Origin of the sequence: Sphingomonas echinoides (assembly GCF_029623395.1) — a bacterium.
GTDB classification, from domain to species: Bacteria; Pseudomonadota; Alphaproteobacteria; order Sphingomonadales; family Sphingomonadaceae; genus Sphingomonas; species Sphingomonas echinoides_A.
In genome coordinates, this window is the sequence record NZ_JAPYKK010000016.1 from 1 (window position 1) to 55,004 (window position 55,004).

Sequence of the window (55,004 nt, forward strand, 5' to 3'; positions counted from 1 at the left end):
CGGTGCCACGATCGACCCGCTCCCCGTCACCTGCAGGTCGATCCGCTGCGCGCGGAACGGCCCGGCCACCGCCAGCCGCCCGCCGCCGACGACGGTCGCACTGCGCAGCATCGGAACCCCCAGGCGGATGACGAGCGGTTGCGCCCCGCCACGCCGGGGGACTTCGCCCCAGCCGCGATTGCCTGCACGCACGACCAGCGTGCGCCCCTCGACCCGGATATCGAGCCCGTCGCTCGCGTCCGCCGGACCTTCCGCGCGCGCCGAGGGCGCCGTACGGGTGGTCAACGCGACGTCGAACGGCCCGTCGATCCGGATCCGGTCATAATCGGTAACGACATAGGACCGTCCCGTCGCTGCCAGCGCCGTTGCGGGCGCGGCGAGAAGGAGCAGGGCGAGCAGGCGGACGCGGATCATACGCAAGACATTGCCGCGATCCGGTGCTCAGGCAAGCGCGCGGTTCACCCGCCGCAGCGGACGTCGCCCGACCCGGTCTTGCTGATCGAACAGCGCGCCTGCGGTCCGAGATCGACATTGCCCGATCCCACCAGCGAAACGCGCGCCTGCCCGGCAACGTCGGCGCGGACATCCCCCGATCCAGCGAGCGAGACGGTCGCCGACCCCGCCTTCACGCCGCCCGCCGAGATGTTGCCCGATCCGGCAAGCTCGACCGTCAGCCGCTCGACCCGGCCCTTGGCGTCGATATTGCCCGATCCGGCCACCCGCAACCGGGCGTCCGGCACGTTGAGCGTTGCGATCGAGAGATTCCCCGATCCTGCCGCATCCGCGCCGAAGCGCTGTCCATCCACCCGGTCGATCGCGAGATTGCCCGATCCGGCGATCTGCGCGGTCACGATCCGTGGCATCGTCACGAACACCTTGACGCCCCGGCGCCCGCTACTCCAGCCGAAACCCGCAAGGTTCTTCTTGCGCCCCACCTGCAACGTATCGCCGTCGCGGACGATTTCGAGCTTGTCGAGGTCTGCCCCCGGCCCTTCGGCACGGACCGAGAAACCCGTGCCAACGCGAACATCGACGTCGTCCGATCCCCGCAACGAAACCGCGTTGAAATCGGTGATCGCAAAGGTGCGGGTCGTTCCCGCTGCCGGAGCGGCGGCGGCGTCGCTGGTGTTCGAACACGCAGCGAGGGCGAGAACGGAGAGCAAGGACAGACTGCGCATGAACGACCTCCTGTGTGTTGCCTTATTAGTACACCTTGTTGTCTTGAATGCAACCTCTGTCGTACGTCAGCCCGAGCGTTCCGCAGGAGCCCCCCCCAGCGTCATGCTGAACTCGTTTCAGCATCCACCAGGCAACGCGCGCGGACTGTGATTGCGGCGCGGTGGTCCCTGAAACACGTTCAGGGTAATGCTGAATCGAGGCAATCCCGGGAACCGCCGTTCCGCTGCAACGAAAAAGGGGCGACCGTTGCCGGCCGCCCCTTTTTCATATCCCGTCGGTCCGTAAAAGGATCAGGCCGGAGCCTTGTCCTTGTTGTGGATCGCCGCCGCCTTGCGCAAAATCTCGAGGATCTTTTCCTGCGCGGTCGGCTCGTCGACCTGCTCCATCGCGGCGAGTTCGCGCGCGAGGCGGCTGGTCGCGCCTTCGAAGATCTGCCGCTCGGAATAGCTCTGCTCGGGCTGGTCGTCGGCACGGAACAGGTCGCGGACCACTTCGGCGATCGACACCAGGTCGCCCGAATTGATCTTGGCTTCATATTCCTGCGCACGGCGCGACCACATGGTGCGCTTGACGCGCGGCTTGCCGGTCAGCGTTTCGAGCGCCTCGCGCAGCGTCTTGTCGCTGGAAAGCTTGCGCATCCCGACGCTTTCCGCCTTGTTGGTCGGCACGCGCAGCGTCATGCGCTCTTTTTCGAACCGCAGAACATAGAGCTCGAGCTGCATCCCGGCAATTTCCTGCCGCTGGAGCTCGATTACACGGCCAACGCCGTGCTTTGGGTAAACGACATAATCGCCGACGTCGAAGGACAGCGCCTTGGCAGCCATTCCGTTGGACCTTTCTGTGGACCGGGTATCCCGGTGCAACGCACTTCTCGCAGCAAAGCTGCATCAGCGCACGCAAGGGTGATGGGTTGGTACGTCTCCGTGCCGAGTGGCGCCGCAGGCACCGCTCGTCGTCACCCTTTTAACACAGTCGCAATAAAATTACCAGACAAAGGTCGCGCCACGCGTCGCGCGGGCACGCTTACGCGTGCGCCGACCTGGGAATACCGGTTGAGCGACCGATCAATCGCCTGCGCCCGGCTCCGCCGAGAAGAATTTGTCGTACTTGCCGGTCTCGCCCTTGTGCTCGTCCGCGTCGGCAGGCGTCTGGTTCGCCTTGCGCGTGACGTTGGGCCACTGGCTCGAGAAAGTCGTGTTGAGTTCGAGCCATGGCTCGAGACCGCTTTCCGTATCGGGCAGAATCGCTTCGGCGGGGCATTCTGGCTCGCACACGCCGCAATCGATGCATTCGCTGGGGTTGATCACTAGCATGTTCTCGCCCTCGTAGAAGCAGTCGACCGGGCACACCTCGACGCAGTCCATGTACTTGCACTTGATGCAGGCATCGGTGACGACGTAGGTCATTAGGTAACTCCCGGAGCAACGAACCCGACGCTGCTATGCCCGAGCGCCCGCCCCGTCAATGATTGCAGTGCCTGTTCGGTCATTTTCGATCAGGTCGGTATAGCAGGCGCGGCCCGCGTCGGGCGGACCGCGGCGTTCGGGAAGGCATTCGACGCGGATCGCGCGGACTCTGCCCGATGGTGTTACGAAAGCGAGCACGCTGCCGATCCGCACCGCCGCGGCGGGCCGGTCGACCGCGCGTCCATCGATCCGCAACCGCCCGCTGGCGGCCATTCCCTGCGCGATGCTGCGCGTCTTTACGATCCGGGCGAACCAGAGGAAACAATCGAGCCGCATGCTCGGGCCGCGGGGGAAAGCTTCAGCCATGCACCGCCAGATCGGCGAGCGCCGCAAAGGCCGTGCCGCGTGGCGCGGCGACGGGACGAACGGTAGGCAGGCCGCGCCATACCCAGCGCTGCGTCGGGTCATTCGCAGCGGCAGGCGCCGGGCGGAAGCCGAACCCGGCCATCAGTTTCTCGATCGTCGGCGGGGTCAGCCCCATCGACAGCGCGAGTGCTGGGTCGAGCGCAAACGGCTGGCGCCCCGCCGCACCGCGCGCATCGTGCGCCGCGCGCGCGATCCGTTCGATCAAGTCGATCCGCACCGCCTGCGCCGCAATCGGGCGATAGCCGTCCGCGAGCGTTGCGCCGACGACACCGCGCAGCAGCACGCTCGCGCCCTCACGTGGTCCCTCCGCCACCATCCCGCCGTTGCGGATCGCGAACAACGCGCGCCGCCACCGTGCGGCGGCGGGCTTCAGCAAACGCGGGTCGAACAGGTCGAGCGCGCCGATCGTCACCCCCGCGCGGCGGAACGCCTTGCGCGCGACGCCGTCTAGCGTATCGAGGACTGCGGCGACATCGCTCCGCGCGACCATCCCGCCCCCCGCGACCAGCGCCGCCGCGACCGCGCGCGACGCGGGGCTCGCGGCAGGATCGCGCTGGACCGTGTCGAGCAATATCGGCCCCGGGAGCGCCCGCGCGACCGCCTCGCCGAACCAGGTCCGCAGCCGTTGCTCGATTTTCGCCCGCAGCGCGACGTCGAGGCAGTCGAGCGCGCGATCCAGCACGATGCGTGGGCGCACCAGACTCTGCCCGGGCGCAAAGGTCGCAACGGTAAAGCCGCGCCACAGCAGCACGGGCACCTCCCCCGCCTCGGTGCGGAGCGACAGGTCCGCCTCCGCCGCCTCGGCCAGCGCGAGCCCGCGTTTGCCGCGTTCGTCGCCCAATCGCCGCTCCGCCGCCGCCAGCAGCATCCTTTTGTCGTTCGCCCGCGCATCCGCAGCAACAGTGAAGCGGAAACCGTCGAGCCGCCCGATCGCGTGGTCCTCGACCATAACTTCGCCCTCGGGACCGATCGTGACCGGCAGCATCCGTGGATCCGCGCCGATCTGCCGCATCAGGAGCGTGGTGCGCTTGTCGACGAAGCGCTGCGTCAGGCTCGCATGCAGCGCATCCGACAGGCGTTCCTCGACCGCGCTCGCGCGTTCGGCCCAATGCGCCGGATCGGCCAACCAATCCTTGCGGTTGGCGATATACGCCCAGCTGCGCGCCGCCGCGATCTTGCCCGCAAGCGTCTCGACATCGCCAACCACGGTGTCGAGCCGCGCGAGTTCCGCCGCGAACCAGGCGTGCGGGATATGCCCCTGCCCTTCGCTCAGATGCCCGAACACGCGCGCGACGAAGCGCGTATGCGGATCGACGCCGAGCTTGCGGAAATCGGGCAGCCCGCACGCCGCCCATAGCCGCGCGACCATCGCCGGATGCCGTGTCCGCGCGCGCACCCAATCCTCTTCCGCCATCCGTTTGAGCACCGCGAGATCGACCGATTGCGGCGCGGCGCGCAGCCGGCGGTTGTCGGGCTTGGCCTCCAGGCTTGCGATCAGCGCGTCGACGCTCGCAAAATCGGGCTCACCCTGGCGCCAGTAAAGATGTTCGAGCGGCGGGAAACGGTGTTCCTCGATCGCGAGCACTTCCTCGGGCGCGAACGCACCCGGCCCTTCCTCGACCAGCGCGCCGAACGTCCCGTCGCGCTGATGCCGCCCGGCCCGCCCCGCGATCTGCGCCATCTCGGCGACGGTCAGGCGGCGCTGGCGATGGCCGTCGAACTTGTTGAGACTGGCGAAGGCGACATGGTTGACGTCCATGTTGAGCCCCATCCCGATCGCGTCGGTCGCGACCAGATAATCGACCTCGCCCGCCTGGAACATCGCGACCTGTGCGTTGCGGGTGCGCGGGGACAGCGCGCCCATTACCACCGCCGCGCCGCCGCGCAGGCGGCGCAGCATCTCGGCAACCGCGTAGACTTCCTCCGCGCTGAACGCGACGATCGCGGAGCGCTTCGGAAGGCGGCTGATCTTCTTCGCGCCGGCATAGCTGAGCGTCGAGAAGCGCGGGCGGTTGATGATCTCGACTCCGGGGACCAGCGCCTTCAGCATCGGACGCAGCGCTTCGGACCCAAGCAGCATCGTCTCCTCGCGGCCACGGGCGCGCAGGATGCGGTCGGTGAAGACGTGACCCCGTTCCAAATCGCCGCCAAGTTGCGCTTCATCGACGCCAACGAATGCTAAATCGCGGTCAACTGGCATGGATTCGGCGGTACATAGGAACCATCTTGCGTCTTTTGGGACGATCTTTTCCTCGCCGGTAATCAAGGCGACGCGGTTCTCGCCCTTGATCTTGACGACCCGGTCATAGACCTCGCGCGCCAACAAACGCAGCGGAAAGCCGATCATGCCACTCGAATGGCCACACATCCGCTCGACCGCGAGATGCGTCTTGCCGGTGTTGGTCGGCCCGAGCACCGCAGTGACGGCGCTGTCGTGGTGGCGTTGCATGACCCAGCCAACATCGCGTCCCCAAGCACGATGCGCAACCACCCAGCACGTGAAAAATCACCGCACGATCATGGGATAGCGCCATCTGGAAGACCGCGTTCCAACCGCCGTCGTGCGCCTCGAACGGTTGGCCGCATCGACCGCGATCGTCGGCGGCAGTTAATTTGACTTTAGCACTTGGTCGGCACAGTCCTCTGGCCCGACGCTGCGGGGCGGGATCAGGCAGCGCATCACGGATTTCGGGGGCGAACCAGCCTTGTTTGTACCTACTGCGCACGGCATTGAAAACGCAGGCGGCACTAGCGCGCTGTCCTTCGGGCGGGCGATCGCGCCGATGCCACAGTCCGGCCGGGTCGAACGGCTGCGCGCCGCCGCCGCGCAGATCGACTGGGTACCCGATTTGGGAACGCGGATCGGCTCGCGCGACTGGTGGCGCGGTGCCGCGACCTGCACCGCGTTGTGCGTCACAGCCTTCGCCATCGCTCCGCCACTCACCACCCCACTACTGAGCCAGACCGCCGCGCCGATGATCGGCACCGACCGCGAGGAAGCGCGCGCGCAGATGATCGCGCCGCTTGCCTGGGGGGCGGATACCGGGCGGCACATGGCGTCGAACGATCTCGTCCGCCCGCTTGCGGAAGCGCCCGAACGCCCGGCCGAGCAACGCACCGCCACCGTCGGCCACGGCGACAGCCTGGGTGACATGCTGCAGCGCGCCGGCCTGTCCGAACGCGACGCGCAGGATACGGTCGCGCTCGTTGCGACGACGGTTCCGCTCGACACGCTGAAGCCCGGCACGCAAATTCCGATGACACTCGGTCGCCGCCCCAATCGCAGCGTGGCGCGCCCGCTCGAGGCGTTGTCCCTGCGCGCGCGGTTCGATCTCGCGCTCGATCTCAAACGCGTCGGCGACCGGTTGGTGATGGAGCGCCACGCGATCGCGGTCGACGATACGCCGCTGCGCATCACTGGAACCGTCGGGTCGAGTCTTTACCGCTCGGCGCGCGCGGCGGGCGTCCCTATCCGCGCCGTGGAGAGCTACATCAAGGCGATCGCGAGCAAGGTCGCGGTTGGACAGATCAATTCGAACGACACCTACGACTTGATTGTCGAGCGCCAGCGCGCCGCGACTGGCGAGACGCAACTCGGGAAGTTGCTGTTCGCGGGGCTCGGCCACGCCGGACGCAAGACGCAGCTGGTCCAGTGGAACGACGGCACCTGGTATGAAGCATCGGGACAAGCTGAACGGCAGGGCCAGTTCACGATGCCGGTATCGATGGCGCGCGTGACATCCAGCTTCGGGATGCGCTTCCATCCGCTGCTGGGCTTCTCGCGCATGCACAAAGGAATCGACATCGGCACCGCCACCGGCACGCCGATCCACGCCCCCGCCGACGGGGTCGTAGCGTTCGCCGGGCGGAGCGGCGGGTATGGCAATTTCCTCAAGATGGCACACGGCGGCGCGATCGTGACGTGCTACGGCCACTTGAGCCGGTTCGCAGTGCGCGCCGGTCAGCGCGTATCGCGGGGGCAGGTGATCGCCTATTCTGGCAACAGCGGGCTGTCGACCGGACCGCATCTTCACTGGGAAGTGTTGCGGAACGGCGTCGCGGTCAACCCACGCGGCTTCTCCTTCTCCAGCGTTGCAACACTGTCGGGCGAGCAGATGCGAGCGTTCCGTGCCAAGGTTTCAGGATTGCTCGCGGTAAAACCCGGCGCATAGCGCACCGAAGCGTCCGCCGGCGGGGTCACACCAGCCGCGTACCGTCGATTTCCAGATCTGGCATCGTGGCGACGGGGAGGGCCCCATCCAGCGGGATGGACCGACGTTCGCAAAACCCCTCGACCGACGCGATCCAGAATTGATGGACGATCTTCTCCGCGAGATCGATCACCCAATATTCCGGGATGCCGTGTCGTGCGTACAGCGCCAGCTTTGCGCCAAGATCGTTGGCGAGCGTGGAATCCGACACCTCGATCACCAGGGCGACATGTTCGATCCGAAAGTAATCCCGTTCCATCGGTGCATTGACGACGGCGACGTCTGGCTCGGGCAGGTTGTACGGCGGCAGCGCCAGCGTCGGCTCGACCACTGCGCAGAAGCGCGATCCCGCCGCCTCCAGCGCAGCTTGCAACCGATACATGAGCTGACTCTTGACGAAGGTATGCAGACGGAATTCTGCGCTCATTCCGACGATCATCCCCTCGATCAACTCGACCTTTTTAAAATCGGCGAACGCGCCCGCGCGATCGAGCACCTCGAAGTCCTCGATCCGGAGCTTGACCGGACGCGGCACGTTCACGGGGATCGTCATGTTCATGGCGCAAACAGCATAGCATTTGCGCTCGCCCCCCTAAAGCGGCAAACGCTGGCGCATGACCGACACCGCTTTCCGCACCGCCGCCCAAGACTCCAAAGCCTGGCCCTATGAGGAGGCGCGCAAGCTCCTCAAGCGGTATCCCGACGGCAAGCCCGGTGGCGCACCCGTCATTTTCGAAACGGGCTACGGTCCCTCGGGACTCCCGCATATCGGCACGTTCAACGAAGTGCTGCGCACGACGATGGTGCGCCACGCCTTCCAGACGCTGTCCGACGCGCCGACCCGGCTGATCGAGTTCAGCGACGACATGGACGGGCTGCGCAAGGTCCCCGACAACGTCCCCAACCAGGCGATGCTGACCGAGCATCTCGGCAAGCCGCTCAGCCGCATTCCCGATCCGTTCGAAAAGTTCGAGAGTTTCGCCGCGCACAACAATGCGATGCTGCGCGATTTCCTCGATCGGTTCGGGTTCGAATATGAATTCATCTCCTCCGCCTCGCAATATGAAGCCGGGGTGTTCGACGATGCGCTGAAGGGCGTGCTGCGCAATTATGCCGCGATCATGGGCGTAATGCTCCCCACGCTGCGCAAGGAACGCGCCGCGACCTATTCGCCGATCCTGCCGATCAGCCCCAAGACCGGCGTCGTGCTCCAGGTCCCGGTCGAGGTCGTCAATGTCGAGGAGGGCACGATCCGCTTCACCGACAGCGACGGCGAAGTGCTGGTGCAATCGATCCTCGGCGGCCACGCCAAGCTGCAGTGGAAGGTCGACTGGGCGATGCGCTGGGTCGCGCTCGGCGTCGATTACGAGATGTACGGCAAGGACCTGATCGACAGCGGCGTCCAGTCGGGCAAGATCGCGCGCGTGCTTGGCGGTCGCCCGCCCGAGGGGCTGATCTACGAGATGTTCCTCGACGAGAAGGGCGAGAAGATCTCCAAGTCCAAGGGCAATGGCCTGACGCTTGAGCAGTGGCTCGATTACGGGACGCAGGAGAGCCTGTCCTTCTTCGCCTACCGCGAACCCAAGAAGGCCAAGCAGCTCCACGTCGGCGTCATACCGCGCGCGGTGGACGATTATTTCGACTTCCGCGGGAAATATGCCGCCCTTCCGGTCGAGCAGAAGCTCGGCAATCCGGTGCACCACATCCATGACGGCGATGTGCCGGGGACGACCCCGCCGGTGACGTTCGGGCTGTTGCTCAACCTCGTCGGCGTGCTCGGCGCGGGCGCGACCGCGGAGCAGGTGCGCGGGTATCTCAGCAACTACGTTGAGGGGGAAATCACCCCAGAGCTCGACGCGCTGATAGGCCATGCGCTCGCGTACAACCGCGATTTCGTCGCGCCGACGCTCCAGCGGCGCAAGCCCATGGGGATCGAGGTCGCCGCGCTCGAACGGCTCGATCGCGATCTCGCCGCAGCACCCGCGGATGCCTCGGCAGTCGACTTGCAGAACATCGTCTATGCGATCGGTAACGAGGGCGGGTTCGATCCGCTGCGCAGCTGGTTCGGCGCCTTGTACGAAACGCTGCTCGGGTCTTCGCAAGGGCCGCGGATGGGCAGCTTCATCGCGCTTTACGGGATCGACAACACCCGCACACTGATCGCCGAGGCGCTCGCAGACTGAGGGAGGACGCATCATGCCAACCAAACCGCTGATCGGGCGCGATACGCGGCTGTGCATGTCGCTGGCGGCGCGCCCGGGCAATTTCGGGACACGCTTCCACAACCGGCTGTACGAAACGCTTGGGTTGGATTTCGTCTACAAGGCGTTCTCCACACGCGACCTGGAGGGGGCAGTGCGCGGGATTCGCGCGCTCGACATTCGCGGTTGCGCGGTCTCGATGCCGTTCAAGGAGGCCGTAATTCCGCTGCTGGACGGTCTCGCGCCTTCGGCTGCGGCGATCGATAGCGTCAATACAATCGTCAATGATGATGGTGTGCTGACCGGACACAATACCGATTATGCCGCGGTCGCGCGGCTGATCGCCGACATCGACCCGGCGACTCGCTTCGTACTGCGCGGGTCGGGCGGGATGGCGAAGGCGGTGGCGGCGGCGCTCCGCGACGCAGGGTTTCGCGAAGGTACGATCGTTGCGCGCAATGCCGCGGCGGGCGCACCCTTGGCAGAGCTGTACGGGTTCGACTGGCACGCAGATCTACCCGACGTCCCCGCGGGGCTGCTGATCAACGTTACGCCGATCGGCATGACCGGGGGCGATGCCGATGCGCTTGCCTTTCCCGAAGCCATGATCGCGGCGAGCACCATAGTGGTGGATGTCGTGCAATATCCGCCCGAGACACCGTTGCTGCGCGCAGCCAAGGCCACGGGTAAGCGGGTGATCACAGGCGCCGAGATTGCAACCCTGCAGGCGCTCGACCAGTTCGTACTGTACACCGGGGTCACGCCCGACGACGGACAGATTGCCGATGCGGCAGCATTTGCGCGCGCGCAAACATGAGTTGGATCAGCCCGAGCCGCCAGCGCGCGAGACCAAAAAGATATGATGCGTAAATTCTTTTCTCCCGGACAACTCGCCCATGCGCCGGCGCAGGAGCTCCACAACGGCGGTTTCACCGCCCATGCCGAGACGCCATCGCGTGCCGAGACGATCCTTCGTGCTATCGGTGGCGCCGAGATTCCGCAGGATCGCGGTGACGCAACGATCCGGGCGATCCATCATGACGACTATCTCGCCTTCCTGCGCGACGGACCCGCCCGCTGGACCGCGGCGGGGCGGCCGGGCGATGCGATGGGCTATGTCTGGCCCATCGTCGGGCGCCGATCGCTCAAGCTCGAGCGGATCGACGGACAAGTCGGTCGATACAGCTTCGATACCTCCACGCCGTTGACCGCGGAGAGCTGGGAAGCGGCCTATTGGAGCGCGCAAAGCGTCCTCGCCGCGACCGAATCGGTGCTCGACGGTGATCGCGCCGCCTTCGCCTTATGCCGTCCGCCCGGCCATCATGCGGGCGCGGACTATTACGGCGGCTATTGCTACCTCAACACCGCCGCGATCGCCGCGCAGGCGGCACGCGATGCCGGACGCCAGCGCGTCGCGATCCTCGACATCGACTATCACCACGGCAACGGGACGCAGGACATCTTCTGGGATCGCGGTGACGTGTTCTACGCCAGCGTTCATGCCGATCCGGCGCGCGATTACCCGTTCTACTGGGGTCATGCCGACGAGACCGGCGCGGGTGCGGGGCAGGGCACGACGCTAAACCTGCCGCTGCCCCAGGGATCCGGCCTTGCGCCCTTCCGTCGCGCGCAGGCTCAGGCACTGGACGCCATTGCGAAATTTGCGCCCGACCTGCTCGTCGTCAGTTTCGGCGCGGACACGTGGGAAGGCGACCCCATCGCGCATTTCAAGCTGACCACCGACGATTATGCTCTGCTTGCGCGGGACATCGCCGACTGCGGCTGGCCGAGCGTGATTGCGATGGAGGGCGGATACGGAGTCGATGCGCTCGGCGCGAACGTCGCGAGCCTGTTGTCGGGGTTCTGATGCCGGGCTACGCGAAGGGGACAGCCGGGTATCAACGGCTGACACTGGCGATGCTGTTCGCAGGATTTTCCACCTTCTCGCTGCTGTATTCGGTCCAGCCGTTGCTTCCTGTGTTCGCTCGCCAATTCGGGCTGCCTGCTGAGGGCGCGAGCCTTGCGGTCTCGCTTGCCACCGGCCCGCTCGCAGTCGGAATCCTGTTCGCTGGGGCGGTGTCGGATCGGATCGGACGGCGGCAGATGATGGTCGCAGCCATGTTCCTGGCAGGCGTGTTCAGCCTCGCAACCGCGATCGTCCCCGACTGGACGACGTTGCTGGTGTTGCGGTTTGCGACCGGCGTTGCGCTTTCAGGCGTTCCCGCCGTTGCGATGGCCTATGTCGCCGAAGAGGTCGATGCGGCTTCGGTCGGTTCGGCGATGGGACTGTACATCGCGGGCAGCGCGATCGGGGGGATGGCGGGTCGGCTCGGGGTCAGCCTGCTTGCGGACATTGCAGATTGGCGCTGGGCACTCGGGATCGTCGGTTTGGCGGGAGTGGCGATGGCGGAAGCGTTCCGGCGGCTGGCCCCAGAATCGCGTGGTTTCAGCATCCGGGCGCGGCAGCGCGGTGGCGGATGGCAGATCGCGCGTGCGCTGTTTGCGGACCGTGCGCTTCCACTGCTCTACGCCGAGGCATTCCTGCTGATGGGGGTCTTCGTCACGCTCTACAATTACGCAGGATTCCGATTGATGGCGCCGCCCTATCGACTGGGCCATGCCGCAGTCGGGGCAATCTTTCTGCTGTACCTGCTCGGTTCGGCGAGTTCGGCATGGTTCGGGGGGCTGGCCGGACGGCTCGGCCGTCGGCGAGTTTTCTGGATGCCGGTTGCACTGCTGATCCTGGGGATCGTGCTGACCGCGGCCGCGCCGCTTTGGGCAGTTGTCGGCGGGATCGCTGCGGTGACGATCGGGTTCTTCGGCGCGCATTCGGTCGCCAGTGCCTGGGTCGGCCGCCGCGCGGGCGACCATCGTGGGGCGGGCGCGGCGCTGTACCTGTTCTTCTATTACGCCGGTTCGAGCGTGCTCGGATCAGCTGGCGGGATTGCCTGGACTCGCGCGGGTTGGCCTGGCGTCACGGTGTTCTGCTTGGCGTTGGCAGGCGCGGCGCTCACGATCGCACTAATGTTGCGCCGCGTAATGCCGTTGGAGGATTCGTCGCAAACCAGTCGATTCTAGGCGGATGCTGCAGAATCATGCCCAGACGATGGTACGAGAGCCGAGGTTCAGCGGACCGGTGCGCTGCTCTGACGCGAAGCCCCCCACGCGTGGCGCGCGAACGATTCGCTGAACCTGCCGACTCGCACACGCTGCCCCCCCGAGCAACAGATGGTACATGCCGAGTATTTTACAGACCCACAATCGGGAATGTCATCAAAACACCCTAAAACGGGCGACCCATTAGGCCGCCCGTTCCGAATACGACAGAAAGTGTCGTGGGCTAGAGCTTACCGGTCAGTTCCGGCAGGATCTTGAACAAGTCTCCGACCAGGCCGATATCGGCGACCTGGAAGATCGGCGCGTCTTCGTCCTTGTTGATCGCGATGATGACCTTCGAGTCCTTCATCCCCGCAAGATGCTGGATCGCGCCCGAAATGCCGACCGCGACATAGACTTCCGGCGCAACGATCTTGCCGGTCTGGCCGACCTGATAGTCGTTCGGCGCATAGCCTGCATCGACCGCTGCACGGCTCGCGCCCACGCCGGCCCCGAGCTTGTCCGCCAGCGGATCAATCAGTTCGTGAAACTTCTCACCCGAGCCTAGCGCGCGGCCGCCCGAGACGATGATCTTCGCGCTGGTCAGTTCCGGCCGCGTATTCGCCGCGATTTCCGAGCCTGCGAAGGTTGAAAGCCCCTTGTCGCCGGTCGACGCAACCGCCTCGATCTCGCCCGAGCCACCCTCGGTAGCTGCCTTGTCGAAGGCGGTACCGCGGACGGTGATGACTTTCTTGGTATCCGACGACTGAACCGTCGCAATGGCATTGCCCGCGTAGATCGGGCGCGTGAACGTGTCCTCGCTCTCGACCGACAGGATATCGCTGATCTGCATGACGTCGAGCAAAGCGGCGACGCGCGGCGCGATGTTCTTGCCGTGCGTGGTAGACGGCGCGACGAACGCGTCGTGCGTGCCCATCAATTCCACGATCAGCGGCGCGACGTTTTCGGCGAGCGCATGCGCGAACGCCGCGTCGTCCGCGACATGGACCTTGCCGACACCCGCGATCTTCGCCGCCGCCGCAGCGACCGCGTCGAGCCCCTGGCCGACGACGAGCAGATGGACTTCACCGAGCTTGCTCGCGGCGGTCACCGCGGAAAGCGTGGCATCCTTGACGGCGCTGCCGTCATGTTCGACCCAGACAAGCGTCTTCACTTCGAAATCCCCATCGCTGCGAGTTTCATCACCAGTTCGTCGACATCGGCGACCTTGATCCCGGCCGACCGCTTCGACGGCTCGACGACCTTGAGCGTCGTGATCCGCGGCGTGACGTCGACACCGAAATCGGCGGGCGTCTTGTTCGCCATCGGCTTGGACTTGGCCTTCATGATGTTGGGCAAGGACGCATAGCGCGGCTCGTTGAGGCGAAGATCGGTGGTGATGATCGCGGGCAGCTTGAGCGTGTCGGTCTCCGACCCGCCATCGACTTCGCGCGTCACGTTGACCGACCCGTCGGCGATCTCGACCTTCGACGCGAACGTACCCTGGCCCCAGCCGAGCAGGCCTGCCAGCATCTGGCCGGTCTGGTTGTTGTCGTCGTCGATCGCCTGCTTGCCGAGAATAACGAGGTCGGGCTGTTCCTCCTCGACGATCTTGGCGAGGATCTTGGCGACGCCGAGCGGCTCGACGCGGGTGTCACTGACGACGAGGATCGCGCGGTCCGCGCCCATCGCGAGTGCGGTGCGCAGCGTTTCCTGCGACTTCTGCTCGCCGATCGACACGACGACGATCTCGGTCGCGCCCTGTGCCTTGAGGCGGATCGCTTCCTCGACCGCGATCTCGTCGAACGGGTTCATGCTCATCTTGACGTTCGCCAGATCGACGCCCGTCCCGTCCGCTTTCACGCGGGGTTTCACGTTGTAATCAAGCACCCGCTTGACCGGTACCAGCACCTTCATCGGCTATCCCTTCCAAGGTCGATTGCGTTCGCCGCCCGGCTTTGAGGCGGTGCATCTGGCGATCAGATGGCTTTTTTCCGTGCTTTTCGCAAGTCCGGTATGGAAATCCCGCATTGCCGTAGCGGCATTTGCCCGGCTGAAACCGGGTCTGCTCCGTCCCAACGAAAAAGGGGGCCGGACGTTTCCGTCCAGCCCCCCTGTTTTCGAGACGTGAAGGCGAATCAGGCGGCCTTCTGAACCTCGGCAACGATCTTCTTGGCGGCATCGCCAAGGTCGTTCGCGGGAACGATCGCGAGACCCGAGGAAGCGAGGATTTCCTTACCCTTCTCGACGTTGGTGCCCTCGAGGCGGACGACCAGCGGCACCGAGAGGTTCACTTCCTTCGCCGCGGCAACGATGCCCTCGGCGATGATGTCGCAGCGCATGATCCCGCCGAAGATGTTAACGAGAATACCCTTCACCGCCGGATCGCTCAGGATGATCTTGAACGCCGCGGTGACCTTCTCCTTGTTCGCGCCGCCGCCGACGTCGAGGAAGTTGGCCGGGAACATGCCGTTGAGCTTGATGATGTCCATCGTCGCCATCGCGAGACCGGCACCGTTGACCATGCAGCCGATGTCGCCGTCGAGCTTGATGTAGGCGAGGTCGTACTTCGACGCTTCGAGCTCTGCGGGATCTTCCTCCGTCTCGTCGCGCAGCGCGAGCAGGTCCTTGTGGCGGAACAATGCGTTGCCGTCGAACGCGACCTTCGCGTCGAGCACGAGGAGCTTGTTGTCCTCGGTCACCGCGAGCGGGTTAACCTCGATTTGCTCGGCATCGGTGCCCATGAACGCGTCATACAGCTTGGACGCGACGTTCGCGGCCTGCTTGGCGAGATCGCCCTTAAGCTCGAGTGCTGCTGCGACGGCACGGCCGTGATGCGGCTGGAAACCGGTTGCCTGGTCGATGTCGATCGCGTGGATCTTCTCGGGCGTGTCGTGCGCGACGGTTTCGATGTCCATCCCGCCCTCGGTCGACGCGACCATCGACACGCGGCCGGTGGCGCGGTTGACGAGCAGCGCGAGGTAGAATTCCTTGGCGATATCAACGCCGTCGGTGACGTACAGGCGGTTGACCTGCTTGCCGGCATCGCCGGTCTGGATCGTCACCAGCGTGTTGCCGAGCATGTCGGTCGCCGCCGCACGAACGTCGTCAGCGGTCTTGGCAAGGCGAACGCCGCCCTTTGCGTCGGGGCCGAGTTCCTTGAACTTGCCCTTGCCGCGGCCACCGGCGTGGATCTGCGCCTTGACGACATAGAGCGGTCCGGGGAGCTTCTCGGATGCTGCAACCGCTTCCTCGACCGACATGGCGGAGAAGCCCGCCGGAACCGGCACGCCGAATTTCGCCAGGAGTTCCTTGGCCTGATATTCGTGGATGTTCATGGGTTCGTGCCTTTCGAGGTCGAGTTTGCCTGTGCCTTAAGCACAGCGGGCGCGGTGAATCCACCCCTTGCGGGGTTGGATTCGCCTCCCCCTAGGCCTTCAGTCGAACAGCGACGACACCGAGCTTTCATCCGCGATCCGGCGGATCGCTTCCGCCAGCAGCGGGGCGATCGTCAGGTTGCGGATCCGCTTGGCCCCGTTGATCACCTCATGCGTCCCGATCGAATCGGTAATCACCAGTTCCTCGAGCGCCGAACCCTCGACTCGCGCGACCGCACCGCCCGACAGCACGCCGTGGGTGACATAGGCCGCGACGCCCTCGGCGCCCGCTTCCTTGAGCGCAGCGGCGGCGTTGCAAAGCGTTCCTGCCGAGTCGACGATGTCGTCGATCAGGATGCAGAAGCGGCCATCGACCTCGCCGATGATGTTCATCACTTCGGATTCACCCGCGCGCTCGCGGCGCTTGTCGACGATCGCGAGGGGGGCGTTGTTGAGCCGCTTGGCGAGCGACCGCGCGCGCACCACGCCACCAACGTCGGGCGACACGACCATCAGGTTGCGATCCCCGTAGCGTGTGAGGATGTCCGCCGACATCACTGGGGCCGCAAACAAATTGTCGGTCGGGATGTCGAAGAACCCCTGGATCTGCCCGGCGTGGAGATCGACCGAGAGCACGCGGTCGGCGCCGGCGACGGTGATCAGATTGGCGACGAGCTTGGCCGAAATGGGCGTGCGCGGGCCGGGTTTGCGATCCTGGCGGGCATAGCCGAAATACGGCACCACCGCCGTGATCCGCTTTGCCGACGCACGTTTCAGCGCGTCGATGCAGATCAGCAATTCCATCAGATTGTCGTTCGCCGGGTAACCCGTTGATTGGATGACGAAAACATCCTCGCCGCGGACGTTCTCGTGGATTTCGACGAACACTTCCTCGTCGGCGAAGCGGCGGACGCTCGCCTGGGTCAGCGGAATCTCGAGATAGGCGGCGATGTCGCGGGCCAAGGGCAAATTGGCGTTCCCAGTCAAAAGCTTCATGTGCGGGCGCCCCTGTGTTCGACCAAGCGTTGCGGAAAAAAGTCGCCCCTCCCTTAGAAGCGGCTTTCGCATCGCGAAAGGGGGCGGGGGACAAAGCGTCCCGCGCTTGCCCCGGATCGCGACGGTGCGTAGGCCACGTTTATGACCGTTCGCACCCGTTTCGCGCCGTCCCCCACCGGGCACCTCCACGTCGGCAACATTCGCGCCGCGCTCCACAACTGGTTGTGGGCGCAAGCGCAGGGCGGGGAATTCTGGCTGCGGATCGACGATACCGATGCGGAGCGGAGCGAGGCGCGATTCGTCGACGCAATTGGCGCAGATCTCGCCTGGTTGGGGCTGATTCCATGCGGAGTTGAGCACCAATCAGCACGATTTGCGCTCTACCAAGCGCGATTTGACGCACTTTGCGCAGCCGGGCGAATCTACCCCGCGTATGAAACGTCGCAGGAGCTCGACCTCAAGCGCAAGATCGCCGCCGGACGCGGACTCCCGCCGATCTACGATCGCGCCGCCCTCGCGCTCACCGATACCGACCGCGCCCAACTGGAAGCGGACGGGGTGAAACCGCACTGGCGCTTCAAGCTCGACCACGACGCGCCGATCCTGTGGGACGACCTGATCCGCGGCCCCCAGAAGTTCGACGCCGCGACGATGAGCGACCCGGTGATCCGCCGCGCCGACGGATCGTGGCTCTACATGCTCCCCTCCGCGATCGACGATGCCGACATGGGGATTACCCATGTAGTGCGCGGCGAGGACCATGTCTCCAACACGGCACTCCAGTTGCAGATGTTCGCGGCGATGGGCGTCGCCCCGCCCGCGTTCGCACACGAGGCGCTGCTGACCGGGGCGGAGGGCAAATTGTCCAAGCGGCTCGGGTCGCTCGGCGTCGCGCATTTCCGTGAGATCGGGATCGAGCCCGAAGCGGTGCGCGCGCTGCTCGCGCGGATCGGGACGAGCTTGCCGGTCGAGCCGTTGGTCGACACGCAGGCGTTGGTCGAAAGCTTCGACTTCGCCAAGTTCGGTCGCGCGCCCGCGCGGTTCGACGAGGCGGAACTCGGCGGACTCAATGCCAAGATCGTCCACCAACTCGATTATACGCACGTCGCCGACCGGCTTCCGGCGGGGATGGGCGAAGCGGAATGGGTGGCGGTGCGGCCCAATCTGACGACCGTCGCCGAAGCCGCCGACTGGTGGCGCGTGATCGAAGGGCCGATCACGGCGGAGCGCGACCCCGCCGACGCGGACTTCCTCGAATCCGCCGCTCGGCTGACCAATGCGATCGCCTGGGATGCCGACCCGTGGCACGCGCTGACCGCCGCGCTCAAGGCCGAGACCGGGCGGAACGGCAAGGCGCTGTTCCTGCCGCTCCGCCGCGCGCTGACCGGGCTCGACCATGGCCCGGACATGAAGGCGCTGCTCCCGCTGATCGGGCAGGATCGGGCGCGGGCACGGTTGGGGGAATAGGGCGGAACGGTCCTCGGGGGGGCGCACCCGCGGGCGTCCTGCGGGTCGGTCGCCCCGGTGTGGCAAGCCCGGTACAGGGTCAAATGAACCGTTCAGCGGGCATGGGAGTTGAGCTCCGGTTACACCCAACCCCTAAACGTCATTGGAAGACATCATGGTCGATTTGAAAAAAGGCGCACTCGTCGCCGTTGTCGACGGGGAGCATCTGAAGCTCTTCAAGAACTCCGGCGATGCGGGTTCGCTGAAGCTGACCGAGCAGCCGACAGGCGACATATCGACCGAAAACATGGGTTCGGGCGGACGCCACGCGAGCAGCTCCGCCAATCCGTCGGACAGCCAGCAGGATGAGGACGCCTTTGCCGCTGGTGTGGCAGAAGTGCTCAACAAGAAGCTGATGGGCGGTTCGATCGACGAACTGGTGATCATCGCCGCGCCGCGCACACTGGGCGAACTGCGCAAGCATTATCACAAGACGCTGAGCGCCAAGCTCGTCGGTGAAGTCTCGAAGGACCTTACCGGTCACTCGGTCGCCGATATCGAGAAAGCGGTCCACGCGGCCTGATTCTCCGCAGTGCGATCGTCATGATCGAGACGGGCCTGCCGCAGCGATGCGGCAGGCCTTTGTCGTCCGGGGTGGCCCAGGGTGGCGGTCAGGCGGGGCAGTGCTTCGACCTTTAAGCTCGAGTCCCGTAGATCCCCGGCATCGCCTGCCCGGTCCAACGCGAAGCGGGCAGGCGTCGCGATACCCGGGGCTGGCATCCCCCCCCGCCAACGCCTATCTCTCCCCCATGAAGTTCCTGCAGTATCTTTCGCCCAAGCAGGCGTTCCGCGATGTGAAGACGTATGTCACGACGCGGCGGCCGCATCAGCTCGGCTTCATGGGGGTCGCGCTGGCGCTGACCTATGTGATGATCATGGGGGTGATCTATGAATCGCGGATCCCGCCCAAGCCGTATCATCGCGACATCATCTATGTGCAGAACTGGCGGCTCGACCGGACCGATGCGCAGATCATCGCGCAGCAGAAGATCGACAGCGCGGAGAAGGCCAAGCAGGACGCTGAGCTCAAGCGGCTTCAGGACGAACGCAAGGCGCAGTTCAAGAAGGTCAATGACGGGCTGAAAGCCTGGGGAATCTAACCCATGGACGATGCACGCTGGATGGGCGCGGCGCTCGCGCTCGCTACGCGCGGGCGCGGGCGGACGGCGCCCAACCCGAACGTCGGGTGCGTCATCGTCGCAGCGGGGAAGGTCGTCGGGCGTGGCTGGACGCAGGCGGGGGGGCGCCCGCATGCCGAGGCGATGGCGCTGGCACAGGCCGGGGAGAAGTCGCGCGGCGCAACTGTCTATGTGACGCTCGAACCTTGCGCGCACGTCTCGCCGCGCGGCCCCGCCTGTGCCGACCTGCTGATCCTGTCGAACGTCGCGCGTGTGGTCGTGGCGGTGGGCGATCCCGACGTGCGCACCGACGGCGCGGGGATCGCGCGGTTGCGTGCCGCGGGGATCGGGGTCGACGTCGGGACGGGCGAGTTGGCGGCGCGCGTCGCAATGGCGGGTTTCCTGACGCGGCTTGCGCTCGAGCGCCCGTACGTGACGCTCAAGCTGGCGATGTCGCTCGACGGCGCGATGGCGATGGACTCGGGGGCGAGCAAGTGGATCACCGGCCCTGCAGCGCGGGCGCACGCGCATCTCGAGCGATCGCGCCACGAAGCGATCCTCGTCGGGCGCGCGACGATCGATGCGGATGCGCCGACGCTCGACGTGCGGCTCGCCGGGCTCGAGGACCGCGCGCCGCGCCGCCTGATCCTGTCGCGCACCCCGGCGTTCGCGCACCCCGACGCCGATTCCGGCGCGTGGGAAAATGTGTCGGCCCCCGAGGCGATTGCCGCCATCACCGGAGTCGATCACGTGCTGGTCGAGGGTGGCCCGGCCACTGCCGCCGCCTTCCTCGCCGCGGATCTGGTCGATCGGTTGCTGCTGTACCGCGCGCCGATCCTGATCGGTGGCGGACGGACGATCCCGGACATCGGCGTGTCCGACCTTGCCGACGTGCACGGGCGTTGGCGCTTGACCGACGCGCGCGCCCTTGGCAGCGACCGGCTCGAGGTTTACGAGCGCGTAAGGACGCGCGCTGCCGCGGCACCGCCGGGCGCAAGGGGATAAGGCGAATGTTCACCGGGATCATTACCGACATCGGCACGATCGACCGGGTCGAACAGCGCGGCGACCTGCGCATCGTGGTTTCGACCGGCTATGACATGCAGGGCGTCGATCTCGGCGCGTCGATCGCCTGTTCGGGCGTGTGCCTGACGGTGGTCGACAAGGGCGGCGACGCGCTCGGCGGCTGGTTTGCCGCCGACGTCTCGGGCGAAACGCTGTCGCGCACCGCCGCGGGGCAATGGACCGCCGGCGCCAAGCTCAATCTGGAGCGCGCGCTCAAGCTGGGCGAGGAACTCGGCGGGCATATCGTGACCGGCCATGTCGACGGGATCGGCGAGGTCGTGTCGACCACGACCGAGGGCGGATCGCTCCGCGTCGTCGTTGCGGCAGGACCCGACATCGCGCCGTTCGTCGCGCCCAAGGGGTCGATCACGCTCGACGGCGTGTCGCTCACCGTCAACAGCGTCGAGGACGAGCCCGAGCGCGTGCTGGTCGGGATCAACCTGATCCCGCACACCGCCGCGGTCACCACCCTCGGCAGCCTTCATGCCGGTTCGCCGATCAACATCGAGATCGACGTGCTGGCCCGGTATCTCAAGCGCATGGAGCATTATCGTGGCCGCTAACCCATCGTCCGGTCCCGAAGTCGCGCGGCTGCGCCACGGCTTCCTGTCGTCGCCGGAGGAACTGATCGACGAAGCCAAGAACGGCCGCATGTTCATCCTGGTCGACGACGAGGATCGCGAGAACGAGGGCGATCTCGTCATCCCCGCGCAGATGGCGACCCCTGAGAAGATCAACTTCATGGCCAAGCATGGTCGTGGGCTGATCTGCCTTGCGATGACCAAGAAGCGGGTCGACGAACTCGGGCTCGGGCTGATGAGCCGCCACAATGGCACGCGGCACGAAACCGCGTTCACCACCTCGATCGAGGCACGCGACGGGGTCACCACCGGCATTTCCGCTGCGGATCGCGCGCGGACCATCTCGGTCGCGATCGATTCATCGAAGGGCAAGGACGAGATCGTCACGCCGGGGCATGTCTTCCCGCTGGTCGCGCGCGATGGCGGCGTGCTGGTGCGCGCCGGGCATACCGAGGCGGCGGTCGACGTGTCGCGGCTGGCGGGGCTCAATCCGTCGGGCGTGATCTGCGAGATCATGAACGAGGATGGCACGATGAGCCGGCTCGACGACCTCGTCGCCTTCGCGCAGCTTCATAATCTTAAGATCGGCACGATCCGCGACCTGATCGCCTATCGCCGTCGCCACGACCACCTCGTCGAGAAGCGCGCCGAAATGGCGTTCGACTCGCGCTGGGGCGGGCAGTGGAAGGCGATGACCTTCCACAACAAGGCGACCGGCGACGAGACGATTGCCTTGGTCAAGGGCCGGATCGACCCCGCCAAGCCGACGCTGGTGCGGATGCACACCATGTCGACCTTCGTTGATGTGTTCGGCGAGGAAAACGAGCGGTCGGGCTTACTGTCGCGCTCGATGGAACTGATCGGCGAGGAAGGCGCGGGCGTGATCGTCGTGATCAACCGGCCGATGAAGGATTCGCTCACGCGCTTCATCAAGCTGCGCGGCGAGGGCAAGGGCGCGGGCGCGCCCGAGGTCGAGGAACTCCGCGATTACGGCGTCGGCGCGCAGATCCTCGCCGAACTCGGGGTCGAGGAAATGATCCTGCTGACCAACACGCATCACGCGCTCGTCGGGCTCGAAGGCTATGGCCTGTCGATCGTTGACGAGCGTTCCATCCCCGGTACGGGCGGAGAATAATGGCCAAGATCCTCATCGTCGAAGCACGGTTTTACGACCATCTCAACGACCTGCTGCTCGAAGGCGCGCGCGCCGCGATCGAAGAGGCGGGGCACAGCCACGAGACGATCACCGTTCCCGGCGCGCTCGAGATCCCGGGCGCGGTCGCGCTGGCGGCGGACAGCGACCAGTATGACGGCTTCGTCGCGCTGGGCGTCGTGATCCGCGGCGAGACCTATCATTTCGAGATCGTCGCGGGCGAAAGCGCGCGCGGGTTGATGGCGCTGTCGATGGACGGGCTTGCGATCGGCAACGGCATCCTGACGACCGAGAACGAAGCGCAGGCGCTGACGCGCGCGCGCAAGGACGAGAAGGACAAGGGCGGCGAGGCCGCCAAGGCCGCGCTCGCGATGATCGCGCTTAAAGACCGGTTCGGCTGAGCGGCGCGTGGTGAACGGGCCGATCCTGTTTACCGAACGGCTGATCCTCCGCCCGCTCGCGGCGGAGGATGCGGAAGGCTGGTATGCGTTCAACGCCGACCCGGTGACGATGCGGCATCTAGGCGGCGTGCAGGACCGCGGCACCGCGTGGCGCTCGCTGTGCATCATGGCGGGGGCGTGGCAGATCCGCGGGTTCTCGATGTTCTCGCTGATCGAGCGTGGCACCGGGCGCTGGGTCGGGCGCGTCGGACCGTGGATGCCCGAGGGCTGGCCCGGGACCGAAGTCGGCTGGGGCGTTGCGCGGGAATTCGCCGGCAAGGGTTTCGCGCGCGAGGCGGCGGTGGCGACGATCGACTATGCGTTCGACGTGCTCGGCTGGGACGACGTGATCCATACGATCGCACCGGAGAACGTCGAGTCCGCTGCGCTGGCGGCCCGGCTGGGGTCGGTCAACCGCGGACCGACGCGCTTGCCCGCGCCGCTGGCGCATCTGCCGGTGGATGCGTGGGGGCAGACCGCGGCGGAGTGGCGCGCTAGGAAGCGCTAAGCGACGCCCTCTTCCCACGACCCCTGCGCTTACTTATACCCGTGTCAATAAGCGGGAGAGCAACACGATGGCGTACGCGCATACGTTCAAGGCCAACCCCCACTGGCTGCCGCGCCAGAAGCAATCCGCGATCCGCGATATTCCCGGCGAGGACGGACTCCCCTTCGTCGGCAACACCTTCAAGATGCTGCGCGATCCGGGTGCGTTCGGGCGGCGGATGATCGCGCAATATGGTCCGGTGTTCCGCAACAATGCGTTCGGCGGACCGACCGTGACGCTAGTCGGCCCGGAAGCGAACGAACTCGTGCTGTTCGACCGCGATCGCGTGTTCTCGTCCGAACAGGGGTGGGGGCCGCTGCTCAACCTGTTGTTTCCGCGCGGGTTGATGCTGATGGATTTCGAAAAGCACCGCGCCGACCGCAAGGTCATGGCGGTCGCGTTCAAGCCCGAGCCGATGCGGCATTATGCGGAGACGCTCAACGTCGGCATCGCGCGCGAAGTCGCGACCTGGGGCGACCGGCCGCTGCGCTTCTACGATGCGATCAAGGAACTGACGCTCGATCTTGCCGCCGAGAGCTTCCTCGGCATGCCGCTGGGGGAGGAAGCGAACCGGATCAACCAGGCGTTCGTCGACGAGGTGCAGGCGTCGGTCACGCCGATCCGCATTCCGCTGCCGGGCACGCAGATGCGCAAGGGGGTGAAGGCGCGCGCCTATCTGATCGATCTGTTCAAGCGCGAGATTCCGGCGCGGCGGGCGGGGCAAGGGCAGGACTTCTTCTCGCAATTCTGCCGCGCGACCGGGGATGACGGGCAACCGCTATCCGCCGATGCGATCGCGGATCACATGAACTTCCTGATGATGGCGGCGCACGACACGATCACGTCGTCCGCGACCAGCCTCGTCATGCTGCTGGGGCGCAACCCCGAATGGCAGGAGAAACTGCGCGCGGAGATCGCCGAGCTTGGGCTCAACGACGGCGGCGCGCTGCCGTATGGCCAGCTCGACCGGCTGGAATTGACCGACATGGCGTTCAAGGAAGCGCTGCGGATGATTCCGCCGGTGCCGTCCTTGCCGCGGCGGGCGGTCAAGGCGTTCGACTACGGCGGTTATCATATTCCGGCGGGCAGCACGGTCAGCGTCAGCGTGACCTATACGCACATGATGCCCGAGCTGTGGCCCGATCCGCAGCGGTTCGATCCGTTCCGATTTACGCCGGAAGCGGTGCGCGCGCGGCATAAATATGCGTGGGTGCCGTTCGGTGGGGGTGCGCACATGTGCCTGGGGCTGCACTTTGCGACGATGCAGATCCGGATCCTGCTGACGCAGTTGCTGAGCCGGTATCGGATCGCGCTGGAGCCGGGGGCAGGGGCGGAATGGCAGGCCTGGCCGATCCCGCGCCCGAAGGACGGGTTGCCGCTGCGGTTCGTGCCGCTGGGGTAGAGGTTGGGGGTTGGGTAGATGCCGTCATCCCACGTCCGTCATCCTGAACGCGTTTCAGGATCCAGCCCTCCGCGAGTCCGGACTATGCCTGTTGCGCGGTGGATGCTGAAACAAGTTCAGCATGACGGCGGCTTTTGGGGGGCGGGGCGGGGTGACGCTCAAACGTCCGATTGCCTGTCTGCAGAGGTTTCGCGCGGGCAGGAATCCATCGTTTCGGATGACGGATCCGGGGGAGGGGGCCGCCGCGCCAAGACTGACGCGGCGGCCGTTAGATGGGCTTACGCGTCAGCGGTTTGCAGGGCCGGATAGTCGATGTAACCTTCCGGTCCCTGGCTGTACCACGTCTTGGCATCGTCCTTCGCCAGCGGCGCACCGGTGCGCAGGCGCTCCGGCAGATCGGGGTTGCTGATGAAGGTCCGCCCGAACGCGATCGCGTCGGCGACGCCTGAGTCGATCGCAGCCTGGGCCTCCGCGACCGTCGTGTAATCCGAGTTGAGCACCAGCGGGCCCTTGAACACCTTGCGGATTTCGGGCGACTGCTTGGGCACTTCGGTCTTGCCGAAGGTCCCGTTGGGGCCGGGTTCGCGCAGTTCGAGGAAGGCGATGCCGATGGTGTCGAGCACCGTGGCGGCGGCGGTGAACAGGCCGGTCGGGTTGCTGTCATCGACCCCCTGTGAATCGCCATTGGGCGACAGGCGGACCGCGGTACGGTCGGCACCCGCGACGCTTGCGACCCGCTCGGTCACTTCGCGCAGCAGACGGATGCGGTTCTCGATCGATCCGCCGTAGGAATCGTCCCGGAAGTTGGCGTTATCGCGCAGGAACTGGTCGATCAGATAGCCATTGGCCGCGTGGATCTGCACCCCGTCGAACCCGGCAGCGAGCGCGTTGCGGGTTGCCAGCTCGTAATCGTCGATCAGGCGGGGAATCTCGGACAGTTCGAGCGGACGCGCGGTCTCGAAGTCCTGCTTGCCCTCATAGGTGTGCGCCTGGCCCGCGGTCGCGGTTGCCGAGGACGAGACCGGCTGCATGCCGATCACCGAGGAATGAACCTGGCGGCCCATGTGCCACATCTGCACCATGATCCGGCCGCCGGCGGCATGGACGCGCTCGGTGACCGGCTTCCACGCCGCGACCTGCTCGTCGTTCCACAGGCCCGGCGCGAACGGCCAGCCGAGACCCTCGCGGCTGATTCCAGTCGCTTCGGTGATGATGAGGCCCGCACTCGCGCGCTGCTCGTAATAATCCTGCATGATCTCGGTCGGGACGAATGCCTTGGTCGAGCGGCCCCGCGTCAGCGGCGCCATCAGGATACGGTTGGGGGCGTGGATCGCACCGAGCTGGATGGGATCGAACAAGCTGGGCATAAAACACGAAGTCCTTTTGCTGTGACGCAGCACAGATAGGAAGCTACACGGCCGCATGCATCCGCGCTCCTCCGAAAGAAAAACTGTCTCGCCCAAAAACCCGGTCGAGCCGACCCCGCTCGCGATCGCCGCGGTCATCCTGGCGAACGCCGCGCTCGCCTTCGGGCCGTGGTTCGTCCGGCTGGCGGATGTCGGGCCGGTATCCTCGGCATTCTGGCGGATTGCGCTCGCGGCGCCGCTGCTGGCGGGGGCCGCGCTGGCGACCGGGTGGCGCCCCTCGCGGAATACCGGCGCCGGTGGACTGTCGGGACTGTTGTGGGCGATGATCGCGGTGGGCGGCGTATGTTTCGCGGCGGATCTGGCGAGCTGGCACCTCGGCATCCTGCGCACCACGCTCGCCAACGCCACGCTGTTCGGCAATTGCGCGATCCTGATGTTCCCGATCTACGGCTTCCTTGCCGCGCGGAGCTGGCCGACGCGGATCCAGGGCATCGCGCTGCTGCTGGCGACGGTCGGCGCGGTTCTGCTGATGGGGCGGTCGTATCAGCTCGATCCGCGCAACCTGGCGGGCGACATGCTGTGCCTGCTCGCCGGCGTGCTCTACACCGGCTATTTCATCCTGATGGCGCGCGCCCGCGCGACGCTGCCGCCGGTTCCCGCGCTCGCCTTGTCGACGCTCGCCAGCATCCTGCCGTTGCTGCTCTTCGCGCTGCTGCTTGGTGAGACGATGTGGCCGACGCACTGGGGCCCGCTGGTCGGGCTGGCGCTGGTAAGCCAGGTGATCGGGCAGGGGCTGATGCTCTTCGCGCTCGGCAAGCTGCCGCCGCTGGTGGTCGGGCTCGCCTTGCTGGTCCAGCCGGTGGTCGGCGCGACGATCGGCTGGACCGTCTATGGCGAGAAACTGGGCTTGCCCGATCTGTTCGGGGCATCGCTCGTCGCGGTCGCGCTGGTGCTGGTAAGCCGTCGCGCACGCGACTAGATAGGGGCATGGCCGATCCGATCCCGCTCCCCGTTCCCGTCACCACCCCCGTCAATCGTCTTGCCGACGCGACGCTCGACGAAATCCGCGCGGCGCTTGCGCCGTCGATTGCGGACAATGCCGGGTTCGACGGCTGGGGTGACGCCGCGCGCGACATGGCGGCGGACCAGGCGGGGGTTGACCGCGACGTCGCGCGGCTGGCGTTTCCGGGCGGCGCGGTCGACATGATTGCGGCGTGGTTCGCGCAGGTCGATGCCGAGATGCTCGCGCGCCTGCCGCAGGACCGTCTGATGACGATGAAAGTGCGCGACCGCATCCCCGCGCTGGTCGAGGCACGGCTCGACATCGTCGCGCCCAATCGCGAGGCGCTCCGCCGCGCGCTCGCGATCCTGGCACTCCCGCAGAATGCGGTGCGCGGGATCAAGCTCGGCTGGCATGCTGCCGACGTCATGTGGCGCGCGGCGGGCGATACCGCGACCGACTATAACCATTATACCAAGCGGACGCTGTTGTCGGGCGTGTACGCCGCGACCATCACGGTCTTCCTCGACGACGCCAGCGAGGGCCATGCAGACACGCGCGCGTTCCTCGCGCGGCGGATCTGGGGGATCATGCGGTTCGAGCGGATCAAGAACCGGATGGTCGGCCAGTCCGAATTGCGGCCGAGCCTGTCGCGGTTTGTCGGTCGGTTGCGCTATCCGGCGGTGTGAATGCGACGGGCTGCGAACGGATCGCATTTAGTGCTGGCGCTTCCCGGTCGTTATTGATAATCAGTCGCATCATGGACATGTCGCACCCCGTCAAGCTCCCGCTCAGCCTCGAATCCCTGCCGCATCGGCAAGTCGCGACGGTCGCCGCGATCGACTGGGCGCATCTCTCGACCCCGGAAGCGCGTCGTCTCCGCGAACTCGGTTTCGATGAGGGCGTGGGGATCGAAGTGCTCCACCGCGCCAGCCTCGGCCGCGGACCGATCGCCTGCCGGATCGGCCGGATGACCGTCGCGCTGCGCCGCGCGGTCGCGGGTGCGATCTTCGTTTCGCCCGTCACGCACTGAGTGACCCTCCAGTGACGACCGCCACGCCGCTCGTGGCGCTGGTCGGCAATCCCAATGCCGGCAAGAGTGCGCTGTTCAACGCGCTGACCGGCGCGCGCCAGAAAGTCGGCAATTATCCCGGCGTCACGGTGGAACGGCATTCGGGGCGACTCGCCCTGCCCGATGGACGGGTCGTCGATCTGGTCGATCTCCCCGGCGCCTACAGCCTCGATCCCTCCAGCCCCGACGAGCGCGTCACGCGCGACGTCGTGACCGGTACGCAAACCGGCGAGCGGCTGCCCGATGCGCTGGTCGTGGTGGTCGATGCGTCCAACCTCGACAACCATCTCCGCTTCACGCTTCAACTGATCGCGCTTGGTCTGCCGGTGGTGGTCGCGCTCAACATGTTCGATCTGGCCGAGCGTGACGGGCTGACGCTCGATCCGAAAAAGTTGTCGGAAGAGCTGGGCGTCCCGGTCGTGCCCACCGTCGCGGTGCGGCGGCGCGGGCTCGAGGAATTGAAGACGCTGCTCGGCGGGATCGTCGATGCGGATGCTGCGATTCGGCTGCGCCCGAGCAACCATGCGATCGGCGAGGACATCGTCACGCTGCAACGCCGCGCGCGCAAGATCGCGACGGCGGCGACCGTGGCGGAGGCGCCTGCGCGCCGCTGGGGCCATGCGTTCGATTCGGTCGCGCTTCATCCGGTGTTCGGGCTGGTGCTGCTGTTCGTCATCCTGTTCGCGATGTTCCAGGCGGTGTTCTTCGCCGGCGCCGCCCCCGCGGATGCGATCGCGGCGGGGTTCGACTGGATTTCCGGACGCGTGAAGGACGTGATGCCCGATTCGGTGCTGCGCTCGCTGATCACCGACGGGATGATCGCGGGCGTCGGCGCGGTGGTGAAGTTCCTGCCGCAGATCCTGATCATGTTCTTCTTCATCCTGGTGCTCGAGGCGAGCGGTTACATGGTCCGCGCCGCCTTCCTGATGGACCGGGTGATGGCGAGCGTCGGCCTGTCGGGGCGGGCGTTCATTCCCCTGCTGTCGAGCTTTGCCTGCGCGGTACCGGGAATCATGTCGACGCGGACGATCGAGGACGAGAAGGACCGGCTGACCACGATCCTCGTCGCGCCGCTGATGACCTGTTCGGCGCGGTTGCCGGTCTATACGTTGGTGATCGGCGCGCTGATCCCCAACATTAAGGTCCTGCCGTTCGTGGGGTTGCAGGGGCTGGTGATGCTCGGCCTGTACATCATGGGGGTGGTCGGCGCGTTCGTGGTGGCGCTGGTGCTGCGGCGGACGGTGACCAAGGGCGAATCCTCGGGCTTCATGATGGAAATGCCCAAATACCAGATGCCGCGCCTGCGCGATCTGGCGATCGGGCTGTGGAGCCGGGCGGAGGCGTTCCTCAAGCGCGCGGGCACGACGATCGCGTTCACGACGATCGTGCTGTGGGCACTTTTGAGCTTCCCCAAGCCGCCCGAGGGGAGCCCGGTCTCGCCGGTCAATTATTCGGTTGCCGGACGGATCGCCAATGCGATCGAGCCCGCCTTCCGGCCGATCGGCTTCAACCGCGACATCGTGCTCGCGCTGATCCCGGCGATGGCCGCGCGCGAGGTCGCGGTGGCGGCGCTCGGCACGGTCTATGCGATCGATTCGGCAAGCGACCAGGACGAAGCCAAGATGGCGCAGACGCTCCATGCGCGGTGGAGCCTGCCGACCGCGCTCGCGTTCCTGATGTGGTTCGTGTTCGCACCGCAGTGCATTTCCACGATCGCCGTCACCCGGCGCGAGACCAACGGTTGGACGTGGCCCGCCTTCATGGTTGGCTATTTGTTCGCGCTCGCGTACATCGCTGCAGGCGCGGTCTACTGGGCCGCAATCGGACTTGGGCTCTAGCGGGCCCCACAGCAGCGGGACTTCAAGATTATGGCGGGCGGCAGCGTCAACAAGGTGATCATCGTCGGCAATCTCGGCCGTGATCCCGAAAGCAAGAGCTTCCAGAACGGCGGCAAGGTCGTCAACCTGCGCATCGCGACGTCGGAAACCTGGAAGGACAAGAACAGCGGCGAGCGCAAGGAACAGACCGAATGGCATTCGGTCGCGATCTTCAACGAAGCGCTCGGCGGCGTCGCCGAACGCTATCTGCGCAAGGGTTCGAAGGTCTATATCGAAGGCGCGCTCAAGACCCGCAAGTGGCAGGACGCGCAGGGCCAGGACCGCTATTCGACCGAGATCGTGCTGCAGGGCTTCAACGGCGTGCTGACGATGCTGGACGGCGCGCCCGGTTCGGGCGGTGGTGCCGGCGGCGGCGGCGGCGGGGGTCGTGACGACTTCGGCGGTGGCGACGACTTCGGTGGCGGTTCGGGCGGCGGTGGCGGCTACGGCGGCGGCGGCGGCGGGAACCGGGGCGGCGCGAGCCGTGGTGCACCGGCGAGCGGCGGCGGCGCGGCGCGGGGCGGGTTCGCGGATGATCTCGACGACGACGTTCCGTTCTGAACCGAACCGGTTGCGCTGCGTTGCACTCCTACATGATTAACGAACTCTCCACGGACGCGCCGATCGGCCACGGTTGGCGCGTCGATGAGGGAATGCGCGCGATCGCGATCGCCGAGCACCGCATCGAAACGCTGCGCGACGATAGCGCGCTCAAGAAGATCACCGACTTCGCGGCGATCCTGTGCGATGCACCGATCGCGCTGGTCAGCATCGTCGAGGCGAGCCGCCAGACGTTCCTGTCGCGCACCGGCCTCGACGCGAGCGAGACCCCGCGCGAAACGTCCTTCTGCGCGCACGCGATGTTCGGGACCGACATCATGATCGTGCCGGACGCGACGCTGGACCCGCGCTTCAGCGACAACCCGCTGGTGACGGGGGATCTCGGGATCCGCTTCTACGCGGGCATGCCGCTCATCAGCGATGGCGGCATTCCGCTCGGATCGCTGTGCATCATCGATCGCACGCCGCGCGCCGACCTGACCGATTTCCAGCGCCAGGGCCTCAAGGTGCTTGCCGCCGACGTGCTCAACCGATTGAGCGACAGCCGGACGAGCGCGATCGCCCGCGCGACGATCGCCGACAGCGAGGGCCGGTTCCGGACGCTGGCGGACAGCATGCCGCAAATGGTCTGGTCGACCCGGCCCGACGGTTTCCACGATTACTATAACGCGCGCTGGTACGAATTCACCGGCATGTTCCCGGGATCGACCGATGGCGACGCCTGGAACGACATCTTCCATCCCGAGGATCAGGCGCGGGCGTGGGAACAATGGCGGCACTCGCTTGCCACCGGGGAGCCGTATCAGATCGAGTATCGGCTGCGGCATCGCGACGGTACCTATCGCTGGACGCTGGGCCGTGCGTTGCCGATGGTCGATGCCGAGGGCGCGATCATGCGGTGGATCGGCACGTGCACCGATATCCACGAACAGAAGCTGGCGAGCGAGGAGCGCGAGGTCATCGCGCAGGAGCTGAGCCACCGGATCAAGAACATCTTCGCGGTGATTTCAGGGCTGATCTCGTTCGCCGCGCGCGCGAACCCGGATTTCCGGCCGATCGCGGACGATCTGCGCCAGCGCGTCACCGCGCTTGGCCGCGCGCATGATTTCGTGCGGCCGCACAGTGCGCGCTCACGACCCGAGGCGCGGCAGAACAGCCTGCACGGATTGCTCGACGCGCTGTTCCAACCGTATCAGACCGTCGATACGGCCCGCGTCCGGATTTCCGGGGCCGACGTCGCGATCGATGACCGCTCGGCAACGCCGCTGGCGCTGCTGTTCCACGAACTCGCCACCAACGCGGTCAAATATGGCGCGCTGTCGAGGGACACCGGGCATGTCACGGTCATCAGCGCCGTCGACGGCGACCAGATCGTCCTGACCTGGCGCGAACATGGGGGGCCCGACGTGTCGCGGCCCGAAACCGCCGGTTTCGGCGCGCAGCTGATCGATCTCAGCGCGACGCGGCAATTGGGGGGCACTGTCGTCCACCATTGGGCGGAAGACGGGTTGCAGGTGGTGCTGACCGTCGGGCGGGCTGCACTCAGCCGCGGGTGAGGCTCAGGCGAGCAGGACGAAATCGCCGCTCAGCGCTTCCTGGTTGAGGGTTTCGCCGGTGGTTGCCGCCGCTGCCGCGCACAGGATGGCGGATTCGCTGAAGGGCTTGCGGACATAGCCAAGCGCCCCGGTCGAGTGCGAGATCTGGCTTGGGTTGGCGGTGACGAACACCACCTTCAACCCATATTGCTCCGACAGCGTCTGTGCGAGTTCGGGTCCGGTGGCGCCATCGCGCAGGTTGATGTCGACGAGCGCGAAGTTGCAATTCTCCGCAGCATCCAGCGCACCAAGCTTGTCCGCCGCAATCGCTTTGACTGCATAACCGGCGTCGATCAGGATTCGTTCGAGGTCCAGCGCGACGAAGATTTCGTCTTCTACGATCAAGGCAGTCGGGATAGACATAACAAGAACACGATCTGGATGATGTAAGTTAATGTTGCGAACCCCGCGGAGAAAGCTTTGGTTCCGCAGATTCGTTAGAACTCAGTAGAAATACAGCATGTTCCGCGCGGAAATTGGCCGCGGCGGAGGTCGTTTGCTTGTCCCCGGAAAGGAACCAGGCACCCTCGACCGCGATATCCCGCGCCTTCACGAACCCGCGGAAATCGTCGATCGTGACGTGATGGATGTTGGGCGTGTCGAACCATTGTTCGGGCAACAACCGCGTCACCGGCATCCGCCCGCCCCACAACAGCGACAGGCGCACGCGCCAGTGCGCGAAGTTGGGGAAGGACACGAACGCCCGCCGGCCGATCCGCAACAGATGGTCGAGCACGACGTCGGGGCGATGCGCGGTCTGCAAGGTCTGGCTGAGGATCGCATAGTCGAAACTGGCGTCGGGATATTCCTTCAGGTCGATGTCGGCATCGCCCTGGATGACCGACAGACCGCGCGAGACCGCCGCCGCGACATTGCCCGCGTCGAGTTCGAGCCCGCGCGCGTCGACCTGCTTGGTGTCGCGCAACGCGGCCATCAGCGCGCCATCGCCACAGCCGACGTCGAGTACGCGCGCGCCGGGCTCGATCCGGTCGGCGATGATCGCAAGATCGGGGCGGAGCATCACTGCGGCGCCCGCGCGAATGCTGCGGCCTCGGGCGAAAGCCGTTCCATGTAGCGGTCGGCGCGGATCAGCGAATGGAAGCCGAGCGTCTCATACACCCCGTGCGCATCCCTGGTGGCCAGCCCGATCCGGCGCAGCGCGGCGTAATCGGGACGGTCGAGGAACCACGACACCATCCGCCGCCCCAGCCCCTGACCGCGTCCGGCCTCATCGACCCACACGTCGGCGAGCCAGGCGAAGGTCGCATGATCGGTGATCATCCGCGCGAACCCGACCTGAACGTCGCCGCGATACGCGCCAAGCGGATGCGACCCTGCAATTGCGCGCTCGACGAGATCGCGGGCGATGCCGGGCGACCAATAGCTCGATGCGAGCCAGCCGTGGATGCGGTCGATCTGCAACAGGCTACGATCGTCGGACAGGATGATATCGGTCATGCGCCAGCCCTCAGGAAACCATCGACGACGCGGTTCAACTCGGGCGCCTCCAGCAGGAATGCGTCATGCCCGAACGGGCTCGACAGTTCGACGAAACTGACCGGCGCGCCCGCCGCGTTGAGCGCATGGACGATCGCACGCGATTCCGCGGTCGGATACAGCCAGTCGGTATCGAAACTGACGAGGCAGAAGCGCGCCTTGGTCGCGCGGAAGGCGTTGGCGAGGTGGCCGCCATGTTCTTCCGCCAGATCGAAATAATCCATCGCGCGGGTGATGTAGAGATAGGAATTGGCGTCGAACCGGTCGACAAAGCTGATCCCTTGGTGGCGCAGATAGCTTTCGATCTGGAAATCGGCGTCGAACCCGAAGCTCTTGGCGTCGCGCGCCTGGAGCCGCCGCCCGAACTTGGCGGTGAGCCCGGCCTCGGACAGGTAGGTGATATGCGCCGCCATCCGCGCGACCGCCAGCCCCGCCGAAGGGGGATCGGCTTCCTCGTAATAGGCCCCGCCGCGCCATTTCGGGTCGGCCATCACCGCTTGTCGCCCGACTTCGTGGAACGCGATGTTCTGTGCGGTATGGCGCGCGGTGGAGGCGATGATGACGACCGCGCGCACTCGGTCCGGGAAGGTCGCAGGCCAGCTCAGCGTCTGCATCCCGCCCATCGACCCGCCGACGACCGCCGCGAGCGTATCGATCCCGAGATGATCGAGCAGCATCGCCTGCGCGCGCACCATGTCGCGGATCGTGATGACCGGGAAGCTCATCCCCCACGGCGCCCCCGTCGCGGGGTTGACCGTCGCGGGGCCGGACGACCCCATGCAACTGCCCAATACGTTGGAACAGATGATGAAATGCCGTGCCGGATCGACCGGCTTACCCGGGCCGACCATCCGTTCCCACCAGCCCGGCTTGCCCGTCACCGGATGGCGCGAGGCGACATGCTGGTCGCCGGTCAGCGCGTGGCAGATCAGGATCGCGTTCGAGCGATCGGCATTGAGCGTGCCATAGGTCTCATAGGCGATCTCGACCGGCGACAGCAGCGCGCCCCCGTCGAGCCGCAACGGCCCCGGCAACGTGACGTGGCGGGCAAGCCCAAAGCGCGTGTCGTCCATGGCGGTAGCGGATAAGCGCGGGACGCGCCGGGTACAAGCGATGCTGCGGTTGGACGATGGGGGGATGCTTGCCTTCGCCGAATCGATCCGCCATGTCGCGTGCCATGTTGCCCTTCGCCCGCGTCACCATCATCGGCATCGGTTTGATCGGATCGTCGATAGCCCGCGCGGTTCGCGCGACCATGCCCACGGTACGGCTGACCGGCTATGACGCCGACCCCGAGGTCCGCGCGATTGCCGAGCGGATCGCCTTGTTCGACGATGTCGCCGACAGCAGCGGCGCGGCGGTGATCGACGCGGATCTGGTCATCCTGTGCGTGCCCGTCGGCGCGATGGGCGCCGCCGCCGCCGAGTTCGCGGCCGATCTGCCCGCGGAAGCGATCGTCAGCGATGTCGGGAGCTGCAAGGCGGAGGTCGTCCGCGCGCTGGGGGAGGCGCTCCCCGGCGCCACGGTCGTTCCCGCGCACCCGGTGGCGGGCACCGAGCGCAGCGGGCCCGAAGCGGGGTTTGCGACGCTGTTCCACAAACGCTGGTGCATCATCACCCCGCCCGAGGGCACCGATCCGCTCGCGGTCGAGCGCGTCGCCGAATTCTGGCGGCGGCTTGGCGCGGAGATCGAGATGATGGCGCCGGAGCATCACGACCGCGTGCTCGCAATCACCAGCCATCTGCCGCATCTGATCGCCTATACGATCGTCGGCACCGCATCCGACATGGAGGAAGTCACTCAGTCCGAGGTGATCAAATATTCGGCGGGCGGTTTCCGCGATTTCACGCGGATAGCGGCGTCCGACCCGACGATGTGGCGCGACGTGTTCCTGGCGAACCGCGAGGCGGTGCTGGACATGCTCCAGCGCTTCTCGGAGGATCTGACCGCGCTTCAGCGTGCGATCCGCTGGGGGAAGGGGGACGAGCTGTTCGATCTCTTCACCAAGACCCGCGCGGTGCGTCGTGGAATCATCGAGCAGGGGCAGGACGATCCGGCCCCCGATTTCGGGCGGACGCACGAGTAACGCGCTTCGTTGGTGTTGAAAAACCGTACGTCATCCTGAACTTGTTTCAGGATCCGGCCCTCCGCGAGTCCGGACGATGCCTGTTGCACGGTGGATGCTGAAACACGTTCAGCATGACGGCAGCTTTTGGGGCGCAGATGACGATCAAACCACCGATTGCCTTTAATGCAAATGTCCCGCCTTAGCGGGGATGACGCAACTAGAGTGAGGTCACCCCAGCTGGCTCCCGCTCCAGCGCATTGATCGCCGCGTGCACGCGCGCTTCCGCTTCCTCGCGGGGCAGCCCCGGCGGGATCGGCGTGCCGAACCGGTACGTCACCGTCCCCGGCACATGCGGCCCCTGGCGCGGCCACACCAGACCGCTGTCGATCGCGATCGGCACGACCGGGATCTTGAGCATCTGATACAGCCCGGCGAACCCTGCCTTGAGCGCAGGCTGTTCGCCCGGTGCGACGCGCGTGCCTTCCGGAAAGATCAGGATCGAGCGCCCCGCCGCCAGCGCCACCCGCGCTTCGCGCAGCATGCGCCGCAACGCGCCCGCCGATGCCTCGCGGTCGACCACGATCACGCCATATTGTTTCGCCGCCCAGCCCCATACCGGAATATCGGCGAGCTCCTGCTTCATCACGATCGCGGGATGCCGCAGCATTCGCCCGAGCTCGAGCGTCTCGTACATCGCCTGATGCTTGGCGGCGTACAGCACCGGACCGTCATAGAATCGCTCACCCTCGATCCGCTTGAAGATCCGCAGGAAGGTCCGCGTGGTCAGGCCGTGATATTGCGTCCAGAAATGGGTGTGCGCGATCATCGCGCGCGTGCCGAACAGCGCGGAAAGCACCGAGGTCAGCACGATCGGCACCGATCCGGCGTAGAAGACGATCTTGAACAGCAGGTTGCGCATCGCGATCATGTAGCCGCCCCAATCAGCAGCGCCACGCGGCGCAACAGCAATTTGTTATATTCGGCGATCAGCATCGGATAGCGCGGCTTGCTCGGCACGCCGTCGCCAAGCACGGTCGCATCGCCGTTCAGCGCGTTGACCAGTTCCAGCCGCGCCCGCGGCAAGTGCCAGTCCGACGTCACCAGCCGCACCGAGCGATAGCCGTGTTCGCGCACCCAGTCCGCGGTTTCGTCCGCGTTCGAGCGCGTGTCGACCGCCTCGTGGCCAAGATCGATGCAGCAGGTGAACAACTGCGCGCTGACGTCATATTCATGCGCGAGCTCGCCGGGGCGGACTTGCGGGGCGACCCCGCTGATCAGCATGCGCTTGGCGGCATGGTCCTGCAGCAGCGCCAGCCCGCGCGTGATCCGCCCCGACGATCCGGTCAGCACCACGATCGCGTCGGTCGGCGCCCCCACCGTGGGCGCGGGTCCGGGCATCGTCGCCAGGAACAGCGCGAACCCGCCGCCCCACAACAGCGCGAGAAAGGCGATCAGCCGCAGCATCACAACACCCGCCGCAGCGCCGCCAGCACCGCCAGCCGCGCCGCCAGCGTCGCCAGGATCGCAAAGGCGATCGGCAGGCAGCCGAGGATTACCCAGTCGCGCACCCCGAGCTGCAATCCCGTGACCAGATCCGACCCGAGCGCATCGAGCTGCACCCCGACCAGCAGCACCACGCCGATCGCCGCCGCCATCCCGACGAGTCCGCCGAGCAGCGTATCGAGCCCGATCCGCCGCTGGAACAGCCGCGCGACCTGGACGTCGGTCGACCCCAGCATGTGGAGCACCGCGATCGTGTCGCTATGCGTGTCGAGCCCCGCGCGCGCCGCGAGGATCACGACCGCTGCGGTTGCCCCCGCCATCAGCAGCACCAGCCCGCCGGCCATCCCGCTCAACATCCGCATCACCGAGCGCACCGGGCCCAGCCAGCTTTCCTGCCGGTCGACGCGTGCACTCGGCGCCGCCGCGCGCACGACCGCCTGGACGCGCGCCAGCGTCGCGGCGCTCGCTTGCGTCAGGTCGACGTCCATCATCGCGGGGATCGGCAGATCGGGGTCCGCGCCGTCGGTGCCGAGCCATGGCCGAAGCATCTCGGCGAGATGCGCCGGATCGACCGCAACCGCGCGCCGGACCTCGGGAAGCCGTTTCAACGCGGCCAGCGCGGCAGCGGCCTCGCGCGTGCGGACGCTTTCGGCGGGGGCGACGACCTGCACCGTCAGCCGGCCGGCAAGCTGGCGGTCGAGCACCGCGGCCACCCCGAGCGTGGCAAGCCCCAGCGCAGCGGCGAGCACCGTGAGGAACAGCATGATCGCCATCACCCACGCCATCGCGCGCGTGCCGTGGCGGTCGTCGAGCAACCGCCGATCCGCCGCCGATGCGATGATCCCCATGGTCATTGCACGGTATCGGGTGGCGGGAAGCGCAGCGATCCGGTCGGATCGACCAGCCGCCCCTTGTCGAGCCGCATCATGTGCGCGTGCGGGATTCGCTTGAGCGTGTGGAAATCATGCGTCGCGACGACGACCGTCGTGCCCAGCCGGTTGAGCGAATCGAACAGATGGAGCAGCCGTTCCGCCATGTCGGGGTCGACGTTGCCGGTCGGTTCGTCCGCGACGAGGATCTCGGGCCGCCCGATCACCGCGCGCGCGATCGCGACGCGCTGCTGCTCGCCGCCCGACAGCGTCGGGGGTCGCGCATCGGTCTTGTCCGACAGCCCGACCCAGGCGAGCATCTCGCGCACCGGGTCCGCGACTTCGCGTTCGGGCACCCCCGACACGCGCAGCGGCAGCGCGATATTGTCGAACGCGGAGAGATGCGGGACGAGCCGGAAATCCTGGAACACCACGCCGATCCGCCGCCGGAAGCCGGGCAGGCGCGCGCGCGGCAGCGTCACCGCATCCTCGCCGAACAGCCGGATGCTGCCGCGGGTCGGGCGCTGCGACAGATACAGCAACCGCAGCAGCGACGTCTTTCCCGCACCCGACGCACCGGTCAGGAAGTAGAACGCGCCGCGCGACAGCGAAAAGCTGAGGTCGCACAGCGTTTCCTGCCCCGTGTCGTAGCGAAGCCCCACATTCTCGAATTGAACGATATTCGCCATGCGGCGTGCGCTACTCGCTACTTGTTCATGCCCCGCATCCTGCATCGCACGATCTTCGCCGCCGCGACAAGCACGCAGGTGCCGCGCCGGCGGGGTTCCGCGCCGGCGCGCGCGGGGCTCTTGCCACCGGGGCGGTCGGCGGCGTAGATTCCGTTATCCTTGTGGACGCCGCGGCGCGCGTATCGTGCGATATGCCGCCCCCCGTCCGCGCTCGTTGCCTGCCCCGCACCCCTTGCTGTCTGAATTGCCCCGATGATCCTCGAATGTACCGAGTGCGACACCCGCTATGTGATCCCCGATAGCGCGGTCGGGCCGGAAGGGCGCTACGTGCGCTGCGCCAATTGCAAGCACAGCTGGTTCCAGGAACCCGTTCCCGCGCTCGAGCTCGATCAACCGGTGGAAGACGACGCGCCGGAAGACTCGACAGCGGCTGCCCCCCGGGAAAGCGACGCCGCGCCGGAAATCGCTGCCCCCATTTCCCCGACCGTCCCGACACCGGTCGAGCCGACCCGCAGCTACACAGACTATGACGCGTTCGCGCATCAGCCGCCGTTCCGCGCGCGCCGCAACCCCGCGCGGCGCTGGACGATCGCCGCGGTCGTCGCGGGCGTGGCGATGCTCGGCGCGACCGCCGCGATCATCACCAGCGGCGCGCCCCGCACCGCTGCCGCGCTGTTCCACACATCGACCGAAACCCCGCTGCGGCTGATCAACAAGCCGATCGACCGACACGATTACAACGGCAACGAGGTGTTCGCGGTCAGCGGGACGGTGCTCAACCCGACCGACACGCGCCAGCGCGTCCCCGACATCCGCGCCGACTTGCTCGATTCGCAGCGTCGGGTCGTCTTCAGCTGGGTAATCCGCCCCGAGGCCACGTCGCTGCCGCCCAAGGGCCGCGTCGAGTTCAACAGCGCCAAGCTCGACGTGCCGGTCAATGCGAAGTTCCTGTCGCTCAGCTTCTCGGGCGAATCCGCGCGCTGACCCAGACGAACCGCGCGCCGTGCAAGACCGTCGCCGCGACCATCCCCAGCCCCGAGGCATAGACCAGCCCGAGTGGCCCCGCGCCGTGCGTCACCAGCAGCCAGCCGAGGCCACCGGTTACGACGAAGAACGCGATGATGCTGTTCACCCCCGCGACGATCTGGTCGCCCAATGAGCGCAGCGCATAGACGAACACCAGTTGCACCCCGTCGAACAGGATGAACGGCACCCACACCGGCAGCATCGCGAGCGCCGCCGCATGGACCCCCGGCGCCGCTGGAAACGCCTCCACCACCGGCACGCGCAGCAGCAGCGTCACCATCGCCAGCGCGCCCGTGATCGCCGCCGCCAGCCCCGCCGCGATCAGCGTGCGCGGGCGCACTTGGGCGGGGGCGTCTTCCCCCACCGCATTGCCGACGCGAACCCCCGCCGCGGACGCGAGCCCGACCGCCGCGCCGAACGTGACGTTGTGGAGCGAAAACACGATCTGGAAGGCGTGCGCGGTCACCGGCCCGAGATCGGTCGACAAGGCGATCAGGATCGAGAAGCCGAGCAGTTCGAGCCCCGACGCAAGCGCCGGGATCGCGCCGAACCGCCCCAGCCGCAGCGCCCCCGGCACCGCCGCGCGCCATACGGCGAGCGTCATGTCCCGCACCCCGCGTGCGCGCGCATCGCGCGTCGTCCAGGCAACGCCGAGCATCCCCGCCGCCCCCAGCAGCGACGCGATCGTCGTCGCCAGCGCCGCGCCGACCGCCCCCATCGCCGGCGCGCCAAAATGCCCGTCCGCCAGTATCCACGCCAGCAGCGCGTTGATCGGCAGCGTGGCGAGATTGACCACGGTCACGCGGCGCGGGCGCGAGACGCCTTCGAGGAAGAAGCTGGCCGCGATGCTGATCATCTGCGCGGGATAGGCCAGCGCCATCATCCGGACGACCGCCGCCGCCGGATCGACCAGCGCGGGCGCGACTCCGATTCCGCCCAGCAATGGTGCGGCGAACAGCCCGAACCCGAGCGCCCCCACCAACCCGAGGATCGCAGCCAGCACCAGCCCTTCGCGCAGGGTCGCACCCGTGGCGGGCAGATCCCGCGCCCCATCCGCGCGCGACGTGAAGACGAGCGTTCCCGACAGCCACGCCAGCCCTGCGACGATCGTGACGAAGGTCAGCGCGCGACTCGCCCCGAAGGCCGCGACCTGGTCGGTCCCGGTCAGCCCGACCACGACCACGTCGGTCACGTTGAGGATCGTCCAGTTGAGGCTGGTGAGCATCACCGGCCACGCCAGCGACAGGATTCGGTGCGTTTCCGCCAGGGTAGCCGGTCGCCCGTATGTCATGGCGTGCTGCTACGGGAAGCGCATAAAAAACGATAGCCTTGGCGGTCAGCCATTGCGTCGCCCGAATAGTCTTGCTAGGGGCGCTCGCCTACCAGCTGCCGGGCTTGCCCGGTGATGTTACGTGCGGCCGTGGCGGAACTGGTAGACGCGCAACGTTGAGGTCGTTGTGGGCGAAAGCCCGTGGAAGTTCGAGTCTTCTCGGCCGCACCATTTTTTCCCGCTGATATCGGATCTACTCCCTGCGGGAGTCCAACATGCTGCTGCGGCAGAGGCGACGATTGCGTCCAGATGGGCGCTAATAAATCCGCATATCCTGCTGTAAATCTTTCATCTGTTCGACAGTTCTTTAAGTCATTCCCTTTGGAATGGCGCAAACCGTGCTGTGATCCCAACACGTGATCGGTCAACCTTTCCCTACTCGGCAAATATAAACGTCCGGGGTCGACATCAATTCGCATGTCGAGGTCGCAGGGGAGGAACAGATGGCTCAATATACAGGCGTTCTGGTACGGCAGAATCTGCAGGACCAAGGTGCGATGCCACGGACCGGAGGCTGGACCGCATCGCCGGACGTGTTCAGCGTCGGCACCCAACCCACAACGAATCCGCAAGCGACCTACGGTTCGACGACGAGCTACGCCACCGACCCGACCCAGCCGGTGGTGCAGAACGCGCCCAATTACATTTACCTTCGCGGCAAGAACCTCGGCACGGCTGCTACCACCGGCGAGGCGCAGCTCTTCTACGCGCCGCAGTCGCTGTTCCTGTATCCGGTGCAGTGGATGAACAACCAGATCACGACGTCCACTGGCGCGAATGTCAGCACCATCGCATCGATGGCGCCCAATGCGATCGGCGTCACGACCGATGCGTTCCGTTGGACGCCGCCCACCACCTCGGAACATTATTGCCTCGTCGGGTTCATCTCGACCGCCGACTTCCCGTTCTCGAGCCAGCAGCCGCCAGCAGCGGTTTCGTCGATGGATCAGCTTGCCGCCTGGATCGGCAGCACCGGGGGCGCGGGCTGGCACAATGTCCAATGGGCGACCAACTCCGCTACGTTCACCAACACCACGCCCTATCCCGCATCGAGCACCGCAGCGACCGTCCAGTTGGCGTTGACGTGCACCGGCCTGCCGGTGGGGTCGCAAGTGTCCTTCTCGTCGGCGACACCGCTACCGGACGGCACCTATCTGAATCTGCCGCTGACGACGGTGCCGACCACCGGACAGATCGGCTTCTTCATCGTCGCGAACGTTCCGGCCAACTGGAGCACGACGATCAGTTACAGCTATTATGCCAATGGTGGCACGGGGCTTTCCACGTTCAACCTCGCGATGAGCGCGTCGATCATCCAAGCGTCCGAGAACGATGTCTTCGCGAAATACACCCGACCATCGACGGAGGTTTTCCCCAACCACCAGCAATTTGACCACGCGACGGGCAAAGAGATCCACCCCTCGAACATAGTGGTCAATTATCTGATTCCTGTCGGCAGTGACGTGACCATGCTCGCCAGCAGCTGATCGAAACCAGTCCCGAGAGCAACGAGAGCGGCAACCGGCGCGGTTGTCGCTCTCCGCGTTCGAACACGCCGTCAGCATCACCAGCCCTTGACCCCGTCGCCGCCGCCACCCAACTCCGGCGCAACCATTCACCGCATAGGGGCTGCGACCAAACCATGACGACCACCACCGCTCCGGACACCGCCACGCCGCAGACGCACGCCTTCGAGGCCGACGTCGCCAAGCTGCTCCACATGATGGTGCACTCGGTCTATTCGGATAAGAACGTGTTCCTGCGCGAACTCATCTCCAACGCGGCGGATGCGTGCGAGAAGCTGCGCTACGAAGGGATCGCCGATCCCACGCTGCTCGGCGACGATCCCCGCCCGCAGATCACCGTGACGCTCGATCCCGACGCGCAACGGCTGACGATCGAGGACAATGGCATCGGCATGACCGCCGCCGAGATGACCGATGCGCTCGGCACGATCGCGCGGTCGGGCACCAAGAGCTTCATGGACAAGCTCGCCGGCGCGCAAGGCGCCGAGGATACGCAGTTGATCGGCCAGTTCGGCGTCGGCTTCTATTCGGCGTTCATGGTCGCCAAAAGCGTCGACGTCGTGTCGCGCCGCGCCGGCAGCGACGAAGCATCGCTCTGGTCGTCGGACGGTCTCGGCAGCTACACGATCGCACCGGTCGATCTCGCCGAAGCGCCGGCGCGGGGAACGCGCGTCGTGCTCCACCTGCTCGACGATGCGAAGGACTATGCCGACCGCTTCACCGTCGAGCGGACGATCAAGGCGCAGTCGGGGCACGTGCCCGTGCCGATCGCGCTGCGCGAAAAGCCCGATGCCGAGCCGGTCGAGATCGCTGATGGCGCGGCGCTGTGGACCAAGCCCAAGTCCGCGATCAGCGAAGCCGACTATACCGATTTCTATCGCAGCGTTTCGGGCCAGTTCGACGACCCTGCGCTGACGCTGCATTATCGTGCGGAAGGGCGGCACGAATATTCGGTGCTCGCGTTCGTGCCATCGTCCAAGCCGTTCGACCTGTTCGATCCGGATCGCGCCGGGCGGATCAAGCTCTACGTCAACCGCGTCTTCATCACCGACGAGGCGGAGCTACTCCCGCGCTACCTGCGCTTCGTCCGCGGGCTGGTCGATTCGTCCGACGTCCCGCTCAACATGTCGCGCGAGATGATCCAGGAAAGCCCGGTGCTCGGTGCGATCAAGAAGGGCGTGACCGCGCGGGTCCTGTCCGAGCTCGAAAAGCGCGCGACGGCGGACAAGGACGCGTATCTCAAGATCTGGGAGACGTTCGGCCCGGTTCTCAAGGAAGGGCTATACGAGGATTTCGAGCGCCGTGCGGCGCTGCTCGACCTGTCGCGCTTCCATACGACGACGTCCGACGGCGGATGGCGTTCGCTCGCGGAGTATAGCGCGGGGCTGAAGGAGAATCAGACCGCGATCTATTACGTCACCGGGACCGATCTCGACCGGATCGCGACCGCGCCACAGCTTGAGGGGTTCCGCGCGCGCGGGGTCGAGGTGTTGCTGCTGTCCGACCCGATCGACAATTTCTGGGTGACCGCTGGCGTCGATTACCAGGGCAAGCCGTTCCGCTCGGTGACGCAGGGGTCCGCAGACCTCGCACTGATCCCGTTGCTCGAGGGCAATACCCCGCCCGCCACCGAGGCAAGCGGCGAAGTGTCGGATTTCCTCGCGTTCGTGAAGATGACGCTGGCCGAGGACGTGTCGGACGTGCGGGCATCGGACCGGCTGACCGAAAGCGCTGTCTGCCTGGTCGCGACAGAGAGCGGGATGGACCGTCAGCTCGAGCGGATGCTCGCGAGTGCGGGGCAGGCGCCGCCCAAGGCCAAGCCGGTGCTTGAGGTCAACCCGCAGCACGACCTGATCGTTAAGCTCGCCGGGCTCGGCGAGGGGGACGCATTGCGCGCGGATGCCGCACATCTGCTGTTCGACGAAGCGCAGATCGCGGACGGCGAGCAACCGGTCGACCCGCGCGCGTTCGCGGCACGGCTCGCGCGGGTGCTGACACGCGCGCTCGGGTGATCGGCTGACCCGCCGCCCCCCCCCGGCTCGTGTCAGGCGAGCGGCGGGGGTGCGTTCGGGTCGAGCCCGGCCTTTTCGGCGAACAGGGTGGCGTGGGCGAGGTCCCACGTCGCTGCGTCGCACGCCAGCAGCAGTCCGGTCTTGCCGTCGTCAAGCCGGTAGGGCGATCCGTCCCAGCGCCGCACGCATCCGCCCGCTTCCTCGAGCAGCAACGATCCGGCGGCATGGTCCCACGGCAAGGTGCGCAGGAAGAAGCCGACCTGGTTTCCGCTGAGGCACAGCGTCGCATATTGTTCGGCGGCACAGCGCGGAACCGGGACCAGATCGAAGGCGGTGGCGGCCTGCGCCTCGACCGTCTCGCGCAGGGGTGCGGGGAAGAACTTGGTCGCAAGCGCGGCGATCGGCTTCGTGTTTGCCGGGGTCCGAATCGTGACCGGAACGCCGTCGATCAAGGTCCCGCCGCCCCGCCGCGCATGACACATGCGACCGCGCACCGGATCATAGATCCACGCCGCCTCGATCCGCCCGTATTCCGCCAGTGCGACCATCACGCCGAACGGACTGCGACCCGCCGCGAAATGCTCGGTCCCGTCGATCGGGTCGATGATCCACACCCGCGCGCCGCCGACCGCGTCGAGCACCGACGGGTCCGCCGCCGTGGCCTCCTCGCCGATCACCGCGGCAGTGCCTTCGATCCGCCGAAGCCCTTCCGACAGCGCCTGCTCGGCTTCGCGGTCGGCGATCGTCACCAGATCTCCCGGCGCCTTCTCGATGATCTGGTCTGCGCCGAGATTGCGGAACCGCGGCAGGATGATGCGGTCCGCCACGTCCCGGATCAGCGTGGCGACGGGGTCGGTTTCGGTCATCGTTCGGCTCCTGGCGCTTCGAGCGCGTGACGGGCCTGTAGCCACCATGCCGCCGTCGCCGCAAGGAACGCCCACCCTGCACCGACGATCCAGCCCGCCAGCACGTCGGTCGGCCAATGCACCCCGAGATACAGGCGCGAGAGCCCGATCAGCAGCGTCAGCAGCATCGCCGCCGCCAGAATATACACGCGCAACGCGCGGGTCTCGACACTGCGCGCGACCAGCGCGGCAAGCGTGAGATAGACGATCGCCGAATCCGCGGCATGCCCGCTCGGGAAACTGGCGTGCGAGAAGGTCGCCCAATGCGCGACCACGTTCGGGCGCGGTCGATCGACCAGCGCCTTCAGCAACTCGACCGACAGCGTGCCGAGCACCGAAGCGCCGACCAGGAACCCCGCCATCGCAACCTTGCGCACGATCAGCAATCCGCCGACGACCAGGATCACGACGAGCGTCAGCGTCGTCATGTCCCCAAGCGCGGTAAAATCCTGCATCGCGAGGCGAACCGCGTGCGGAACTGGCCCGGGCCGCTCTGCCGCCGCGCGGATGCCGCGTAGGATCGCCGAATCATACGCATCGGTGTCGCCCGCGCCGACTTCCGACGCGATGTGCAGGACGAACAGCAGCAACGCCGCCACCACGCCAAACGCGGCCAGCAAGGCGCGATCGGGTCGGGTGCGGAGCGTTTGCAGGATACGGATCGTCATTGGCTCGTCACGCGCGCGCTCCTGCGGTGCCGCCCGGGAAGGCGCGACATCAGGCTGCGGAAACGAGGAAGACCGGGTAAGGCTCCGTCATTCCGCCAAGCTCCGGGCTTCCCGGATCCAAAGCAGCAGGATAACGTATCTATACGGCGAGTGGATTTCTCCGATCGTCCGTCTGAAAGCGTGCATTGCCCATCAACGCCCATATTACCGCGATCGGCACTGCCGTTCCGGATCACGACATCCATGCGGCTTTCATCGCTTGGGCCCGCGCGCGCTTGCCCGATCCGCGCAGCGCGCGCGTGTTCGATCGCATGGCCTCGCGCGCCGCGATCCAGCATCGCTGGTCGATCCTGCCGATCGGCGCGGATGGCGGATCGCCGGTCGATGCCGGCGGGTTTTACGCCCGCGACGTGCTGCCGGGGACCGCAGAGCGGATGAAACTCTATGCCGAGGCGGCGCCTGCGCTCGCACTGACCGCGATCGCGGCGCTTGGCGAAAAGGTCGCGCTGGACGGGATCACGCATCTGGTCGTCGCGAGCTGCACCGGGTTCGTGGCCCCGGGGATCGACCAGATCATCGCCGCCCGCCTCGGGCTCGCGCCGAGCGTCGAACGGCTGCTGGTCGGGTTCATGGGCTGTTACGCAGCGGTCGCGGCGTTGCGCAGCGCCCGCCATATCGTCCGGTCGGAACCGACCGCGCGGGTGCTGGTGGTGTGCGTCGAACTGTCGACGCTGCACTTGCAGGATAGCCCGGCGCTCGAACCCCTGCTTGCGATGCTCCAGTTCGGGGACGGGGCGGCGGCGGCGCTGGTCTCTGCGGAACCCACCGGTTTCGCCTTGGGAGCGCCCTTCGCCACCACACTCCCCGATTCCACCGAGCTGATCCGCTGGGACATTACCGACCAGGGGTTTGCAATGCATCTGTCGGGCGAGGTGCCCGGCCGGATCGCCGCCGGACTCGCCGATCCGGTGTTCGCTGCGGCGGCGACCGGGGGGCAGGACCCGCAGGGGATCGACGGCTGGGCGGTCCATGCCGGTGGACGATCGATCCTCGATGCGGTGGAGACTGCGCTGTCGCTTCGGCACGATGCGCTGGCAACGTCGCGCGGCGTGTTGGCGGACGTCGGTAACATGTCGTCGGCGACGCTGATGTTCGTCCTCGCCCGGTTGCTCGACGGGCCGAAGATCGACAATGGCGTCGCGCTCGCGTTCGGCCCGGGGCTTGCCGCGGAGGGCTTCGCCTTCCGGAGCGCGGAATGAACCTGCAACAGCGCACCATCGCCGAAGAGTTGATGGACGCGGACGATCTGTCCGCCGAGACCTATGCGGCGGTGGTCGGGGATCTGGCGAAGGTCAACGGCGTCACCATGGCGCCGCGACCGACCCTCGATTTCCTGCGCCGCGCGACCAAGGGCATGGCTCGGTTCCGGCTGCTCGACGTCGGGTTCGGGGATGGCGACATGCTCCGCCGCATTGCACGCTGGGCCAAGCAACGCGGTCTGGAGGCGGATCTCGTCGGGGTCGACCTCAACCCGCGCAGCGCACTCGCCGCCACCGCGCATACCCAAGCCGACCTGCCGATCCGCTATGTCACCGGGGATTACGCCGATCACGCCGGGGAAGGGTGGGACTTCGTCGTCAGCAGCCTCGTCGCGCATCACATGACGCACGACCAGCTCGTCGCCTTTCTCCGCTTCATGGACCGCGAAAGCGCGCGCGGCTGGCTGGTCAACGACCTCCACCGTCACCTGGTCGCGCACCGGGGGTTTCCGATCCTCGCGGCGCTTGCGCGGTGGCATCCGATCGTGCGGCATGACGGCACGCTCTCGGTCGCGCGCTCCTATCGGCCCGACGAATGGCCCCCCATCCTGGCGGAGGCGGGCGTTCAAGCGCGCGTCTACCGCGCTTTCCCGTACCGGTTATGCGTCGAACACCTGCGCTGATCCTCGGCGGAGGCCCCGCGGGCGCAAGCGCCGCGATCGTGCTGGCTCGCGCCTGCGCGCCGCATCTGCTCGTCGAACGCAGCCGCGAGACCGGCGACGCGATCTGCGGCGGCTTCCTCAGTTGGCGGACGCTCGAGTCGCTGGGGCGGCTCGGGATCGACCCCGCCGCGCTTGGCCCCGCGCGAATCCTGCGCACCCGCCTGTTCGCCGGGGACCGCACGGTCGAGGCACTGCTGCCACGCCCCGCGCATGGCGTGTCGCGCCGGTTGCTCGATACGGTACTGCTGCGGCAGGCGGTCGCGATGGGGGCAGCGGTCGAACGCGGAGTCACCGTGCGCACCGTCGGCGGCACCACCGCGATGCTCGACGACGGCACGGATCTCGTCGCCGACGCGCTGTTCCTCGCCAATGGTAAGCACGACGTGCGGGGTTCCGCGCGTCCGAGCGCAGCGCGCGGGGCGGATCCGGTACTCGGGCTGCGCGTCCGGCTCGCGTCCGCACCCGGGCTTACGCGCCTGATCGGCGATGCGATCGAATTGCACCTGTTCGATCGCGGCTATGTCGGCATCGTCCTGCAGGAAGACGGCAGCGCCAATGTCTGCATGGCGGTGCATCGCTCCAAGATGCTGGCCGCCGGATCCCCCGCCGCGCTGCTCGACGTGCTGGCGCGCGATCACCCCCCGCTGGGCGAACGGCTAGCGTTCCGGACGGGACGCGAACCGATCGATGCGATCGCCAACGTTCCCTATGGCTGGCGCGCGCAGCGGACGGATGACGGCGTATTCCGGCTCGGCGATCAGGCGGGCGTCATTCCGTCGCTCGCGGGCGAGGGGATGGGAATCGCGATCGCCAGTGGCATCCGTGCGGGCCGTTCCTATATCGAGGGCGGTGCGGCGGCGGCACCGCGCTTCCAGCGCGATTTCGCGGCGGCGACTGCCCGGCCGATCCGCCTGGCGGGACTGGTGCGCGACGTGGCGGAACGGCCGCGACTAGGCGCGGCCCTGCTTCCGCTGGTCGGCCACGTACCGGGACTGATCGATATCATCGCACGTGCCACCAGGATCGGCCATTCGACCCTTGACCACGCAGCGTCTCAGCAGGAAAACTAAGTCCATGGAGCACATCACCCTGTCCGAAACCGAGTGGCGCAAGAAGCTCGGCCCCGAAGCGTATCACGTGCTGCGCGAAGCCGGGACCGAGCGGGCGTTTTCCGGACGGTACAATAACAACAAGGCGGACGGAATCTATCGCTGCGGCGGCTGCGCGCTGCCGCTGTTCGATTCGGCGGACAAATATGATTCCGGCTCGGGCTGGCCGAGCTTCACCCAGCCGATCGATCCCGAGAACGTGACCAACCATACTGACGTCAGCCACGGCATGACCCGCACCGAAGCGCGGTGCGCGCGGTGCGACGGGCATCTCGGTCACGTCTTCCCCGACGGTCCGCCGCCGACCGGACTGCGCTATTGCATGAATTCGCTCAGCCTCGATTTCCGCGCGCGTGGAAATGGCGACGAGGCGCGTGTCTGAGGGATGGGCCTGATCGACGGACCGAGGGCTCCCGTGGCATCGATTGCCACGGCATGGCTTGCCGGATGGTTCGGCAAGCCTTAACGCTCTCCTCCGCGCATGGCCCGCTCTTCCGCTTCTTCCCCCCGTTCTGCGCGTGCGCCCTTGTGGCGCCGACGGCTCGTGCTCGCGTTGCAGATCCTGACCGGGCTGGTGGTGGTTGCGTTCGCGGTGCTCGCGATCACCGTCTACATTTCCGAAAGCCAGCTCCCGAGCTATGACGAGCTGAAGTCGTCGCCCAACGGTCAGATGATCCGCGTCCACGCCGCGGACGGCACCGTGATCGTCTCGCTCGGGCCGAGTTATGGCGACTGGCTGTCGTACGACAAGATCCCGGTGGTGATGCGCGAAGCGATGGTTTCGGTCGAGGATCGCCGGTTCCGCTCGCACTTCGGCGTCGATCCGATCGGTCTTGCCCGCTCGATCCGTTTTGCCTTCAACAACCGCGGGAACGGGCGTCGCCTGCAGGGCGCCTCGACAATCACGCAGCAGGTCGCGCGCACGATTTTCCTGTCGAACAAGTATACCTACGGGCGCAAGGCGCGTGAGGCGCTGCTCGCGCTCGCGCTCGAGCGCAAGTTCAGCAAGGACCAGATCCTCGAACTCTACCTCAACAAGGTCTATTTCGGCGGCGGCGCGTACGGCATCGATGCCGCGTCGCGGCGCTTCTTTGGTCACGGCGCGGAAACGCTGAGCCTGTCCGAAGCCGCGATCATCGCGGGCCTGGTCAAGGCGCCGTCCGCTTATTCCCCCACCGCTGATGCCGAGGCTGCGGTTGGCCGCGCCGGGGTGGTCATCGGTCTGATGCGCGAAACCGGCGCGATCACCGCCGAACAAGCGGCCGAGGCCAACCCCAAGGACGTCAAGCTCGCGCCCGAACCGCGGCAGAACAGCGTCCGCTACTTTACCGACTGGGCCTTGCCGCAGCTCGAAGTGCTGATCGACGAGACGCAGCGTCCGCTCGAAGTGTGGACCACGCTCGATCTCGGGATGCAACGCGCCGCCGACGCCGCGATCCGCGCCAATGCACCGCCGGGCGCGCAAGGCGCGCTGGTCGCGATCGACCGTGACGGTGCGGTCCGCGCGATGGTCGGCGGGACCGATTACGTATCCTCGATCTACAATCGCGCGACCCAGGCGCAGCGCCAGCCCGGCTCCGCGTTCAAGCTGTTCGTCTATCTCGCGGCGCTCGAGGCGGGGCACAAGCCTGAGGATTCGATCGTCGACGAGCCGATCACGATCGACGGGTGGAGCCCGCGCAACGACTCACGCCGCAACTCGGGCGCGGTCTCGCTGCGCACCGCGTTTGCCTATTCGCTCAACACGATCGCCGCGAAGCTCGGGCAGGAAGTCGGCTTCTCGACCGTCGCCGATATGGCGCGGCGGTTCGGGATCACGACCAAGGTCAACACGCATCCCTCGATGGTGCTCGGCACGTCGGACGTGCGGCTGATCGACATGACGCGCGCATTCGCCAGCGTCGGCAACAAGGGCGTCGCGGTGACGCCGTACGGGATCACCAAGGTGACGACGTCGGGCGAGACGATTTACGCCCAGTCGATCGACACCAGCCACGTCCTGGTCGCCCCTTATGTCGCCGCGCAGATGACCGACCTGCTGCAGACCACGGTCAACACCGGCACCGGCCGCGCTGCGCAGATCGGGCGCCCGGTCGCGGGCAAGACCGGGACGACGACGTCGAGCAAGGACGGCTGGTTCCTCGGCTTCTCGAGCGGGCTGACGACGGGGGTGTGGATGGGCCGTGACGACGCCAAGCCGATTGCCGGCTTGCACGGCGGCACCGCTCCGGCTCGCGCGTTTGCCGCCTTCATGAAGGTCGCGGTCGCGAACCGCCCAGTCGAGCAGTTCGACACCAAGGTGACGCTGCCCGAATATCAGCTGGAGCCCGACCAGGAATCCTATTTCGGAGAAGCCGACAACGGCCTGTTCGTCGATGAAAACGGCACCCCGCTCGAACCCGGTGTCACCCCGGCACCGGTCGAGGGGCAGCAGGTCGACCAGGACGGCAACCCCATCGTGCGGCAGCCGCGCCCCGCCGAACGCCCGGACCAGGCGCCGGCGCAGGGAACGGACGGTTCGGAACGCCCTGCGGATGGCGAGAAACTCGATCAGGCGTGGCTCGATCATGTCCTGGGGCGCGACGCGCCACGCGCAACCCCGCCCCGGCCCCCGCGCGAGCGTCAGGCGCCCGTCGCGGACCCTCGCCCGACCCAGTGAAGCGCCGCGCCGTGTGCGCGCAGCCAAGCGTGCGACCGCGCCGGATCGCTTTCGTCCAGTAACGCGACCACGCGGTGGAACTGCGGTCCGTGGTTCATGTGCAACCGATGCGCGACTTCATGTGCGACGGTCGAGCGGCGCACGAAGACCGGCATCAGGATGAGCCGCCAGCTGTAGCGGATCGTCCCGCTCGACGCGCAACTCCCCCAGCGCGACTTGGGATCGCCAACCGCGACCTTGAGGACCGTCACGCCCGCGCGCGCCGCGAATTCGGCGGTCTCCTCGCTCAGGACGCGCAACGCCTCGCGCTGCAACCAGAGCGCGATCCGCCGCGACAGACCATCGCGCGGACCACCACAGCGCAAGGTGTCGCCATCCCGCACGATCCGACGCGACGCGGACTCGTCCCACACGATCGTCAGCGTGCCATCCTCGAATGGAAAGGCCATTCCCGGCTCGAACGGTACCGCACGCGGCAGGCGCGCGCGTTGCTCCGCGATCCAGTCCGCCTTGTCCGCCGCCCAGGCGAGCGCAGGCTTGAGCGCGGCACGCGGGGGCAAGACCAGCCGGACGCGCCCGGTCGCGCTATCGACCGAAAGCCGCGCGCGCCGCGCACGCGCGTTGCGGACGACCTCGAGCGGTTCGCTCACAACTCGCGGTCGACCAGATGATATTCGAGATCGCCCGCATCATCCTCGGACACGGTCCAGCCGCGCACCGATTGCCCCGCGCGATGCACCGCCTCACGGTCGCCGCAGACGAGGTAGTGCCACTCGTGCAGCGGCTCGTCCGCCGCGCGCAGGCGATAGGCGCAGGTCGACGGCAGCCAGTCGATCGTGCGGACATTGTCGCGGCTCAGCCGCACGCATTCGCTGACATAGGCGTGACGGTGCTTGTAGTTCGAACACAGCGCGGTCGCACGGTCGAGCAGCCGGCACGACACGTTGGTCGGCAGCAGCTCGCCCGTCTCCTCATCCTCGAGCTTGTGGACGCAGCATTTGCCGCACCCGTCGCACAACGCTTCCCACTGCCCGCGGTCGAGCGTGTCGATCGGCTCTTCCCAGAATTTGCTGCTCACTTGACCCACCGTTCGAGTTCGTCCGCAACCGCTTGCGGCGTCTGATCCTGCGGGAGCAGCGCCACCGGTTTGCCCGCCGGATCCATCAGAAACGCAAAACGCCCGTGCGCGACGAGATATCCGCCATCGGCATTGGGCTTCTCCGCCTCGACCGCGACACCATACGCCTTGGTCAGCGCCGCGATCGCGGCGGGGCTCCCGGTCAGCCCGACCATCCGTGGGTGAAACGCGGTGACGAACGCCTTGAGCACCGGGGGCGTGTCCCGCGCCGGGTCGACCGTGACGAAGACGGGGACGACCTTCGCGGCGCGCGTTGCGTCTTTCTGTTCGAACAGCCGCAACCCCGCGCCGATCGTCTGCATGTCGGTCGGGCAGACGTCGGGACAGAAGGTATAACCGAAATACATGATGCGATACCGCCCGGCAAAATCACGGTCGGTGCGCGGCTTGCCGTCCTGGTCGGTCAGCGCGAACGGCGCGCCGATCCGCGCGCCTTCCAGCGGCGCGTGGGTTGTCGCGGCAGGGCCGGTCGAAACGGGGCTGCTACAGGCTATGGGAAGCGCGACAAGCACTAGGGCGGACAGCGCGCGGACGATCTGGTTCATGGCGTGTTCCGTCATGATCTGTTAGGTCGCGGCACGCAAGCATTGCACCGGTTTCGCCTTCTGTCAGGACATTTCTCCGATGACTTTCCGCTTCCTCGTCAGCACGCTGACGCTTTCCATCGCTCCCATCGCGATCCTGGCGACGCCGGCCGTCGCGCAATTGGGTCAATCGGAAGGCTATAAGTTCTTGCAGGCGATCAAGGACGGGAAGGGCGACGAGGTCACCAAGTTCCTCGACAAGCCCGGCGCGACGGTGATCAACGCGCGCGACGTGACCAATGGCGATGGTGCCCTGCACATCGTCGTGCGCCGGCAGGACTCGACCTATCTCAACTATCTGCTCGCGCGCGGGGCCGACCCCAACCTGAAGAACGATCGCGGCGAAACGCCGTTGCTGATCGCCGCCGGGCTGGGATCGACCGACATGATCGAAACGCTCGCCAAGCGCGGCGCGAACGTCAATCAGGGGAATGCGAGCGGTGAGACCGCGCTGATCCGCGCGGTGCAGCGCCGCGATGCGACGATGGTGCGCAGCTTGCTCGACCTGGGGGCGGACCCCGACCAGAAGGACCTGCTGCAGGGTTCGTCCGCGCGCGACTATGCGCATCAGGACAAGCGCACGCCCGCGATCGCCGCGTTGATCGACGCCGCCCCGAAGAAGGTCCGCAAGGTCGTTTCCGGCCCCAAGCTCTAACCTAGGGAGCGGGCGCCTCCGCGACCGTCACGTGCGGAACGCGAGGCCGTCCGCTTCGGGGTCGGTCAGCGCGATCATCCGCCGCGCGGCACGCCGGGCGAAGGCGAGCGTCACCCGCTTTCGGGTCGCGGCGGACAAGGGATCGGTATGCGCCTCGCGCTGGATCGCCGCATCGTAGCGATCCGCGATGATGATTCCGGTCCGTTCGGGCAGGAACCCTTCGCGCTCGAGCGGGCTGGCATCGAACCCGGCGGGGACGGCCCAATAATATCGGTCGCAGCACCCGAGATACTCGGTCCACTTGCTGTCGCCGAGCAGATCGGCGCGCGAAACCTTGATCTCGACGATGACGATCTGCCCGCGCGCATCGATCGCCATCAGGTCCGCGCGGCGATTGCCGTCGAGCGGCACCTCGGACAGCGCCACCAGATCGTGGCGGAGCAGCATCCGGATCGTGCCCCGCGCGACATCGGCGGCGCAGAGCGGCGATCCCGGCGTGTCCACGCAGGATTGCGGCGGGGTTTGCTGCGAAGTTTGCTGCGAAGTTTGCTCCGGGGCGTGCGGCACGTCGATCAACATGCCGCAACCGTAGAACATTTCACGAACGCG

57 protein-coding genes and 1 tRNA gene are annotated in these 55,004 nt (G+C 66.7%); 31 read left to right on the top strand and 27 right to left on the bottom strand.

What is annotated here, in order from left to right:
* The 6 genes from QBJ92_RS11115 to QBJ92_RS11140 all read right to left on the bottom strand — a co-directional run.
* A partial coding sequence (locus QBJ92_RS11115; protein ID WP_277969838.1) for a GIN domain-containing protein occupies positions 1-414 on the bottom strand: 414 nt, incomplete at its 3' end.
* Between the two features lie 44 nt (positions 415-458).
* The gene (locus QBJ92_RS11120) at positions 459-1,178 is read right to left on the bottom strand and encodes a head GIN domain-containing protein (protein ID WP_277969764.1); all 720 of its coding nucleotides are present in this window, start codon (positions 1,176-1,178) and stop codon (positions 459-461) included.
* Positions 1,179-1,469: 291 nt separating this feature from the next.
* Positions 1,470-2,003, bottom strand: coding sequence for a CarD family transcriptional regulator (locus QBJ92_RS11125; RefSeq protein WP_010161421.1), 534 nt, complete (start codon positions 2,001-2,003; stop codon positions 1,470-1,472).
* Positions 2,004-2,243: 240 nt separating this feature from the next.
* A complete protein-coding gene (gene fdxA, locus QBJ92_RS11130; RefSeq protein WP_131533043.1) occupies positions 2,244-2,585 on the bottom strand; it encodes a ferredoxin FdxA in 342 nt (113 codons plus the stop codon).
* Positions 2,586-2,618: 33 nt separating this feature from the next.
* Positions 2,619-2,951, bottom strand: coding sequence for a S4 domain-containing protein (locus QBJ92_RS11135; protein WP_277969765.1), 333 nt, complete (start codon positions 2,949-2,951; stop codon positions 2,619-2,621).
* The gene (locus QBJ92_RS11140; RefSeq protein ID WP_277969766.1) at positions 2,944-5,460 is read right to left on the bottom strand and encodes a helicase-related protein; all 2,517 of its coding nucleotides are present in this window, start codon (positions 5,458-5,460) and stop codon (positions 2,944-2,946) included. Before QBJ92_RS11140 ends, QBJ92_RS11135 begins: the two co-directional genes overlap by 8 nt.
* Before the next feature lie 256 nt (positions 5,461-5,716).
* Here QBJ92_RS11140 and QBJ92_RS11145 point away from each other — a divergent pair, with 256 nt between their 5' ends.
* Entirely contained in the window at positions 5,717-7,183 is a 1,467-nt protein-coding gene (locus QBJ92_RS11145; RefSeq protein WP_431358392.1) for a peptidoglycan DD-metalloendopeptidase family protein, read from the top strand.
* Between the two features lie 25 nt (positions 7,184-7,208).
* Here QBJ92_RS11145 and QBJ92_RS11150 read toward each other — a convergent pair whose 3' ends face one another.
* On the bottom strand, positions 7,209-7,775 hold the full coding sequence (locus tag QBJ92_RS11150; RefSeq protein WP_277969768.1) for a Uma2 family endonuclease: 567 nt from the start codon (positions 7,773-7,775) through the stop codon (positions 7,209-7,211).
* Between the two features lie 61 nt (positions 7,776-7,836).
* Between QBJ92_RS11150 and QBJ92_RS11155 the strand changes: the two genes are divergently transcribed.
* Genes QBJ92_RS11155 through QBJ92_RS11170 form a run of 4 tightly spaced genes read left to right on the top strand, consistent with a single transcriptional unit; the run spans position 7,837 to position 12,501 of the window.
* A complete protein-coding gene (locus tag QBJ92_RS11155; protein ID WP_277969769.1) occupies positions 7,837-9,405 on the top strand; it encodes a lysine--tRNA ligase in 1,569 nt (522 codons plus the stop codon).
* 13 nt (positions 9,406-9,418) lie between these two features.
* Positions 9,419-10,240, top strand: a complete 822-nt coding sequence (locus tag QBJ92_RS11160; RefSeq protein WP_277969770.1) for a shikimate 5-dehydrogenase — start codon at positions 9,419-9,421, stop codon at positions 10,238-10,240.
* Positions 10,241-10,285: 45 nt separating this feature from the next.
* Positions 10,286-11,290 (top strand): histone deacetylase family protein, encoded by a 1,005-nt coding sequence (locus QBJ92_RS11165; protein WP_277969771.1) that lies wholly within the window; start codon positions 10,286-10,288, stop codon positions 11,288-11,290.
* Positions 11,290-12,501: an MFS transporter gene (locus tag QBJ92_RS11170; RefSeq protein WP_277969772.1), complete on the top strand. Its 1,212-nt coding sequence runs from the start codon at positions 11,290-11,292 to the stop codon at positions 12,499-12,501. Before QBJ92_RS11165 ends, QBJ92_RS11170 begins: the two co-directional genes overlap by 1 nt.
* A 262-nt stretch (positions 12,502-12,763) precedes the next feature.
* On the opposite strand, the gene QBJ92_RS11175 is transcribed toward QBJ92_RS11170, so the two are convergent.
* The 4 genes from QBJ92_RS11175 to QBJ92_RS11190 form a co-directional block, all read right to left on the bottom strand.
* On the bottom strand, positions 12,764-13,693 hold the full coding sequence (locus tag QBJ92_RS11175) for an electron transfer flavoprotein subunit alpha/FixB family protein (protein ID WP_277969773.1): 930 nt from the start codon (positions 13,691-13,693) through the stop codon (positions 12,764-12,766).
* A complete protein-coding gene (locus QBJ92_RS11180; protein WP_277969774.1) occupies positions 13,690-14,436 on the bottom strand; it encodes an electron transfer flavoprotein subunit beta/FixA family protein in 747 nt (248 codons plus the stop codon). Before QBJ92_RS11180 ends, QBJ92_RS11175 begins: the two co-directional genes overlap by 4 nt.
* Before the next feature lie 221 nt (positions 14,437-14,657).
* On the bottom strand, positions 14,658-15,857 hold the full coding sequence (gene sucC / locus QBJ92_RS11185) for an ADP-forming succinate--CoA ligase subunit beta (RefSeq protein WP_277969775.1): 1,200 nt from the start codon (positions 15,855-15,857) through the stop codon (positions 14,658-14,660).
* A 99-nt stretch (positions 15,858-15,956) separates the two neighbouring features.
* Complete coding sequence (locus QBJ92_RS11190; protein ID WP_277969776.1) at positions 15,957-16,892, bottom strand: ribose-phosphate pyrophosphokinase; 936 nt, start codon at positions 16,890-16,892, stop codon at positions 15,957-15,959.
* Between the two features lie 141 nt (positions 16,893-17,033).
* Between QBJ92_RS11190 and QBJ92_RS11195 the strand changes: the two genes are divergently transcribed.
* The 9 genes from QBJ92_RS11195 to QBJ92_RS11235 all read left to right on the top strand — a co-directional run bounded on the left by QBJ92_RS11195 (position 17,034) and on the right by QBJ92_RS11235 (position 24,704).
* Complete coding sequence (locus QBJ92_RS11195) at positions 17,034-18,359, top strand: glutamate--tRNA ligase (protein WP_277969777.1); 1,326 nt, start codon at positions 17,034-17,036, stop codon at positions 18,357-18,359.
* 154 nt (positions 18,360-18,513) lie between these two features.
* Complete coding sequence (locus QBJ92_RS11200) at positions 18,514-18,921, top strand: host attachment family protein (protein ID WP_277969778.1); 408 nt, start codon at positions 18,514-18,516, stop codon at positions 18,919-18,921.
* 226 nt (positions 18,922-19,147) lie between these two features.
* Positions 19,148-19,498, top strand: a complete 351-nt coding sequence (locus QBJ92_RS11205) for a hypothetical protein (RefSeq protein WP_277969779.1) — start codon at positions 19,148-19,150, stop codon at positions 19,496-19,498.
* Between the two features lie 3 nt (positions 19,499-19,501).
* Entirely contained in the window at positions 19,502-20,521 is a 1,020-nt protein-coding gene (gene ribD / locus QBJ92_RS11210) for a bifunctional diaminohydroxyphosphoribosylaminopyrimidine deaminase/5-amino-6-(5-phosphoribosylamino)uracil reductase RibD (protein ID WP_277969780.1), read from the top strand.
* 5 nt (positions 20,522-20,526) lie between these two features.
* Positions 20,527-21,144, top strand: a complete 618-nt coding sequence (locus tag QBJ92_RS11215; RefSeq protein ID WP_277969781.1) for a riboflavin synthase — start codon at positions 20,527-20,529, stop codon at positions 21,142-21,144.
* On the top strand, positions 21,134-22,297 hold the full coding sequence (gene ribB / locus QBJ92_RS11220) for a 3,4-dihydroxy-2-butanone-4-phosphate synthase (protein WP_277969782.1): 1,164 nt from the start codon (positions 21,134-21,136) through the stop codon (positions 22,295-22,297). Before QBJ92_RS11215 ends, ribB begins: the two co-directional genes overlap by 11 nt.
* Entirely contained in the window at positions 22,297-22,716 is a 420-nt protein-coding gene (gene ribH, locus QBJ92_RS11225; protein WP_277969783.1) for a 6,7-dimethyl-8-ribityllumazine synthase, read from the top strand. Before ribB ends, ribH begins: the two co-directional genes overlap by 1 nt.
* A 10-nt stretch (positions 22,717-22,726) precedes the next feature.
* A complete protein-coding gene (locus tag QBJ92_RS11230) occupies positions 22,727-23,263 on the top strand; it encodes a GNAT family N-acetyltransferase (RefSeq protein WP_277969784.1) in 537 nt (178 codons plus the stop codon).
* Between the two features lie 67 nt (positions 23,264-23,330).
* Positions 23,331-24,704 carry a cytochrome P450 gene (locus tag QBJ92_RS11235; protein ID WP_277969785.1) on the top strand — a complete coding sequence of 458 codons (1,374 nt, stop codon included), beginning with the start codon at positions 23,331-23,333 and terminating at the stop codon, positions 24,702-24,704.
* 278 nt (positions 24,705-24,982) lie between these two features.
* Here QBJ92_RS11235 and QBJ92_RS11240 read toward each other — a convergent pair whose 3' ends face one another.
* Positions 24,983-26,071, bottom strand: a complete 1,089-nt coding sequence (locus QBJ92_RS11240; protein ID WP_277969786.1) for an alkene reductase — start codon at positions 26,069-26,071, stop codon at positions 24,983-24,985.
* A gap of 55 nt (positions 26,072-26,126) precedes the next feature.
* Here QBJ92_RS11240 and QBJ92_RS11245 point away from each other — a divergent pair, with 55 nt between their 5' ends.
* The 6 genes from QBJ92_RS11245 (at position 26,127) to QBJ92_RS11270 (ending at position 32,137) form a co-directional block, all read left to right on the top strand.
* The gene (locus QBJ92_RS11245; RefSeq protein WP_277969787.1) at positions 26,127-27,050 is read left to right on the top strand and encodes a DMT family transporter; all 924 of its coding nucleotides are present in this window, start codon (positions 26,127-26,129) and stop codon (positions 27,048-27,050) included.
* Between the two features lie 8 nt (positions 27,051-27,058).
* Positions 27,059-27,760, top strand: coding sequence for a COQ9 family protein (locus tag QBJ92_RS11250; protein WP_277969788.1), 702 nt, complete (start codon positions 27,059-27,061; stop codon positions 27,758-27,760).
* 71 nt (positions 27,761-27,831) lie between these two features.
* A complete protein-coding gene (locus QBJ92_RS11255) occupies positions 27,832-28,104 on the top strand; it encodes a FeoA family protein (protein WP_277969789.1) in 273 nt (90 codons plus the stop codon).
* Positions 28,105-28,115: 11 nt separating this feature from the next.
* Positions 28,116-29,981 carry a ferrous iron transporter B gene (gene feoB, locus QBJ92_RS11260; protein WP_431358393.1) on the top strand — a complete coding sequence of 622 codons (1,866 nt, stop codon included), beginning with the start codon at positions 28,116-28,118 and terminating at the stop codon, positions 29,979-29,981.
* Positions 29,982-30,011: 30 nt separating this feature from the next.
* Positions 30,012-30,581: a single-stranded DNA-binding protein gene (gene ssb, locus QBJ92_RS11265; protein ID WP_277969790.1), complete on the top strand. Its 570-nt coding sequence runs from the start codon at positions 30,012-30,014 to the stop codon at positions 30,579-30,581.
* A 32-nt stretch (positions 30,582-30,613) separates the two neighbouring features.
* Positions 30,614-32,137, top strand: coding sequence for a sensor histidine kinase (locus QBJ92_RS11270; protein ID WP_277969791.1), 1,524 nt, complete (start codon positions 30,614-30,616; stop codon positions 32,135-32,137).
* Positions 32,138-32,140: 3 nt separating this feature from the next.
* Here QBJ92_RS11270 and QBJ92_RS11275 read toward each other — a convergent pair whose 3' ends face one another.
* Genes QBJ92_RS11275 through metX form a run of 4 tightly spaced genes read right to left on the bottom strand, consistent with a single transcriptional unit; the run spans position 32,141 to position 34,746 of the window.
* Positions 32,141-32,539 (bottom strand): response regulator, encoded by a 399-nt coding sequence (locus QBJ92_RS11275; RefSeq protein ID WP_277969792.1) that lies wholly within the window; start codon positions 32,537-32,539, stop codon positions 32,141-32,143.
* Positions 32,540-32,567: 28 nt separating this feature from the next.
* Positions 32,568-33,200 (bottom strand): methionine biosynthesis protein MetW, encoded by a 633-nt coding sequence (gene metW, locus QBJ92_RS11280; RefSeq protein WP_277969793.1) that lies wholly within the window; start codon positions 33,198-33,200, stop codon positions 32,568-32,570.
* Positions 33,197-33,634 carry a GNAT family N-acetyltransferase gene (locus tag QBJ92_RS11285; protein ID WP_277969794.1) on the bottom strand — a complete coding sequence of 146 codons (438 nt, stop codon included), beginning with the start codon at positions 33,632-33,634 and terminating at the stop codon, positions 33,197-33,199. Before QBJ92_RS11285 ends, metW begins: the two co-directional genes overlap by 4 nt.
* Complete coding sequence (gene metX, locus QBJ92_RS11290; protein ID WP_277969795.1) at positions 33,631-34,746, bottom strand: homoserine O-acetyltransferase MetX; 1,116 nt, start codon at positions 34,744-34,746, stop codon at positions 33,631-33,633. The genes QBJ92_RS11285 and metX overlap by 4 nt, the downstream gene beginning before the upstream one ends.
* 104 nt (positions 34,747-34,850) lie before the next feature.
* On the opposite strand from metX, the gene QBJ92_RS11295 reads away from it, so the two are divergent.
* Entirely contained in the window at positions 34,851-35,759 is a 909-nt protein-coding gene (locus QBJ92_RS11295; RefSeq protein ID WP_277969840.1) for a prephenate/arogenate dehydrogenase family protein, read from the top strand.
* Between the two features lie 199 nt (positions 35,760-35,958).
* On the opposite strand, the gene QBJ92_RS11300 is transcribed toward QBJ92_RS11295, so the two are convergent.
* Genes QBJ92_RS11300 through ftsE form a run of 4 tightly spaced genes read right to left on the bottom strand, consistent with a single transcriptional unit; the run spans position 35,959 to position 38,802 of the window.
* Positions 35,959-36,669 (bottom strand): lysophospholipid acyltransferase family protein, encoded by a 711-nt coding sequence (locus QBJ92_RS11300; RefSeq protein WP_277969796.1) that lies wholly within the window; start codon positions 36,667-36,669, stop codon positions 35,959-35,961.
* Positions 36,666-37,205, bottom strand: a complete 540-nt coding sequence (locus tag QBJ92_RS11305; RefSeq protein WP_431358394.1) for a YdcF family protein — start codon at positions 37,203-37,205, stop codon at positions 36,666-36,668. The genes QBJ92_RS11300 and QBJ92_RS11305 overlap by 4 nt, the downstream gene beginning before the upstream one ends.
* A complete protein-coding gene (locus tag QBJ92_RS11310) occupies positions 37,205-38,098 on the bottom strand; it encodes a cell division protein FtsX (protein WP_277969798.1) in 894 nt (297 codons plus the stop codon). The genes QBJ92_RS11305 and QBJ92_RS11310 overlap by 1 nt, the downstream gene beginning before the upstream one ends.
* Positions 38,095-38,802: a cell division ATP-binding protein FtsE gene (gene ftsE / locus QBJ92_RS11315; protein WP_277969799.1), complete on the bottom strand. Its 708-nt coding sequence runs from the start codon at positions 38,800-38,802 to the stop codon at positions 38,095-38,097. The genes QBJ92_RS11310 and ftsE overlap by 4 nt, the downstream gene beginning before the upstream one ends.
* A gap of 252 nt (positions 38,803-39,054) precedes the next feature.
* Between ftsE and QBJ92_RS11320 the strand changes: the two genes are divergently transcribed.
* The gene (locus QBJ92_RS11320) at positions 39,055-39,786 is read left to right on the top strand and encodes an MJ0042-type zinc finger domain-containing protein (protein WP_277969800.1); all 732 of its coding nucleotides are present in this window, start codon (positions 39,055-39,057) and stop codon (positions 39,784-39,786) included.
* On the opposite strand, the gene QBJ92_RS11325 is transcribed toward QBJ92_RS11320, so the two are convergent.
* The gene (locus tag QBJ92_RS11325) at positions 39,758-41,119 is read right to left on the bottom strand and encodes an MATE family efflux transporter (RefSeq protein WP_277969801.1); all 1,362 of its coding nucleotides are present in this window, start codon (positions 41,117-41,119) and stop codon (positions 39,758-39,760) included. The two genes, QBJ92_RS11320 and QBJ92_RS11325, sit on opposite strands and share 29 nt — an antisense overlap.
* A 123-nt stretch (positions 41,120-41,242) precedes the next feature.
* Here QBJ92_RS11325 and QBJ92_RS11330 point away from each other — a divergent pair.
* The 3 genes from QBJ92_RS11330 to htpG all read left to right on the top strand — a co-directional run bounded on the left by QBJ92_RS11330 (position 41,243) and on the right by htpG (position 44,696).
* Positions 41,243-41,329 (top strand) — tRNA-Leu (locus QBJ92_RS11330).
* Between the two features lie 272 nt (positions 41,330-41,601).
* Positions 41,602-42,645 carry a hypothetical protein gene (locus QBJ92_RS11335; protein ID WP_277969802.1) on the top strand — a complete coding sequence of 348 codons (1,044 nt, stop codon included), beginning with the start codon at positions 41,602-41,604 and terminating at the stop codon, positions 42,643-42,645.
* Positions 42,646-42,800: 155 nt separating this feature from the next.
* Entirely contained in the window at positions 42,801-44,696 is a 1,896-nt protein-coding gene (gene htpG, locus QBJ92_RS11340) for a molecular chaperone HtpG (RefSeq protein ID WP_277969803.1), read from the top strand.
* Between the two features lie 32 nt (positions 44,697-44,728).
* Here htpG and QBJ92_RS11345 read toward each other — a convergent pair whose 3' ends face one another.
* Complete coding sequence (locus tag QBJ92_RS11345) at positions 44,729-45,562, bottom strand: inositol monophosphatase family protein (RefSeq protein WP_277969804.1); 834 nt, start codon at positions 45,560-45,562, stop codon at positions 44,729-44,731.
* Entirely contained in the window at positions 45,559-46,269 is a 711-nt protein-coding gene (locus tag QBJ92_RS11350; RefSeq protein ID WP_277969805.1) for a phosphatase PAP2 family protein, read from the bottom strand. Before QBJ92_RS11350 ends, QBJ92_RS11345 begins: the two co-directional genes overlap by 4 nt.
* A 185-nt stretch (positions 46,270-46,454) precedes the next feature.
* Here QBJ92_RS11350 and QBJ92_RS11355 point away from each other — a divergent pair, with 185 nt between their 5' ends.
* The 5 genes from QBJ92_RS11355 (at position 46,455) to QBJ92_RS11375 (ending at position 52,018) form a co-directional block, all read left to right on the top strand.
* Positions 46,455-47,528 carry a type III polyketide synthase gene (locus tag QBJ92_RS11355; RefSeq protein WP_277969806.1) on the top strand — a complete coding sequence of 358 codons (1,074 nt, stop codon included), beginning with the start codon at positions 46,455-46,457 and terminating at the stop codon, positions 47,526-47,528.
* Entirely contained in the window at positions 47,525-48,211 is a 687-nt protein-coding gene (locus QBJ92_RS11360) for a methyltransferase domain-containing protein (RefSeq protein WP_277969807.1), read from the top strand. Before QBJ92_RS11355 ends, QBJ92_RS11360 begins: the two co-directional genes overlap by 4 nt.
* The gene (locus QBJ92_RS11365; RefSeq protein ID WP_277969808.1) at positions 48,190-49,320 is read left to right on the top strand and encodes an NAD(P)/FAD-dependent oxidoreductase; all 1,131 of its coding nucleotides are present in this window, start codon (positions 48,190-48,192) and stop codon (positions 49,318-49,320) included. Before QBJ92_RS11360 ends, QBJ92_RS11365 begins: the two co-directional genes overlap by 22 nt.
* Before the next feature lie 4 nt (positions 49,321-49,324).
* Positions 49,325-49,741: a peptide-methionine (R)-S-oxide reductase MsrB gene (gene msrB / locus QBJ92_RS11370; RefSeq protein ID WP_277969809.1), complete on the top strand. Its 417-nt coding sequence runs from the start codon at positions 49,325-49,327 to the stop codon at positions 49,739-49,741.
* A 99-nt stretch (positions 49,742-49,840) separates the two neighbouring features.
* Positions 49,841-52,018 (top strand): transglycosylase domain-containing protein, encoded by a 2,178-nt coding sequence (locus QBJ92_RS11375; protein WP_277969810.1) that lies wholly within the window; start codon positions 49,841-49,843, stop codon positions 52,016-52,018.
* On the opposite strand, the gene QBJ92_RS11380 is transcribed toward QBJ92_RS11375, so the two are convergent.
* Genes QBJ92_RS11380 through QBJ92_RS11390 form a run of 3 tightly spaced genes read right to left on the bottom strand, consistent with a single transcriptional unit; the run spans position 51,982 to position 53,701 of the window.
* Positions 51,982-52,668: a M48 family metallopeptidase gene (locus tag QBJ92_RS11380; protein ID WP_277969811.1), complete on the bottom strand. Its 687-nt coding sequence runs from the start codon at positions 52,666-52,668 to the stop codon at positions 51,982-51,984. The two genes, QBJ92_RS11375 and QBJ92_RS11380, sit on opposite strands and share 37 nt — an antisense overlap.
* Entirely contained in the window at positions 52,665-53,105 is a 441-nt protein-coding gene (locus tag QBJ92_RS11385; protein ID WP_277969812.1) for a YcgN family cysteine cluster protein, read from the bottom strand. Before QBJ92_RS11385 ends, QBJ92_RS11380 begins: the two co-directional genes overlap by 4 nt.
* The gene (locus tag QBJ92_RS11390) at positions 53,093-53,701 is read right to left on the bottom strand and encodes an SCO family protein (protein WP_277969813.1); all 609 of its coding nucleotides are present in this window, start codon (positions 53,699-53,701) and stop codon (positions 53,093-53,095) included. The genes QBJ92_RS11385 and QBJ92_RS11390 overlap by 13 nt, the downstream gene beginning before the upstream one ends.
* A gap of 79 nt (positions 53,702-53,780) precedes the next feature.
* Between QBJ92_RS11390 and QBJ92_RS11395 the strand changes: the two genes are divergently transcribed.
* Positions 53,781-54,395 carry an ankyrin repeat domain-containing protein gene (locus tag QBJ92_RS11395; RefSeq protein WP_277969814.1) on the top strand — a complete coding sequence of 205 codons (615 nt, stop codon included), beginning with the start codon at positions 53,781-53,783 and terminating at the stop codon, positions 54,393-54,395.
* 27 nt (positions 54,396-54,422) lie between these two features.
* Here the strand turns inward: QBJ92_RS11395 and QBJ92_RS11400 are convergent, their stop codons facing one another.
* Positions 54,423-54,992, bottom strand: coding sequence for an MmcB family DNA repair protein (locus QBJ92_RS11400; RefSeq protein WP_277969815.1), 570 nt, complete (start codon positions 54,990-54,992; stop codon positions 54,423-54,425).
* Positions 54,993-55,004: the final 12 nt, after the last annotated feature.

What these genes read in the sequence shown, in the direction of transcription:
- QBJ92_RS11120 (WP_277969764.1), bottom strand. Translation starts at nt 1,178, where the DNA reads ATGCGCAGTCTGTCCTTGCTCTCCGTTCTCGCCCTCGCTGCGTGTTCG.
- QBJ92_RS11125 (WP_010161421.1), bottom strand. Translation starts at nt 2,003, where the DNA reads ATGGCTGCCAAGGCGCTGTCCTTCGACGTCGGCGATTATGTCGTTTAC.
- fdxA (WP_131533043.1), bottom strand. Translation starts at nt 2,585, where the DNA reads ATGACCTACGTCGTCACCGATGCCTGCATCAAGTGCAAGTACATGGAC.
- QBJ92_RS11135 (WP_277969765.1), bottom strand. Translation starts at nt 2,951, where the DNA reads ATGGCTGAAGCTTTCCCCCGCGGCCCGAGCATGCGGCTCGATTGTTTC.
- QBJ92_RS11140 (WP_277969766.1), bottom strand. Translation starts at nt 5,460, where the DNA reads ATGCAACGCCACCACGACAGCGCCGTCACTGCGGTGCTCGGGCCGACC.
- QBJ92_RS11150 (WP_277969768.1), bottom strand. Translation starts at nt 7,775, where the DNA reads ATGACGATCCCCGTGAACGTGCCGCGTCCGGTCAAGCTCCGGATCGAG.
- QBJ92_RS11155 (WP_277969769.1), top strand. Translation starts at nt 7,837, where the DNA reads ATGACCGACACCGCTTTCCGCACCGCCGCCCAAGACTCCAAAGCCTGG.
- QBJ92_RS11160 (WP_277969770.1), top strand. Translation starts at nt 9,419, where the DNA reads ATGCCAACCAAACCGCTGATCGGGCGCGATACGCGGCTGTGCATGTCG.
- QBJ92_RS11165 (WP_277969771.1), top strand. Translation starts at nt 10,286, where the DNA reads ATGCGTAAATTCTTTTCTCCCGGACAACTCGCCCATGCGCCGGCGCAG.
- QBJ92_RS11170 (WP_277969772.1), top strand. Translation starts at nt 11,290, where the DNA reads ATGCCGGGCTACGCGAAGGGGACAGCCGGGTATCAACGGCTGACACTG.
- QBJ92_RS11180 (WP_277969774.1), bottom strand. Translation starts at nt 14,436, where the DNA reads ATGAAGGTGCTGGTACCGGTCAAGCGGGTGCTTGATTACAACGTGAAA.
- sucC (WP_277969775.1), bottom strand. Translation starts at nt 15,857, where the DNA reads ATGAACATCCACGAATATCAGGCCAAGGAACTCCTGGCGAAATTCGGC.
- QBJ92_RS11190 (WP_277969776.1), bottom strand. Translation starts at nt 16,892, where the DNA reads ATGAAGCTTTTGACTGGGAACGCCAATTTGCCCTTGGCCCGCGACATC.
- QBJ92_RS11195 (WP_277969777.1), top strand. Translation starts at nt 17,034, where the DNA reads ATGACCGTTCGCACCCGTTTCGCGCCGTCCCCCACCGGGCACCTCCAC.
- QBJ92_RS11200 (WP_277969778.1), top strand. Translation starts at nt 18,514, where the DNA reads ATGGTCGATTTGAAAAAAGGCGCACTCGTCGCCGTTGTCGACGGGGAG.
- QBJ92_RS11205 (WP_277969779.1), top strand. Translation starts at nt 19,148, where the DNA reads ATGAAGTTCCTGCAGTATCTTTCGCCCAAGCAGGCGTTCCGCGATGTG.
- ribD (WP_277969780.1), top strand. Translation starts at nt 19,502, where the DNA reads ATGGACGATGCACGCTGGATGGGCGCGGCGCTCGCGCTCGCTACGCGC.
- QBJ92_RS11215 (WP_277969781.1), top strand. Translation starts at nt 20,527, where the DNA reads ATGTTCACCGGGATCATTACCGACATCGGCACGATCGACCGGGTCGAA.
- ribH (WP_277969783.1), top strand. Translation starts at nt 22,297, where the DNA reads ATGGCCAAGATCCTCATCGTCGAAGCACGGTTTTACGACCATCTCAAC.
- QBJ92_RS11235 (WP_277969785.1), top strand. Translation starts at nt 23,331, where the DNA reads ATGGCGTACGCGCATACGTTCAAGGCCAACCCCCACTGGCTGCCGCGC.
- QBJ92_RS11240 (WP_277969786.1), bottom strand. Translation starts at nt 26,071, where the DNA reads ATGCCCAGCTTGTTCGATCCCATCCAGCTCGGTGCGATCCACGCCCCC.
- QBJ92_RS11245 (WP_277969787.1), top strand. Translation starts at nt 26,127, where the DNA reads ATGCATCCGCGCTCCTCCGAAAGAAAAACTGTCTCGCCCAAAAACCCG.
- QBJ92_RS11250 (WP_277969788.1), top strand. Translation starts at nt 27,059, where the DNA reads ATGGCCGATCCGATCCCGCTCCCCGTTCCCGTCACCACCCCCGTCAAT.
- QBJ92_RS11255 (WP_277969789.1), top strand. Translation starts at nt 27,832, where the DNA reads ATGGACATGTCGCACCCCGTCAAGCTCCCGCTCAGCCTCGAATCCCTG.
- ssb (WP_277969790.1), top strand. Translation starts at nt 30,012, where the DNA reads ATGGCGGGCGGCAGCGTCAACAAGGTGATCATCGTCGGCAATCTCGGC.
- QBJ92_RS11270 (WP_277969791.1), top strand. Translation starts at nt 30,614, where the DNA reads ATGATTAACGAACTCTCCACGGACGCGCCGATCGGCCACGGTTGGCGC.
- QBJ92_RS11275 (WP_277969792.1), bottom strand. Translation starts at nt 32,539, where the DNA reads ATGTCTATCCCGACTGCCTTGATCGTAGAAGACGAAATCTTCGTCGCG.
- QBJ92_RS11285 (WP_277969794.1), bottom strand. Translation starts at nt 33,634, where the DNA reads ATGACCGATATCATCCTGTCCGACGATCGTAGCCTGTTGCAGATCGAC.
- metX (WP_277969795.1), bottom strand. Translation starts at nt 34,746, where the DNA reads ATGGACGACACGCGCTTTGGGCTTGCCCGCCACGTCACGTTGCCGGGG.
- QBJ92_RS11295 (WP_277969840.1), top strand. Translation starts at nt 34,851, where the DNA reads ATGTTGCCCTTCGCCCGCGTCACCATCATCGGCATCGGTTTGATCGGA.
- QBJ92_RS11300 (WP_277969796.1), bottom strand. Translation starts at nt 36,669, where the DNA reads ATGATCGCGATGCGCAACCTGCTGTTCAAGATCGTCTTCTACGCCGGA.
- QBJ92_RS11305 (WP_431358394.1), bottom strand. Translation starts at nt 37,205, where the DNA reads ATGCTGCGGCTGATCGCCTTTCTCGCGCTGTTGTGGGGCGGCGGGTTC.
- QBJ92_RS11310 (WP_277969798.1), bottom strand. Translation starts at nt 38,098, where the DNA reads ATGACCATGGGGATCATCGCATCGGCGGCGGATCGGCGGTTGCTCGAC.
- ftsE (WP_277969799.1), bottom strand. Translation starts at nt 38,802, where the DNA reads ATGGCGAATATCGTTCAATTCGAGAATGTGGGGCTTCGCTACGACACG.
- QBJ92_RS11320 (WP_277969800.1), top strand. Translation starts at nt 39,055, where the DNA reads ATGATCCTCGAATGTACCGAGTGCGACACCCGCTATGTGATCCCCGAT.
- QBJ92_RS11325 (WP_277969801.1), bottom strand. Translation starts at nt 41,119, where the DNA reads ATGACATACGGGCGACCGGCTACCCTGGCGGAAACGCACCGAATCCTG.
- QBJ92_RS11335 (WP_277969802.1), top strand. Translation starts at nt 41,602, where the DNA reads ATGGCTCAATATACAGGCGTTCTGGTACGGCAGAATCTGCAGGACCAA.
- htpG (WP_277969803.1), top strand. Translation starts at nt 42,801, where the DNA reads ATGACGACCACCACCGCTCCGGACACCGCCACGCCGCAGACGCACGCC.
- QBJ92_RS11345 (WP_277969804.1), bottom strand. Translation starts at nt 45,562, where the DNA reads ATGACCGAAACCGACCCCGTCGCCACGCTGATCCGGGACGTGGCGGAC.
- QBJ92_RS11350 (WP_277969805.1), bottom strand. Translation starts at nt 46,269, where the DNA reads ATGACGATCCGTATCCTGCAAACGCTCCGCACCCGACCCGATCGCGCC.
- QBJ92_RS11360 (WP_277969807.1), top strand. Translation starts at nt 47,525, where the DNA reads ATGAACCTGCAACAGCGCACCATCGCCGAAGAGTTGATGGACGCGGAC.
- QBJ92_RS11365 (WP_277969808.1), top strand. Translation starts at nt 48,190, where the DNA reads ATGCGTCGAACACCTGCGCTGATCCTCGGCGGAGGCCCCGCGGGCGCA.
- msrB (WP_277969809.1), top strand. Translation starts at nt 49,325, where the DNA reads ATGGAGCACATCACCCTGTCCGAAACCGAGTGGCGCAAGAAGCTCGGC.
- QBJ92_RS11375 (WP_277969810.1), top strand. Translation starts at nt 49,841, where the DNA reads ATGGCCCGCTCTTCCGCTTCTTCCCCCCGTTCTGCGCGTGCGCCCTTG.
- QBJ92_RS11390 (WP_277969813.1), bottom strand. Translation starts at nt 53,701, where the DNA reads ATGAACCAGATCGTCCGCGCGCTGTCCGCCCTAGTGCTTGTCGCGCTT.
- QBJ92_RS11395 (WP_277969814.1), top strand. Translation starts at nt 53,781, where the DNA reads ATGACTTTCCGCTTCCTCGTCAGCACGCTGACGCTTTCCATCGCTCCC.
- QBJ92_RS11400 (WP_277969815.1), bottom strand. Translation starts at nt 54,992, where the DNA reads ATGTTCTACGGTTGCGGCATGTTGATCGACGTGCCGCACGCCCCGGAG.